Source organism: Roseobacter sp. TSBP12 (assembly GCF_009129705.1).
GTDB lineage: Bacteria > Pseudomonadota > Alphaproteobacteria > Rhodobacterales > Rhodobacteraceae > Celeribacter > Celeribacter baekdonensis_A.
In genome coordinates this window covers 57672-111954 of sequence record NZ_PYIB01000007.1, presented here as the reverse complement: position 1 = coordinate 111954, position 54283 = coordinate 57672, and the positions used below count along the sequence as shown (strand labels likewise).

Annotated in this window: 61 protein-coding genes, 1 tRNA gene and 2 pseudogenes (2 of these 64 only partly in view); 31 read left to right on the top strand and 33 right to left on the bottom strand. The window is 57.7% G+C overall.

All coding sequences use genetic code 11. From position 1 onward, the window contains the following. On the bottom strand, positions 1 to 200 hold the 5' portion of the coding sequence (locus C8029_RS03055) for a DUF1428 domain-containing protein (RefSeq protein WP_009571000.1). Its footprint begins 151 nt before the window's first position; only the first 200 of its 351 coding nucleotides appear in the window; its start codon is at positions 198 to 200; its stop codon lies beyond the left edge, outside the window. A gap of 163 nt (positions 201 to 363) precedes the next feature. Here C8029_RS03055 and C8029_RS03050 point away from each other — a divergent pair, with 163 nt between their 5' ends. Both C8029_RS03050 and C8029_RS03045 read left to right on the top strand, forming a co-directional pair. Next, positions 364 to 1152, top strand: a complete 789-nt coding sequence (locus C8029_RS03050) for an inositol monophosphatase family protein (protein WP_152002205.1) — start codon at positions 364 to 366, stop codon at positions 1150 to 1152. Positions 1153 to 1346: 194 nt separating this feature from the next. After that, positions 1347 to 1544, top strand: a complete 198-nt coding sequence (locus C8029_RS03045) for a hypothetical protein (RefSeq protein WP_009570998.1) — start codon at positions 1347 to 1349, stop codon at positions 1542 to 1544. A gap of 44 nt (positions 1545 to 1588) precedes the next feature. On the opposite strand, the gene C8029_RS03040 is transcribed toward C8029_RS03045, so the two are convergent. Further along, positions 1589 to 1966 (bottom strand): GFA family protein, encoded by a 378-nt coding sequence (locus tag C8029_RS03040; protein WP_009570997.1) that lies wholly within the window; start codon positions 1964 to 1966, stop codon positions 1589 to 1591. Continuing rightward, the gene (locus tag C8029_RS03035) at positions 1963 to 2706 is read right to left on the bottom strand and encodes a rhomboid family intramembrane serine protease (RefSeq protein ID WP_040401958.1); all 744 of its coding nucleotides are present in this window, start codon (positions 2704 to 2706) and stop codon (positions 1963 to 1965) included. The genes C8029_RS03040 and C8029_RS03035 overlap by 4 nt, the downstream gene beginning before the upstream one ends. A gap of 206 nt (positions 2707 to 2912) precedes the next feature. Between C8029_RS03035 and C8029_RS03030 the strand changes: the two genes are divergently transcribed. Both C8029_RS03030 and C8029_RS03025 read left to right on the top strand, forming a co-directional pair. After that, positions 2913 to 2998 (top strand) — tRNA-Leu (locus C8029_RS03030). Between the two features lie 78 nt (positions 2999 to 3076). Beyond that, positions 3077 to 3919 carry a hypothetical protein gene (locus C8029_RS03025; RefSeq protein WP_009570995.1) on the top strand — a complete coding sequence of 281 codons (843 nt, stop codon included), beginning with the start codon at positions 3077 to 3079 and terminating at the stop codon, positions 3917 to 3919. Here C8029_RS03025 and C8029_RS03020 read toward each other — a convergent pair. Continuing rightward, positions 3903 to 4820 (bottom strand): glycosyltransferase family protein, encoded by a 918-nt coding sequence (locus C8029_RS03020; protein ID WP_152002204.1) that lies wholly within the window; start codon positions 4818 to 4820, stop codon positions 3903 to 3905. The genes C8029_RS03025 and C8029_RS03020 overlap by 17 nt on opposite strands. 162 nt (positions 4821 to 4982) lie before the next feature. After that, positions 4983 to 6701: a methionine--tRNA ligase gene (metG, locus tag C8029_RS03015; RefSeq protein WP_152002203.1), complete on the bottom strand. Its 1719-nt coding sequence runs from the start codon at positions 6699 to 6701 to the stop codon at positions 4983 to 4985. Between the two features lie 281 nt (positions 6702 to 6982). On the opposite strand from metG, the gene C8029_RS03010 reads away from it, so the two are divergent. The 5 genes from C8029_RS03010 to C8029_RS02990 all read left to right on the top strand — a co-directional run bounded on the left by C8029_RS03010 (position 6983) and on the right by C8029_RS02990 (position 11292). Then, on the top strand, positions 6983 to 8023 hold the full coding sequence (locus tag C8029_RS03010; protein ID WP_152002202.1) for an aldo/keto reductase: 1041 nt from the start codon (positions 6983 to 6985) through the stop codon (positions 8021 to 8023). 25 nt (positions 8024 to 8048) lie between these two features. Next, positions 8049 to 8399, top strand: a complete 351-nt coding sequence (locus C8029_RS03005; protein ID WP_152002201.1) for a hypothetical protein — start codon at positions 8049 to 8051, stop codon at positions 8397 to 8399. Next, the gene (locus tag C8029_RS03000; protein ID WP_152002200.1) at positions 8387 to 8947 is read left to right on the top strand and encodes a lipocalin family protein; all 561 of its coding nucleotides are present in this window, start codon (positions 8387 to 8389) and stop codon (positions 8945 to 8947) included. Before C8029_RS03005 ends, C8029_RS03000 begins: the two co-directional genes overlap by 13 nt. Positions 8948 to 8966: 19 nt before the next feature. Next, positions 8967 to 9857: an NAD-dependent epimerase/dehydratase family protein gene (locus C8029_RS02995; protein WP_009570987.1), complete on the top strand. Its 891-nt coding sequence runs from the start codon at positions 8967 to 8969 to the stop codon at positions 9855 to 9857. Between the two features lie 76 nt (positions 9858 to 9933). Then, the gene (locus C8029_RS02990; RefSeq protein ID WP_152002199.1) at positions 9934 to 11292 is read left to right on the top strand and encodes an MATE family efflux transporter; all 1359 of its coding nucleotides are present in this window, start codon (positions 9934 to 9936) and stop codon (positions 11290 to 11292) included. 5 nt (positions 11293 to 11297) lie between these two features. Here the strand turns inward: C8029_RS02990 and C8029_RS02985 are convergent, their stop codons facing one another. Further along, complete coding sequence (locus C8029_RS02985; protein WP_152002198.1) at positions 11298 to 11711, bottom strand: hypothetical protein; 414 nt, start codon at positions 11709 to 11711, stop codon at positions 11298 to 11300. Next, positions 11708 to 12910 (bottom strand): pyridoxal phosphate-dependent aminotransferase, encoded by a 1203-nt coding sequence (locus C8029_RS02980; RefSeq protein ID WP_152002197.1) that lies wholly within the window; start codon positions 12908 to 12910, stop codon positions 11708 to 11710. The genes C8029_RS02985 and C8029_RS02980 overlap by 4 nt, the downstream gene beginning before the upstream one ends. A gap of 144 nt (positions 12911 to 13054) precedes the next feature. Here C8029_RS02980 and C8029_RS02975 point away from each other — a divergent pair, with 144 nt between their 5' ends. The 3 genes from C8029_RS02975 to C8029_RS23075 all read left to right on the top strand — a co-directional run bounded on the left by C8029_RS02975 (position 13055) and on the right by C8029_RS23075 (position 14014). Further along, positions 13055 to 13369 carry a succinate dehydrogenase assembly factor 2 gene (locus C8029_RS02975; protein WP_051130591.1) on the top strand — a complete coding sequence of 105 codons (315 nt, stop codon included), beginning with the start codon at positions 13055 to 13057 and terminating at the stop codon, positions 13367 to 13369. A 148-nt stretch (positions 13370 to 13517) separates the two neighbouring features. Next, positions 13518 to 13841 carry a hypothetical protein gene (locus C8029_RS02970; RefSeq protein ID WP_502707570.1) on the top strand — a complete coding sequence of 108 codons (324 nt, stop codon included), beginning with the start codon at positions 13518 to 13520 and terminating at the stop codon, positions 13839 to 13841. Next, positions 13787 to 14014, top strand: coding sequence for a winged helix DNA-binding protein (locus C8029_RS23075; RefSeq protein ID WP_502707577.1), 228 nt, complete (start codon positions 13787 to 13789; stop codon positions 14012 to 14014). Before C8029_RS02970 ends, C8029_RS23075 begins: the two co-directional genes overlap by 55 nt. 19 nt (positions 14015 to 14033) lie before the next feature. Here the strand turns inward: C8029_RS23075 and C8029_RS02965 are convergent, their stop codons facing one another. Together C8029_RS02965 and C8029_RS02960 are read right to left on the bottom strand one after the other, a co-directional pair. Then, a complete protein-coding gene (locus tag C8029_RS02965) occupies positions 14034 to 14786 on the bottom strand; it encodes a DUF1194 domain-containing protein (RefSeq protein WP_193217577.1) in 753 nt (250 codons plus the stop codon). Continuing rightward, on the bottom strand, positions 14780 to 15202 hold the full coding sequence (locus tag C8029_RS02960) for a VOC family protein (RefSeq protein WP_009570980.1): 423 nt from the start codon (positions 15200 to 15202) through the stop codon (positions 14780 to 14782). Before C8029_RS02960 ends, C8029_RS02965 begins: the two co-directional genes overlap by 7 nt. A 147-nt stretch (positions 15203 to 15349) precedes the next feature. On the opposite strand from C8029_RS02960, the gene C8029_RS02955 reads away from it, so the two are divergent. From C8029_RS02955 to C8029_RS02945, 3 genes are all read left to right on the top strand, one after another. Continuing rightward, positions 15350 to 16144 carry a thymidylate synthase gene (locus C8029_RS02955; RefSeq protein WP_009570979.1) on the top strand — a complete coding sequence of 265 codons (795 nt, stop codon included), beginning with the start codon at positions 15350 to 15352 and terminating at the stop codon, positions 16142 to 16144. A gap of 11 nt (positions 16145 to 16155) precedes the next feature. Beyond that, positions 16156 to 16629, top strand: a complete 474-nt coding sequence (locus C8029_RS02950; protein ID WP_009570978.1) for a dihydrofolate reductase — start codon at positions 16156 to 16158, stop codon at positions 16627 to 16629. Positions 16630 to 16782: 153 nt separating this feature from the next. Continuing rightward, positions 16783 to 17094 (top strand): hypothetical protein, encoded by a 312-nt coding sequence (locus tag C8029_RS02945; protein WP_152002195.1) that lies wholly within the window; start codon positions 16783 to 16785, stop codon positions 17092 to 17094. A 58-nt stretch (positions 17095 to 17152) separates the two neighbouring features. On the opposite strand, the gene C8029_RS02940 is transcribed toward C8029_RS02945, so the two are convergent. Next, a complete protein-coding gene (locus C8029_RS02940) occupies positions 17153 to 17800 on the bottom strand; it encodes a GDSL-type esterase/lipase family protein (RefSeq protein WP_009570976.1) in 648 nt (215 codons plus the stop codon). A 76-nt stretch (positions 17801 to 17876) separates the two neighbouring features. Then, positions 17877 to 18083 (bottom strand): cold-shock protein, encoded by a 207-nt coding sequence (locus C8029_RS02935; protein ID WP_009570975.1) that lies wholly within the window; start codon positions 18081 to 18083, stop codon positions 17877 to 17879. 241 nt (positions 18084 to 18324) lie between these two features. Here C8029_RS02935 and C8029_RS02930 point away from each other — a divergent pair, with 241 nt between their 5' ends. After that, complete coding sequence (locus C8029_RS02930; RefSeq protein ID WP_040401952.1) at positions 18325 to 18639, top strand: arsenate reductase family protein; 315 nt, start codon at positions 18325 to 18327, stop codon at positions 18637 to 18639. Here the strand turns inward: C8029_RS02930 and C8029_RS02925 are convergent. The 5 genes from C8029_RS02925 to thrS form a co-directional block, all read right to left on the bottom strand. Next, positions 18618 to 19157, bottom strand: a complete 540-nt coding sequence (locus C8029_RS02925; protein WP_009570973.1) for a DoxX family protein — start codon at positions 19155 to 19157, stop codon at positions 18618 to 18620. The two genes, C8029_RS02930 and C8029_RS02925, sit on opposite strands and share 22 nt — an antisense overlap. Beyond that, positions 19150 to 19881 carry an HvfC/BufC N-terminal domain-containing protein gene (locus C8029_RS02920; protein WP_009570972.1) on the bottom strand — a complete coding sequence of 244 codons (732 nt, stop codon included), beginning with the start codon at positions 19879 to 19881 and terminating at the stop codon, positions 19150 to 19152. Before C8029_RS02920 ends, C8029_RS02925 begins: the two co-directional genes overlap by 8 nt. Next, positions 19878 to 20750, bottom strand: a complete 873-nt coding sequence (gene bufB, locus C8029_RS02915) for an MNIO family bufferin maturase (protein ID WP_152002194.1) — start codon at positions 20748 to 20750, stop codon at positions 19878 to 19880. The genes C8029_RS02920 and bufB overlap by 4 nt, the downstream gene beginning before the upstream one ends. 68 nt (positions 20751 to 20818) lie before the next feature. Further along, positions 20819 to 21130: a BufA1 family periplasmic bufferin-type metallophore gene (locus C8029_RS02910; RefSeq protein ID WP_009570970.1), complete on the bottom strand. Its 312-nt coding sequence runs from the start codon at positions 21128 to 21130 to the stop codon at positions 20819 to 20821. A gap of 326 nt (positions 21131 to 21456) precedes the next feature. Beyond that, the gene (gene thrS / locus C8029_RS02905) at positions 21457 to 23406 is read right to left on the bottom strand and encodes a threonine--tRNA ligase (protein WP_152002193.1); all 1950 of its coding nucleotides are present in this window, start codon (positions 23404 to 23406) and stop codon (positions 21457 to 21459) included. A gap of 342 nt (positions 23407 to 23748) precedes the next feature. On the opposite strand from thrS, the gene C8029_RS02900 reads away from it, so the two are divergent. Continuing rightward, positions 23749 to 24492: an alpha/beta fold hydrolase gene (locus C8029_RS02900; protein ID WP_009570968.1), complete on the top strand. Its 744-nt coding sequence runs from the start codon at positions 23749 to 23751 to the stop codon at positions 24490 to 24492. A gap of 40 nt (positions 24493 to 24532) precedes the next feature. Then, complete coding sequence (locus C8029_RS02895; RefSeq protein WP_009570967.1) at positions 24533 to 25258, top strand: alpha/beta fold hydrolase; 726 nt, start codon at positions 24533 to 24535, stop codon at positions 25256 to 25258. A gap of 82 nt (positions 25259 to 25340) precedes the next feature. Here C8029_RS02895 and phaZ read toward each other — a convergent pair whose 3' ends face one another. Further along, complete coding sequence (phaZ, locus tag C8029_RS02890; RefSeq protein WP_009570966.1) at positions 25341 to 26645, bottom strand: polyhydroxyalkanoate depolymerase; 1305 nt, start codon at positions 26643 to 26645, stop codon at positions 25341 to 25343. 146 nt (positions 26646 to 26791) lie between these two features. Here phaZ and phaC point away from each other — a divergent pair, with 146 nt between their 5' ends. From phaC to C8029_RS02870, 4 genes and pseudogenes are all read left to right on the top strand, one after another. Beyond that, positions 26792 to 28597: a class I poly(R)-hydroxyalkanoic acid synthase gene (phaC, locus tag C8029_RS02885; protein ID WP_009570965.1), complete on the top strand. Its 1806-nt coding sequence runs from the start codon at positions 26792 to 26794 to the stop codon at positions 28595 to 28597. 175 nt (positions 28598 to 28772) lie between these two features. After that, positions 28773 to 29222, top strand: a complete 450-nt coding sequence (locus C8029_RS02880; protein WP_009570964.1) for a phasin family protein — start codon at positions 28773 to 28775, stop codon at positions 29220 to 29222. A 306-nt stretch (positions 29223 to 29528) separates the two neighbouring features. Beyond that, a pseudogene (gene phaR / locus C8029_RS02875) lies at positions 29529 to 30049 on the top strand (polyhydroxyalkanoate synthesis repressor PhaR). 174 nt (positions 30050 to 30223) lie between these two features. Further along, a complete protein-coding gene (locus C8029_RS02870) occupies positions 30224 to 31168 on the top strand; it encodes a LysR family transcriptional regulator (protein ID WP_009570962.1) in 945 nt (314 codons plus the stop codon). A 53-nt stretch (positions 31169 to 31221) separates the two neighbouring features. Here the strand turns inward: C8029_RS02870 and C8029_RS02865 are convergent, their stop codons facing one another. The 11 genes and pseudogenes from C8029_RS02865 to C8029_RS02815 form a co-directional block, all read right to left on the bottom strand. Continuing rightward, complete coding sequence (locus C8029_RS02865) at positions 31222 to 32436, bottom strand: DegT/DnrJ/EryC1/StrS family aminotransferase (RefSeq protein ID WP_040401950.1); 1215 nt, start codon at positions 32434 to 32436, stop codon at positions 31222 to 31224. Positions 32437 to 32618: 182 nt separating this feature from the next. Then, positions 32619 to 33970, bottom strand: a pseudogene (locus C8029_RS02860) (glutamine synthetase family protein). Further along, positions 33970 to 34665 (bottom strand): type 1 glutamine amidotransferase, encoded by a 696-nt coding sequence (locus C8029_RS02855; RefSeq protein ID WP_009570959.1) that lies wholly within the window; start codon positions 34663 to 34665, stop codon positions 33970 to 33972. The pseudogene C8029_RS02860 and the gene C8029_RS02855 overlap by 1 nt, the downstream one beginning before the upstream one ends. A gap of 132 nt (positions 34666 to 34797) precedes the next feature. After that, positions 34798 to 36141 (bottom strand): glutamine synthetase family protein, encoded by a 1344-nt coding sequence (locus tag C8029_RS02850; protein WP_152002192.1) that lies wholly within the window; start codon positions 36139 to 36141, stop codon positions 34798 to 34800. Further along, the gene (locus C8029_RS02845; protein WP_152002191.1) at positions 36138 to 36944 is read right to left on the bottom strand and encodes an ABC transporter permease; all 807 of its coding nucleotides are present in this window, start codon (positions 36942 to 36944) and stop codon (positions 36138 to 36140) included. The genes C8029_RS02850 and C8029_RS02845 overlap by 4 nt, the downstream gene beginning before the upstream one ends. Then, positions 36941 to 37771, bottom strand: coding sequence for an ABC transporter permease (locus tag C8029_RS02840; RefSeq protein ID WP_414632323.1), 831 nt, complete (start codon positions 37769 to 37771; stop codon positions 36941 to 36943). The genes C8029_RS02845 and C8029_RS02840 overlap by 4 nt, the downstream gene beginning before the upstream one ends. Before the next feature lie 146 nt (positions 37772 to 37917). Further along, positions 37918 to 38637 (bottom strand): transporter substrate-binding domain-containing protein, encoded by a 720-nt coding sequence (locus tag C8029_RS02835; RefSeq protein WP_009570955.1) that lies wholly within the window; start codon positions 38635 to 38637, stop codon positions 37918 to 37920. 27 nt (positions 38638 to 38664) lie between these two features. Next, positions 38665 to 39480 (bottom strand): ABC transporter ATP-binding protein, encoded by an 816-nt coding sequence (locus tag C8029_RS02830; RefSeq protein WP_152002189.1) that lies wholly within the window; start codon positions 39478 to 39480, stop codon positions 38665 to 38667. Positions 39481 to 39614: 134 nt separating this feature from the next. Further along, a complete protein-coding gene (locus C8029_RS02825; protein ID WP_009570953.1) occupies positions 39615 to 40058 on the bottom strand; it encodes a tellurite resistance TerB family protein in 444 nt (147 codons plus the stop codon). A 99-nt stretch (positions 40059 to 40157) separates the two neighbouring features. Further along, complete coding sequence (gene ppk2 / locus C8029_RS02820; protein ID WP_009570952.1) at positions 40158 to 41069, bottom strand: polyphosphate kinase 2; 912 nt, start codon at positions 41067 to 41069, stop codon at positions 40158 to 40160. Positions 41070 to 41153: 84 nt separating this feature from the next. Then, positions 41154 to 41747, bottom strand: coding sequence for a LysE family translocator (locus C8029_RS02815; RefSeq protein WP_009570951.1), 594 nt, complete (start codon positions 41745 to 41747; stop codon positions 41154 to 41156). Between the two features lie 52 nt (positions 41748 to 41799). On the opposite strand from C8029_RS02815, the gene C8029_RS02810 reads away from it, so the two are divergent. Both C8029_RS02810 and C8029_RS02805 read left to right on the top strand, forming a co-directional pair. After that, a complete protein-coding gene (locus C8029_RS02810) occupies positions 41800 to 42273 on the top strand; it encodes an Lrp/AsnC family transcriptional regulator (protein ID WP_226946217.1) in 474 nt (157 codons plus the stop codon). Positions 42274 to 42364: 91 nt separating this feature from the next. Then, positions 42365 to 42997 carry an FMN-binding negative transcriptional regulator gene (locus C8029_RS02805; protein ID WP_152002188.1) on the top strand — a complete coding sequence of 211 codons (633 nt, stop codon included), beginning with the start codon at positions 42365 to 42367 and terminating at the stop codon, positions 42995 to 42997. Between the two features lie 56 nt (positions 42998 to 43053). Here C8029_RS02805 and pyrG read toward each other — a convergent pair whose 3' ends face one another. Continuing rightward, on the bottom strand, positions 43054 to 44697 hold the full coding sequence (pyrG, locus tag C8029_RS02800) for a CTP synthase (RefSeq protein ID WP_009570948.1): 1644 nt from the start codon (positions 44695 to 44697) through the stop codon (positions 43054 to 43056). A 203-nt stretch (positions 44698 to 44900) separates the two neighbouring features. Next, positions 44901 to 45260: a preprotein translocase subunit SecG gene (gene secG, locus C8029_RS02795; RefSeq protein WP_009570947.1), complete on the bottom strand. Its 360-nt coding sequence runs from the start codon at positions 45258 to 45260 to the stop codon at positions 44901 to 44903. Positions 45261 to 45437: 177 nt separating this feature from the next. On the opposite strand from secG, the gene C8029_RS02790 reads away from it, so the two are divergent. From C8029_RS02790 to C8029_RS02775, 4 genes are all read left to right on the top strand, one after another. Continuing rightward, complete coding sequence (locus C8029_RS02790; protein ID WP_009570946.1) at positions 45438 to 45995, top strand: hypothetical protein; 558 nt, start codon at positions 45438 to 45440, stop codon at positions 45993 to 45995. After that, positions 45992 to 46552 carry a GNAT family N-acetyltransferase gene (locus C8029_RS02785; RefSeq protein ID WP_009570945.1) on the top strand — a complete coding sequence of 187 codons (561 nt, stop codon included), beginning with the start codon at positions 45992 to 45994 and terminating at the stop codon, positions 46550 to 46552. Before C8029_RS02790 ends, C8029_RS02785 begins: the two co-directional genes overlap by 4 nt. A gap of 84 nt (positions 46553 to 46636) precedes the next feature. Next, positions 46637 to 47932 (top strand): adenylosuccinate synthase, encoded by a 1296-nt coding sequence (locus C8029_RS02780; RefSeq protein WP_009570944.1) that lies wholly within the window; start codon positions 46637 to 46639, stop codon positions 47930 to 47932. A gap of 8 nt (positions 47933 to 47940) precedes the next feature. Further along, positions 47941 to 48177, top strand: a complete 237-nt coding sequence (locus tag C8029_RS02775) for a DUF2842 domain-containing protein (protein ID WP_009570943.1) — start codon at positions 47941 to 47943, stop codon at positions 48175 to 48177. A 72-nt stretch (positions 48178 to 48249) separates the two neighbouring features. On the opposite strand, the gene C8029_RS02770 is transcribed toward C8029_RS02775, so the two are convergent. Next, on the bottom strand, positions 48250 to 50370 hold the full coding sequence (locus C8029_RS02770) for a hypothetical protein (RefSeq protein WP_152002187.1): 2121 nt from the start codon (positions 50368 to 50370) through the stop codon (positions 48250 to 48252). A 140-nt stretch (positions 50371 to 50510) separates the two neighbouring features. On the opposite strand from C8029_RS02770, the gene C8029_RS02765 reads away from it, so the two are divergent. After that, positions 50511 to 51179, top strand: a complete 669-nt coding sequence (locus C8029_RS02765; RefSeq protein ID WP_009570941.1) for a thiamine diphosphokinase — start codon at positions 50511 to 50513, stop codon at positions 51177 to 51179. Here the strand turns inward: C8029_RS02765 and C8029_RS02760 are convergent, their stop codons facing one another. Together C8029_RS02760 and C8029_RS02755 are read right to left on the bottom strand one after the other, a co-directional pair. Beyond that, positions 51180 to 52079, bottom strand: a complete 900-nt coding sequence (locus C8029_RS02760) for a DMT family transporter (RefSeq protein WP_339636438.1) — start codon at positions 52077 to 52079, stop codon at positions 51180 to 51182. Between the two features lie 101 nt (positions 52080 to 52180). Next, positions 52181 to 52564 carry a YbaN family protein gene (locus C8029_RS02755; protein ID WP_226946216.1) on the bottom strand — a complete coding sequence of 128 codons (384 nt, stop codon included), beginning with the start codon at positions 52562 to 52564 and terminating at the stop codon, positions 52181 to 52183. 178 nt (positions 52565 to 52742) lie between these two features. Between C8029_RS02755 and rpiA the strand changes: the two genes are divergently transcribed. Then, the gene (rpiA, locus tag C8029_RS02750) at positions 52743 to 53525 is read left to right on the top strand and encodes a ribose-5-phosphate isomerase RpiA (RefSeq protein ID WP_152002185.1); all 783 of its coding nucleotides are present in this window, start codon (positions 52743 to 52745) and stop codon (positions 53523 to 53525) included. A gap of 337 nt (positions 53526 to 53862) precedes the next feature. Beyond that, on the top strand, positions 53863 to 54283 hold the start of the coding sequence (gene gor, locus C8029_RS02745) for a glutathione-disulfide reductase (RefSeq protein WP_152002184.1). Its footprint extends 941 nt past the window's final position; only the first 421 of its 1362 coding nucleotides appear in the window; the start codon lies at positions 53863 to 53865; the stop codon falls past the right edge of the window.

The window sequence follows — 54283 nt, the reverse complement described above, 5'->3', positions numbered from 1 at the left end:
ACGACTGTCTCATCCGGGCCAAGTTGAACCGCCATGGGTAGGGACGTGACCTCGCCCGGCGGTACAAATGCGCCCCATCCCTCAAACACCTGCAATGCGCCGAATTCTTTGAAAAAAGGTGCCATGCCGGTGGAAACGCGCAGATAGGCCTCTTTCTGTGCTGTTGGTACGGGAATGATCGCGATCTGAAAGTAGGACATTCAAAACCTCATTTATGGGGAATGGGAGAAAATGCGGGTATGTTACCATGTAAAAGCTGAAAGGAGACCAATTCTTTGCCCACAAACCCTTGGCAGCGCGGGTTTCGCGGCGTATACGCCCGGTTTGAACATCTCTCGACATCTCTGACCCGGAGCCCGGACCATGCAAGGCAGTGCCAATCTCAACGTTATGATCAAAGCCGCACGTAGCGCGGGGCGCTCTCTTGTGAAAGACTTCCGCGAAGTCGAGAACCTTCAGGTCTCGTCCAAGGGCGCGGGCGATTTTGTGTCCAAAGCCGATATCACCGCCGAGCAGATCATCCGCGAAATGTTGATGGAGGCACGACCGACCTATGGGTGGGTGGGCGAAGAAAGCAAACCCGTTGAGGGCAAGGATCCGACCCGTCGCTGGATCGTCGATCCGCTTGATGGCACGACAAATTTTCTGCACGGCCTGCCGCATTGGGCGGTGTCGATTGCGCTTGAGCATAAGGGTGAGATTGTATCCGCCGTGGTGTTTGACCCGGCCAAGGGCGAATTGTTCTGGGCCGAAAAGGGCAATGGTGCCTGGATGAATGACATGCGTCTGCGCGTGTCTGGTCGTTCGAAAATGATCGAGGCGATTTTTGCCACCGGCCTGCCCTTTGGCGGTCGGGCCGATTTGCCCGAAACCCTGCGCGATTTGGCGCGGGTGTTGCCGGCCTGTGCCGGTGTGCGCCGTTGGGGCGCGGCCGCGCTTGATCTCGCCTATGTGGCGGCGGGGCGCTATGACGGGTTCTGGGAGCGCCGTTTGAATTCCTGGGACATGGCGGCGGGGCTTTTGTTGGTGAAAGAGGCCGGTGGTATCGTCGAACCGCTGCACCCCGAAGGCAATGCGCTTGAGGATGGTGAAGTGATTTGCGCCAATGAGGCGTTGTTCAACCGCTTTGCCGACGTGATCCGGGCCGCCTGAGCCAGAGTCGGGTCGCGCGTGTTTACGGCGTTTCTGTACAATTTACATTTAATTAGGCTTTTACCCGTCGTGGCGTGAACAATGCCTTGGGTAAGGTCCGTTTTTCACCGGATAGGCTGTGAATTGCCCGGTATCCGCCCAATTTTCGTCGTTTTTTCATGGGAAATCGAACGGATCATTGGAGGGATAAAACCGTGACACGTCGAATTCTTAAGTCTATCCGGCACTATGTGGCCGACGAAAACGGTGCGGTGACCGTTGATTGGGTTGTTTTGGTATCGGCGATCATCGGGTTGGCGATCCCGATTATTGCACTTATTTATAAGGGTATGGATGTGTCTGCGGCGAATATCGACACGACCTTGTCAGCCATTTCAATTGTGACGAACTGATCAATTGTGACGGGCTGATCCACGGCTATCCCTTACGTTGTGAATTACCGATCCGCGGGATGATGCACGCCATCCATCCACGGCACGTCTGAGAGATCGGACGGGTTCACCCCCACAATTGCCCCGGCGTTGACCCCGTATTGCTGCGGGTTCGAGCGGCGTTGATGATGGGTGTAGATGCCACATATGCTGCAAAAATAATGTTTCGCCGTCATTGTTCCAAATTGGTAGAGGCTGAGACTCTCGCCTCTTACGACCTCGATCCCCCCCAAGGCTGCCGTCACCATAATGGCCCCGCGCCGCCGACAGAGCGAACAATCGCACCGTCGTGCGGTGTTTAACCCGTCCAAAAGCTGAACGTTGAGTTCGACCCCACCGCAATGGCAGGTCACGGTCACGGGGGTACTGAAATCTTGGGTCATTTGCGCCTTCTGACTTTGGGTACGGATGTGGGTTGGAACCGATAGCGGGCCTCAGAGTGGGGCGGTGCGCCGTCTGTGCGATCCCAAAACGCCCGCCCGCCGAGGCGCCGCCAAAGCGGATAGGTGGCAAGAATTCCGGCGATAAACCCGCCGATATGGGCCAGATAGGCCACGCCCCCGTTGCCGCTCGCGCCAACTTCGCCGACAATTTGAAAGGCAAACCAAAGCCCAAGCATCAACCATGCAGGCAGAGGGATGACTTTGAAAAAGATGATGAAAAAGAGAAAGACATCGACACGCGCCTTTGGGAACAAAAGCATATAGCCGCCTAAAACCCCGGCAATCGCGCCAGAGGCCCCGACCATCGGCACACGCGCATCCGGGGCGGCCATATATTGCGCCAGCCCGGCGGCCAGACCACAGAACAGGTAAAATCCAAGATAGCGCAGATGCCCCATCTCATCCTCAAGGTTATCGCCAAAGATCCACAAAAACAGCATGTTACCGGCAATATGCAGGACGCTGCCGTGCATGAACATGGAGGTGAGCATAGTGTAATACCCATCCCCCATGGAAATCCGTGCGGGCACCATCGCCCAGGTGGAATAGAGGCCAAGCAAGGCCCGATCATCGCCATATGAGGGCAGCATGGCCATGAACACCGCCGCGTTGAGCGCGATCAACGCATAGGTGACAAGCGCGGGGCGGCGGGAAGGGTTGTGGTCGCGAATTGGAAACATGCCGCCACTTTGATCGAGAATGAAAGCCTTTGGCAATTCATTTGCGGCAGGGCGGACGTGTTAAAAGCCAGTATCGCAATGTTGCACAGCGTTTTGCCAAAACCTGTGTGGAAGACTTTTCGCACGTGCTTTCGTTGCTCTCAAGCGCCGCTTCCCTCTTTACACTGCCCGCGCCGGCAGTATGGTCTGCCATCACAGCCCCGCGTGCCCGCGTGGTGGAATGGTAGACACATGAGACTTAAAATCTCCCGGCCGAATGGCCGTGCCGGTTCGAGTCCGGCCGCGGGCACCAAGACATTTTCGTGTTTGTGGGAGGGCCTGCCCCAGGGCAGCAGGCCGCAAGAGATGAGACCTGTAGGAATCAAATGTGATGCGCCACCTCTTCCCTCCCTTTTCCAAAACACTCCGCCGGGGCGTCGGTGCGCTTCAGTTCCTCTCGAAAAAGCCGATCCTGGATCAAATCTGTGCTGATATTGTCGCGGGATTGGTGCCGTCAAATGTACAGGGGGATCAAGGGCCAGTTTGGGTCTACATGGGGGTTCACAAGCGGTTTGGGGCAGAATGGATGCGTCGTGGTTTGAAAATAGCAGTTCAAACCGAGCAGTTTTACGACGAGTCCGGCCATCCGCTTTGGGCGTCCCGCAACCGCAGGTTTTGCAAGGCGGTGCTTTCGGCGTTGAAACGGTGCGATGTTTTGTTGGATCTCTCCGCCTCCAATGAAAGATTTTATCAAGAATATGCCCCTGATTTGGCGAATAAGATCATCTATGGGCCGCATATTTTTCCAACTGTCCCCCCTGAATTTTGTCCGGCCTCCGACCCGCGTTTGATTTTTTTCGGCGCGCTCAATGCGCGGCGCAAAGCCGCATTGGATGGATACGCAGAGCGGGCCTGTGGTCTTGACGGTCAATATTTTAATGAGGATCTGCTCACGGCGTTGCGACCCTATGCCGGAGTCTTAAACCTGCATTTTGATGCAGGCACTTATACCGAAGCACCGCGCCTATTGTCCGCCATGCGCGCGGGAAAAGTCATGGTGTCTGAGCCGCTTGCATCGGGGTTGGTTGCGGGGCAGCATTACTTTAAATTGGGCGCCGAATTTGATGAGACACAGGCGCGCGAAACCTTTGAGGCCTGTGCAACCTATCTCTGTGAAACCTATGAGTTTCAGACGTTTTTGGATGGGGTTCTGCGGGTTAACGCCGCCCTTTGAGGGCTTGTTCAATTTTGTGCAACGCGCTGAGCCACCACCGCGCTTTGACGTCCTTATAGACAAAGGGTTTGCGCACCTTGGGGTTGTCTGCCTCCAAAAAGGTTTCGGCGACCGGATAGGTGGACATGTCACGCGTTTTCATCGCTTTGATCTGGGCCGGCGTCATGTCTTTAAGGGTTTTCACATCCCTGCCCACCACACGCAGGGCGAGCTTGGCCGCAAGGGATTGGCCGCGATTGCGAAAAAACGGCACTTCGGGGCAGAAAAACACAAAAGGATGGGCCATTGTTGGCATCGGGGCGAAAAGCCTACGGGCCTGTTCGACATTGGCGGCCTCGCTATTTTGCATCTGCCAATGGGCGGCGTGCAAGCGATCAACATGCATGAGGCTGATGTCGAAATAGGCCATCCTTTTGGCGTGATTTTGGGCCGAGAGATCGTTACGCAGATCATAGAGGGACTGTTCGGGAACAGGGCGTAACAGGCGTTTGTAACGGGTTTCGCGAACGGATTTGATGAACAAAACGGAAAGAAAAGCGCGCTGCGGATCTGTTTCAAACGCGGATAGGATAGTGTCCCAATCGGATTGATCCAATGAACGCACGACCTGCGTGTCATCTTGCAAGGTCAAAAGAAGGGTCCGATCTGCGCGGTCCAAAGCGCGCTGCATATTGTAGTACAGCCCGCCGTGGCGTCCCGCTGCATCTTGCGATCCGGGTTGAACTACCATGCCTTCGGGCAGGCTTGCGAGATAGGCCAGAGTGTCGGGGTCCGTGGAGGCATCATCGAAAATGGTGAGGCGCGCGCCGGGGCAATGCCGTTGAACTGACATGACACAGTTTTGCAAATAGGCCGCGCGGTTATAGGAAAAAATTGCGATGTCCAGATCATCGAACGTCATGCGTCAGGCCCTGTGTTGCTTGTCTTTGCTCCGGGACACCATGTCAGAAAACGCGACTTTGATACAGTCCATTTCCCGACACGGATGTGCAAAATACTGCGTCCAGATCATGCGTGAATCTGGACGCGGTAGGTACAAATCGAACATTTAAGGCGCTGAGTGTTAGCTCCGCGTCCCGGCAAATTTCTCCTGCCAGTCTTCGCGGTCTTCATCGGAGATTTTGGCAAACAAATTGTCGGGGACAACGAATGTATGGCCGGGTGTCAGGGAGGATAGGCAGCCTGCGACATCTTCGGGCCAATCAAGCGCGTCAAGCGCCAGAGCCGTGTGCAATTTTCCCGACGTGTCCGGGATGAAGGGTGACGAGAGGCGCGCGTAAAGCCCGATCAGGTTAAGCCCCATGCGCACCTGCATCGCGGCCAATTCCGGGTCTTCCTTAAAGGTCGACCAAGGGGCTGCGGATTGCAGATATTCGTTGCCCGCCACCCAGATCGCACGCAGCGCATTGGCGCCTTTACGTACATCAATGGCGTCCATATGGGTTTGATAGTCAGTGACTTTTTCGGTCAAATCGGCAATCAAGGCGCGCTCTTGATCGCCGTAGTCTCCGCCCATAGGCACCTCTTCGCCAAATTTGGAGCGACAGAATTTGGTGATGCGCGACACGAAATTGCCCAGCACATCGGCCAAGTCTTTGTTCACACTGGATTGGAAATTTTCCCAGGTGAATTCGGAATCAGAGCTTTCGGGCGCATGGGACAACAGCCACCAGCGCCAGTAATCCGACGGCAGGATCGACAGCGCCTGATCCATGAACACGCCGCGTCCGCGCGAGGTGGAGAATTGCCCGCCATCATAGTTCAGATAGTTGAACGATTTGATGTAATCGACCATCTTCCACGGCTCATCCGACCCCAGCATGGTGACGGGGAAGGACAGGGTATGAAACGGCACATTGTCCTTGCCCATGAATTGCACATATCGCACATCATCAGCGCCTTTGTCGGTGCGCCACCAGCGCTCCCAAGCCGCGTCATCAAGCCCTTGTTTGGCCGCCCATTCGGCGCCACAGGCGATGTATTCGATCGGCGCATCAAACCAGACGTAGAACACTTTGCCATCCATCCCGGTCCAAGGCGCGCCCTCATATTGCACGGGAACGCCCCAGCTCAGATCACGGGTGATGCCCCGGTCTTGCAAGCCGTCGCCATCGTTGAGCCATTTTTTGGCAATCGAGGTGGTGAGCACGGGCCAATCGGTTTTGCTCTCAATCCACTCGCTCAATGCGCCGCGCATGTTCGATTGTTTGAGATAGAGGTGCTTGGTCGCACGAGTCTCAAGATCGGTTGCGCCCGAAATGGTTGAATGCGGGTTGATCAGATCGGTCGGGTCCAACTGTTTGGTGCAATTGTCGCATTGGTCGCCGCGTGCAGAGTCGTAGCCGCAGTTGGGGCAGGTGCCTTCAATGTAGCGATCAGGCAAAAAACGCCCGTCGGTGACGGAATAGACCTGGGTTTCTTCGATCACCTCAATCAACCCGCTTTCGGCCAGTTTGGAGGCCAGATGTTGGGTCAGGATTTTGTTTTGCTCGCTCGACGAACGGCCAAAATGGTCAAAGGACAGACGGAACCCCGCAGCGATCTCGGCCTGAATATCATGCATCTCGGCGCAATACTCGGCCACGGGTTTGCCCGCCTTTTGGGCGGCGATCTCGGCCGGGGTGCCGTGTTCGTCGGTGGCGCAGAGGAACAAAACCTCGTCGCCCCGCGCGCGCCGATAGCGGGCGTAAAGGTCGGCGGGCAATTGCGAGCCGACAAGGTTGCCGAGGTGCTTGATCCCATTGATATAGGGCAAGGCTGAGGTGATGAGCGTGCGTGCCATGTGCGTCGTCCGGTCTGTCCGTTGCAAAGTCTTTAGCCTCTCTAGCGCGGCTGCGGCGAAAGGGCCAGAGGGCAGCGCCTGTTCGCGGGTTTTCGCGCCATTGCGCATGGATATGTCGCAAAACCGACGTGATCAAAGGGATGCAAAGCGCCTTGGCGAAATCTCTCAGGCCAAGGGCGCGATGATTGATTGCCCTCAGGCGCGAGTACGTTAGGTTGCGCGCAAACGGGGTTGGCGGCCTGACTGAGTATAGGCCGGACAGAGATAAGGGACATGATGCGATGAAACTGCGCAAAATTGGCAAGAGCGATCTGATGGTGTCTGAGATTTGTCTCGGGACAATGACTTGGGGCACACAGAATACGATGGAAGAGGGCCACGCCCAGATTGATCGCGCCAAAGAGGTTGGTGTCAATTTTATCGACACGGCAGAAATGTACCCGGTCAACCCGGTCCGGGTGGAAACGGCGGGCGATACCGAGGTGATCATTGGCGAATATCTTGCGGCGCGCGGTGGGCGCGCGGACTGGATCATCGCGAGCAAAATTGCCGGCACCGGCAGTGTCAATAAAGAGGGCATCACCGCCGAAAATCTTGAGGCGCGCCTTGATGCCTCGCTCAAACGGCTCAAGACCGATTACGTCGATCTCTACCAATTCCATTGGCCCGATCGCGGCTCTTACCATTTCCGCCAAAACTGGGCATTTGACCCCTCGTCGCAGCCACCGAAAGATCAGGTTTTGGACAACATGCGGGCCGTTCTTGCAAAGATGACGGAGCTGCAGAAGGCTGGCAAGGTGCGCGAATTTGGCACCTCGAATGAAAGCGCATGGGGCATGGCGCAATGGTTGCGCTTGGCCGAGGAAATGGGCGCGCCGCGGATGCAGTCGATCCAGAACGAATATTCGCTGATGTGCCGCCATTATGACCTCGATTTGGGCGAATTGGCGGTGCATGAAGAGGTGACGCTTTTGGCCTATTCGCCGTTGGCCGCCGGGCTTTTGACCGATAAATACAAGGGCGGCTCTGTGGTGCCGAAAGGATCGCGTCTTGATCTGAATGGCGATCTGGGCGGTCGGGTCAGCCCGCGCGCCTGGCCTGCGGTGGACGCCTATGTCGAGATCGCGAAAAAACACGGAATCGACCCGGCGACGATGGCTGTGGCCTGGACCCTGACCCGTCCGTTTGACACCATGCCGATCATCGGCGCGACCTCTGTGGAACAGTTGGAAAAGTCTTTGGATGCACGCGATGTGACGCTGTCAAAAGAGCTGCTCAAAGACATCGAAGCGGTCTATAAAGCCCATCCCATGCCTTACTAAGTGAGGCGCTTCAGGAGATCACATCATGCGGGCTGCTCTTTGGATTGCGCTTGCCACATTTGCCCTTACGGCTTGCCAATCGGATGCGCCGGAGGCGGGCGGGGGCTATGGGCTTGCGGGGTATGATCCGGGTGCCACATCGCAAAAGGCAGCCTGCGAGGGTCGCGGTGGGGCGTTCAAACCGGGCGGGGCGTCCGGGGCTTTGGCCTGTTTCATGACGCCGAAAGATGCAGGGAAATTCTGTTCCACATCCTCGGAGTGCAGCACCGGCAATTGTCTGGCGCGCTCGCAAAGCTGCAGCCCGATCGAGCCGCTGTTTGGCTGTAACGAGCTGCTGGATGCGGAAGGGCGGCGGGTGACATTATGCGTGGAGTGATCCAAAACCGCGGGTTGCGCGATTTGTGCAATTTTCATGTGCGAAACCTCTTGTTTGGTGCTGTTGCTCTGCCCCTGCTTGCGGGATGCGTGACTCCCGGCTCGGCCTTCAAACCCACCGGCACACGCAATCCCGAGGTGGCGATGGCCTCTTTGGCCACGTTGGATACGCTGAAATTCTCTGGCCGCTGGTATGAGGTTGAGGCGTTTGTGCCCGACGGCAAATCCTGCGTCATCGGCGCGGTGACGTTTACCCGGCAAACATCCGGCGATCTGATGGTGACCGAAGGCCCCTGTGCCGATGGCGCGCCGCGTCAGGGGCTGGCCAAACGGATCGGGCCGGGGCGCTTTGCCTTTGAGGGCGACGAGATTTGGGTGTTTTGGGTCGATGCCGAATATCATGTGGCCGTTATTGGGTCGCCTTTGGGGGCGGCGCATGTGTTGTCGCGCGAGATGAGCCTGCCGCCGGATCGGCAGCGCGCGGTGCATGAGATTTTGGCGTGGAACGGCTATGACGTGACCCGGCTGCGACCGGCGCGGCGCAAATAGACCTCAAGGAGGGACAAAGATGCGGATTTTGTTTACAGGCGGCTCAGGCAAGGCCGGGCGTCATGTCGTGCCTTATCTGGTGGCGCGTGGACATCGGGTGCTGAACGCTGATCTGGTGCCTCTGGATGCACCAGGGGTGGACAATCTGACGGTCGATGTGACCGACAGTGGCCAAGTATTTAACGCCCTGACATCCTACGCAAATTTCGATGAATTGGAGCCCGGAACAGGGGTGCCAAAATGTGACGCGGTGGTGCATTTCGCCGCCGTGCCGCGCATCCTTTTGAAACCGGACAATGAAACCTACCGCGTCAATGTGATGAGCACTTATAATGTGCTTGAGGCGGCGGTGAAGCTTGGCATTAAAAAGGTGATTTTTGCCTCTTCCGAGACCACATACGGCGTCTGTTTTGCCGATGGGACACGCCGGCCCGAATATCTTCCGGTGGATGAGGATCACCCGGTTGTGCCCGAGGACAGCTATGCCATGTCCAAGGTTGCCAATGAGGTGACCGCGCGGTCGTTTCAGCGCCGCTCTGGCATCGACATTTACGGCATTCGCATCAACAATGTGATCGAACCGGATGAATATGAGCGCAATTTCCCGACCTATTTCGAACGCCCGGCCATGCGGGAGCGTAACATTTTTGCCTATATCGACGCGCGCGATTTGGGGCAGATGGTCGATTTGATGTTGGCGAAAGACGGGTTGGGGTTTGAGATATTCAACGCCGCCAATGATGATCATTCGGTGAACCTGCGCACGCGCGAGATTGCCGAACGGTTTTATCCGAATGTGCGGTTTCTGCGCGAGATGGGCGACGATGAGAGTTTTTATTCCAACGAGAAGGCCAAGCGGCTGTTGGGGTTTGCGCCCAAACACGGTTGGCGGCAGGTCTTGAAACCCTGACCCTTCGCATTTGCTGATGGGGGTCCGCAGGATTTTTGACTAGGCGGTTTGAAAAATCCCGCTTATAGCCCCCTGCATGATGATTGAGCGGACATATATGGAGCATGCGCGCCGGGTTTTGGTGCTGGGTCTGCCATTGGCGGGCAGTCAGCTTGCGCAATTTGCCGTGCATATGACCGATGTGATCATGATGGGTTGGTACGGTTTGGACGAACTGGCCGCACTGGTCTTGGCTTCGGGCTTTTGGTTCGTGTTGTTCATCCTCTTGGCAGGGTTTGCCTTTGCCGTGATGCCCTTGGTCGCCACGGCGGCGGGGCGCGGGGATGTGACCATGGTGCGGCGGGCCACGCGGATGGCGATTTGGCTGTCCATCATTGCCGCCGTGGTGATCTATCCGGTGTTTGGATTTTCCGACGAGGTTTTGATCGCACTCGGGCAACAACCGCATATCGCCGTCATGGCCAAACCCTATCTGGCGGTCGCGGGGTTTGAAATGATCCCGGCCCTGGTGGTCGCGGTGTTCCGGTCGTATTTCTCGGCGCTGGAGCGCACCCGAGTGGTGTTGATCGCGGTGATCTGCGCGGTCGGTCTGAACGCGCTGCTCAATTATATGTTGATCTTTGGCGGATTTGGGATGCCGGAACTCGGCGTGTTGGGCTCGGCCATCGCCTCGCTCATCGTCTCGACATTGATGATGGTGGCGCTGGCGGTGTATGCCAAAATAGCAACGCCCGAAAATGATTTGTTCCGCAACCCGTTCAAACCCGATTGGGCGATGTTCAGTACCGTGTTTCGCATGGGTGTGCCCATCGGACTGACCTCGCTGGCGGAGGTCGGGTTGTTCAATGCGGCCGCCTTGATGATGGGCTGGATCGGTACGGCGACTTTGGCAGCGCATGGGATTGTGCTGCAACTCACCGCCATTGCGTTTATGACCCAGATCGGCCTGTCACAGGCCGGAACCATTCGTGCCGGCAACGCCATGGGGCGTGGCGATGAGGCGGATCTGCGCAAAGGGGCGCGGGTGGTTGTGGTGATGTCACTGATGATGGCCGCCGTGTCGTCGTCTTTGTTCTTATTGTTCCCGGATTTTCTCATCGGCTTGTTCATTGCCCCCGATGAACCAGCGCGCGCGGATGTTTTGGCCATTGGCGGCGTTCTGATCGTCTTCGCCGCGATGGTGCAATTCTCGGATGGGGGGCAGGTTGTGGCGCTCTCCTTGCTGCGCGGGGTGCATGACACCGCCGTACCGATGGTATTGGCAACGATCAGCTATTGGGTCATCGGATTGCCCGTGGCCTACCTGTTCGGCTTTGTCATCGGCTGGGGCGCAGAGGGCGTTTGGATGGGCTTTGTCTTTGGCCTGACCTCGGCCTGCCTGTTGATGAGCTACCGCTTTTGGGTGCAAAAATCGCGGATTTCGCGCGAGGCCTAAAGCGCTTAGCCCTCGCCGCGGTCTTGCAACAGCCGATCCGCCTTTTTGCGCACCAAGACCGTGCGCAGGTCATGCATCGCCAGCAAAAGCGCATCTGTGACATTCTCCAACTGATCGTCGGTCGCACGCGTTTGTGCCCAATGCGCGGTCAGGTTGAGGTAATCAATCGCCCGGTGTATGTCGTCAATATCGCGCTTTGCCAAAAGCGCAACCCGCTCGGCCATCCACTCTTCGATGATGCGCTTGTCCTCGGGAGACAGCTCCCGCCCGCCTTGCGGTTTGATTTCGCCATTCTTGATGTTGACCGCCGCGATGTGATCCATCTCGATCCGGCGTTGACGGTTTTCCGTATCCACGCGAAAGACGAAGGCACCGTTCTCGCGGATACGGAAATAATACTGGGGAAGAGCGACGCTCATGAAAGCCCCGCGCAAAAGTTCTGAATCCGGGTGCAGGCCTCTTTGAGGGCGGCGTCCGAGGTGGCGTAAGAGACGCGGAAATTGGGCGACAGGCCAAAGGCCGCACCAAACACCACGGCCACACCGGTTTCTTCCAATAACGCTGTGGCGAACTCTTCGTCATTGGTGATTTTGGCCCCGCCTGCGGAGGTTTTGTTCAGGCATCCGGCGATGTCGGGATAGACATAGAACGCGCCTTCCGGGGTCGGGCACGTGATGCCGGAGGCGGCGTTGAGCATGTCGACCACCATATTGCGGCGGCGCACGAAGGCTTCGTTGTGGACCGCGATGAACTCATGCGGGCCGTTCAGGGCCTCGACAGCGGCATATTGCGAGATCGAACAAGGGTTCGAGGTCGATTGCGATTGCACCTTGCGCATCGCATTGATCAACTCCACCGGCCCCGCCGCATAGCCGATCCGCCAACCGGTCATGCAATAGGCTTTGGACACGCCATTGACCGTCAATGTGCGCTCATACAGGCCGGGTTCGATTTCGGCGGGTGTGCAGAATTCAAAGCCGTCAAAGGCCAGATGTTCGTACATATCGTCCGACATCACCCACACATGCGGGTGGCGCATCAACACGTCCGTCAGTTCTTTGAGCTCGGCTTTGGAATAGCCAGCACCCGTGGGATTGGACGGTGAGTTGAAGATCAGCCATTTGGTTTTGGGCGTGATCGCGGCCTCAAGCTGGGCTGCGGTGATTTTGAAATCATGATCGAGCTTGCCTTCGATCGCCACGGGCACGCCGCCCGCCAAAAGCACCATGTCCGGGTAGGACACCCAATAGGGCGCCGGGATGATCACCTCGTCACCGGGGTTCAAGGTTGCCACCAGCGCGTTGTACAACACCTGTTTGCCGCCGCCCGACACAGAGACCTGCGCGGGGGTATAGTCCAACCCGTTGTCCCGTTTGAACTTGGCGCAGATTGCCTCTTTGAGTTCCGGGATGCCATCCACGGCGGTGTATTTGGTTTTGCCCTCTTCGATGGCGCGAATGCCCGCCGCTTTGATGTGCTCGGGCGTGTCAAAATCCGGCTCACCCGCACCAAGGCCGATCACGTCCTTGCCCGCGGCTTTCAATTCACGCGCCTTGTTGGTCACGGCGATGGTGGGAGACGGTTTGACACGCGACAGAGTCTCGGAGAGGAAAGGCATGGGAAAGTGTCCATTGTGCTAAGGGTTTGGCCTAGTGATAGCGCCAAAAAGGGCCGCGCGCCAAGCGTCGCTTGACGATAATCTTGGTATGGGTGCGATAATCTTGATATGGGTGCACAAAACGTCACAGAGTTGGAGATCGCCATGCCTCAGTTCAGCCCCAAAAACGCAGTCAAGCCGGTGGGTGAGAGCATTGAAATCCGTCGGAAGCGGCTCAAAATCCGGGCGTGGCGGCGCGGGATCAAAGAGATGGATCTTTTGATCGGCGGCTATGCGGATGCGCATTTGGCAGACATGGACGCGGCGGCTTTGGACGAGTTTGAGACGCTGATGGATGAGCATGATCAGGATTTGCTATCCTATGCGACCGGGCTTAAACCCGTGCCGGATCATCTCAAATCCATGTTGGAGCGAGTGATTGCGGATGCGGATCATCCCTCTTGGGGTCTTATGGGCTAAAAGGTTACCAAATCCTTTCCTAAACCCACGCCCAGTCTACGCTATTTTTCCGCCAATTTGTCGAGATTGGAAAAATTTATGCTGTTTAACTGAATTTTGGGAAATTCCGGTCAATCTGTCCTTCAAATAGCCTTTGGCGGAGTCACAGATGAGCATGCATTCAGCATTCGTAAAACCAATCGAAACCCCCTTTATGTCTCAGTACCTTGAGGCATTGTCACTGGTGGAGCGGCTGCATCGCCTGCTTCTGGATGTGATCAAGGATGAATTCGAACGGGTCGGCATTTTGGAAATCAACGCGGTTCAGGCGCTTTTGCTGTTCAACGTCGGTGAAAACGAGGTGACCGCCGGGGAATTGAAAACCCGCGGGTATTATCAGGCTCAAACGTCTCCTATAACCTCAAAAAGCTGGTGGATATGGGCTATATGCACCATCAGCGCTGTGAAATTGACCGCCGCTCGGTGCGGGTGAAACTGACCGCCAAGGGCGATCATGTCCGCGTCACCGTGGCGGAGTTGTTTTCACGTCATGCCGAGGGGTTGCAGGGCAAAGGGGTGATTTCCTCTGCGGGAATCGAAGACATCAACACCTCTTTGCGCCGCGTTGAACGGTATTGGGCCGATCAGATTCGCTATATCTACTGAACGGGAGTCGTCAGACAGGTCAATTTTGACCGTTTTGATCGGGCGGAATGTCCAACCAGCCGATTGTAAGTGTTTGTAATTCTTTCAAAAGTTTGCGCGTCATCGCGCGATCATAGTCGTGATACGACTCGGCGCGTTCGACAAAAGCACCATAACCTTTGATCACCGCCCCTCTGAAATAACGTTCCAAACCATCAAGCTCGCGGGTGACCGCCGCCGCGTCGGCGGTGTCCGATCCGGTCGAGACAATCAATCCGTTGATCGTCACGTCACTGAGGTTCGGTTCAAACCGCACCCGCTCTGGACGAGGCCCCATGTTGGAGCGGCCATCGGCGGAAATATCCAACGTATAGCGCCAACAGCCGGGACGTTCGCTCAACCGTGCTCCACCAAACCGAATGCCTTCGCCCATGGCCGTGCCCGGCCCATGTGGCACCCGCGTTAAGCTGCGCAATTTGCGTTGCACGTCTTGCAGGTCGTCTTGGCTGCGGATGGCCACCCAAGGCACCAAATCGCGCGGCGAGGCGTCACCCGCCCACTCGTAGATGGTGATCCAAACCGGCGCGCCCTCGACAGCCAAAAACGCCCGCGTCACCTCGGGGGAGGCCAAGGCGCGGGCGAGACCTTCGATCTGCAATTGCCACTCACGAGCATCGACCGAGCCAGACACATCCAGCCCCAGCGCCAAAGCCTGTCGGCAGGTCTCGGCCTGCGCCGATCCTGCCGTCAAAAACGCGGCGAAAATCGCGCTGAGGAGGGCGGTTTTTACCAATGCCCAACACTTTCCATCGACGCCCAAGGCTCTTTCGGAGCAAGGGCTTCGCCTTTTTGCAAAAGCTCGATCGAAATATTGTCCGGTGAGCGCACAAAGGCCATGTGCCCGTCGCGCGGCGGTCGGTTGATCACCACGCCATTGTCCATAAGTGTCTGACAAAGCGCATAAATATCTTCGACTTCATAGGCCAGATGGCCAAAATGGCGGCTGTCTGAGGGCAGGCCCTCGTCGCCGTCCCAATTGTAGGTCAGTTCCACCGGACACTCTTCCTGTCCCTCGGGGGCCATGAAAATCAACGAAAACCGCCCCGCTTCGCTGTCCATGCGGCGAATCTGTCGCAGTCCCAATAACGTGAAAAACGCCATGGTTTTTTCCAAATCCTTCACTCGAACCATCGTGTGCAAATAGCGCATTTTGCCTCTCCTTAGTTTGTTTGGTGCAACTCTAGCCCTTTGTGGGCGCTTTTCCATCCCCTTGCCACAGGTTCCGCCTTGGCTTGCCCCTCTGCGTCAGTAATACTGAGGCCAAACTCGCGCCTACTACATCTTGGGGATAATGCCGTGCACCAATACCATGACCAGTTGAAAACCATCCTTGCCCATGGCGTTGACACCACCGATCGCACTGGCACAGGAACGCGATCCTATTTCGGGCTTCAGGCGCGCTATCCGCTGAGCGACGGGTTTCCCTTGGTCACCACCAAGAAACTCTACCTGCGCGCCATCATTCATGAGCTTTTGTGGTTTCTCTCCGGCGACACCAACATCAAATATCTGCGCGACAATAAGGTGACGATTTGGGACGAATGGGCCGATGAAAACGGCGATTTGGGTCCGGTCTACGGTGCGCAATGGCGCAAATGGCCGGGCGGGGAGCGTGGCACATTCGATCAGATCGCCAATCTTGTCGAGGCAATCAAGAAAACTCCTGATTCGCGCCGCCTCATTGTCTCCGCGTGGAATCCCTCTGAGGTCGACAATATGGCGCTGCCGCCCTGTCACACCCTTTGGCAGGTCAAAATCCTGGGTGGAAAACTGCACCTTCAACTCTACCAACGCTCCGCCGATATGTTCCTCGGCGTGCCGTTCAACATTGCGTCTTATGCGCTTTTGCTGCAAATGCTGGCGCAGGTGACGGGCTATGAGCCGGGCGATTTCATCCATTCGATCGGTGACGCACATATCTATTCCAACCATATGGAGCAGGTCGCATTGCAACTCACGCGGAAGCCGAAACCACTGCCGACCATTCGGATCAACCCGGCGGTCAAAAGCCTGTTCGACTTCACTTTTGACGATTTCGAGGTGCTGGATTACGATCCCGATCCCGCCATCAAAGCTCCGGTTGCGGTCTAAGGAGCCTCATTATGATCACGCTCATCGCCGCCCGCGACCGCACAGGTGCCATTGGCAAAGACAACACCATCCCATGGGAAGCGCCGGAAGATTTGCGGTTTTTCATGCGGGAAACCATGGGGGGCGCGGTCATCATGGGGCGCAACACCTGGGAAAGTCTTCCATTTAAGCCATTGAAAAATCGTTTGAATATCGTGGTGTCCTCAAAAGGCGTCGATTATGAGCATGTCTTTGCCAGCGTTGAGGAGGCGATCCAATTTGCCCGCTCCGAGGGCCGCGCGCGCATCTACGGCATGGGCGGATCTGGCATCTACTCTGCCATGCTGCCGTTGGCCGACCGTTTGGTGATCACCGAGGTCGACACCGAGGTCGAGGGCGCGGACACATGGTTTCCGACGTTCGACCCAAACGCGTGGCGCGTAGTGTCGCGGATGGTGCTGCGCGCGGAGGGGCCGAAGTGTGAGGTTGTGGAATGGATGCGGTGATTTGGGTCAATGTTGAAAAATGACACCAATGTTGTAAATTTAGAAACAATCGCTCCCCAAACCATCAAATCCTTGCCGCAGTCGCGCAAGCTGAGTTATCCTTTAAGCATAGAGATTTACGCCCCAATTGGCTCGTGTTTCGGAGTGTGTAAAATGATGAAAGCCGCGTTGACTGCCGCTGTGATGACCCTTGGGGCGAGCCCGATGTTTGCCGCGGACACCCAGCCCTATGATCCCGTCGTCAAACATTTCGCCTATGAGAAAAACGTCGAAAACTTCTGTCCCGCAGGGACGCAGCCGATCCGCTATAATGGCGTGGTGTGTTGCGGTGTGCCGAATGCGACGGGCTATGGCGACGCTCCCGTGAGCCAGCGGCGCTATGTGCCCGCGATGGCGACAAACACCACAGATCCGAAATCTCCGAATTATGTGCCGGAGCGAATTTCGATGGGGTCTGGAAGCTAAGCCTCTGCGAAGTTAAGGAAATTCAAAACCCCGCCCCGTGTCTGGGGCGGGGTTTTTGTCACTCGGCGGCGTCTTCAACCCGTTCCGAGAGGATGAAATCGGCCACGGCCACGCCTAATATCTCATGCGAGGCTGCTTCAAGGTGGACGCCGTCGACCTCAGAAACCGACACCACAGAATTGGCATCGAACACCGCCACATCGCGGGCCTCTGCCATGGCGCGGACCGCGTCATAGGTGGCCATGGATTTGGCCTCCGCGCCAGTATAGTGCTCGGCTAAAACGCCCAAAGCGCGTGGGGCAGGGGGCAAGATCAGAAAGGGTTCAAACCCGCCATGGCGCGCCTGCATCTCGTCCGAGAGCGCGACATCAAGGTGAAACGCGGCGGCCTCGGCGATGTCTTCAGGTGTGGCATCAAACTGTGCCTTGAGATCGTTGGTGCCCAACATGATGGTCAGCGCATCAATCGGCCCATGACTTTCAAGCGCAATGAAAAGGCCTAAACGCCCATCCATATGCGGCCCCATTTCGGGATCGGGAAAGGCAAAGGTCCGCCCCGGCAAGCCCTCTTCGATCAAATCCCATCCCAGTCGTTCTGCCATCACCACAGGCCAGCGGCGCATATGACGTGGCAGATCGGAAGGACGCGTGAGCATCGGCTGAGTGCCGTGGGTGTTGCTGTCGCCAAAGGTGAGGATCGTGGGCACGGGTGGCCTCCAAAATGTGCATAGAAAACGGCCCCGGAGTGGCCCCGGGACCGTCAAAGATCAACCGAAAAATCGTTCAGATCGCTTCGAGTTCGGACGCAGAGGCGCGACCATCACGGCCATCGCGCAGCTCATAGCGGATTTTCATATTGTCGGCGAGGCCAGTCATGCCCGCGCGCTCGACGGCAGAAATATGAACAAAAACGTCCTTGCCGCCATCATCGGGGGCAATAAAGCCGAAGCCTTTGGTGGTGTTGAACCATTTTACAGTGCCGGTGGGCATTGTCATCACTCCTATCATGTCATCCGCCACAACGTGCGACGGGCCGGTGCAGCCTGGTCTTCCAAGTCTTCCAGCTGCCCCGTAAGAAGGAGCGGTCGTTCTAGAAAGTCAGCAGTCACGAGATAAGTTTGCCTCAAGTTGAAAATAAGGCAAGCAACAAGTTTATAACACCGCGCAGATGCGGTTTTTTGAGCGGCTGGGGCTGTGGATTGGGCGTTTGGTGAATCGAAAAGAGGTCAAAATGACAGTCATTTACGGGATTAAGACATGTGACACCTGCCGCAAGGCTCTCAAAGCGCTCTCGGCAGAATTGCGCGACATTCGCGCCGAACCGCTGTCCGCACAGGACTTGGAGCGGTTCCATGCGGCGTTTGGCGATGCGATTTTGAACACGCGATCGACCACATGGCGGGGCTTGTCAGAGGACGAGCGGGCACGCGCGCCTTTGGCTCTGCTGGCCGATCACCCGACGCTGATGAAGCGCCCGGTGATCGAAAAGGACGGTGTTTTGTATCTGGGCTGGGGCAAGGATGTTCAGGCCGCTGTTTTGGCTTGAACCCGGTTCCAGATCAGCCGATCCAGCGAGGCCCAGCCGCCGCCCAAGCCGATGAGTACGGCAAATCCGAGCATCCAAAAGCTGCGTTGGTCCAGGATCAGCGCGTCGGATGCCCGGTCAAACCACGCGCCGACGGTGGCGGGATCGGCGCCGTGGCCGATGACATCGGTGAGCGATTGCACAAGGACAAAGCCGACCATGCCGAGGGCCGCGAGGCGGGTGAACAAGCCGACGATAAGCAGCGCGGGCAGAATGATTTCGGCGTAGCTGCCCGCCATTACCACCGCCCATTCAAACAGGCCAAAGCCCGAAATGTCATAGCCTGCCGCCTCCATTTTGCGTGGGAAGACCTGGGCGTAGGCATTGAAGGTTGGGGTGAACGGACCGGATAATTTGGTCGCCGCCGAGGCCCAGAAATAGCGGGCCAAAACTCCGGCAAAGGTGAGGCGCGCGAGCAGGGGCAGGGCGCAGAGGGCAAGGCTGTTGATACGATCAAACGTGTTTTTAAGGTCAAACATGGGCTGAGTCCTGCGATGAAATGAGTGCTCCGCCGGTCAGCAGGGCGCAGAGAAAGGCCGAGAGGTCGAGCGCGGCCGGGGCCAAATCGATTGCCTCACCCAGAGGCGTCCCCGCGTTCAAAGCCGTCAAAACGGCACTGGTGCCGGGAGGAAAGCCTGTCGCCACCGGGTCGAAGGCGGCGCGGGTGATCAGGGCGGTTTCGCCCCCGCCTGTGGGATTTGACCCACCAAGAGCGGCGGCGTGAATTTGGGTCACGGGATAGGCGCTTTCGATCCAAAACACCGAAGGGGCGAGGCGCAGCGGGCGGATCAACGCGTCGGGGTTTTGCATGGCATCCGCGGTGAGTGCCGTGGCATCGGCGGCGTGATAGCTTTGGTGCAGGACATACTCGAGCCGGGCGACATCGGGCAAATAGGGCAGGTGGCGCAGGGGCTCAAACCCGGCCAGAAACTCGGGGAACGTCTCGCCATAGAGCGCCAGTCGTGGCGACTTCGGCGGATGCGCGCGCAGGTAAACCCCTGTCATCGCGTCAAAAAACGCCGCGCCGAGCAAAGATTTGATCGCGGGAAAACCCGACGAAAGCGCCTCTTTCAAACTCACCGCGACATTATTGCGATAGACATTAAAGCGCGCAGCTACGGGGTGGCCTGACGCATCGGTGAGGCCCATGGGGACGGGGGCGTCTGGGTCAAGCACGGCGGCGATGAAGGCAGATTGGGTCATGCGGGCACCCGTTGTAACAGGGCGGTGGCACGGTCGGCCTCTGCGGCCAAAACCTCCCATTCGGGCACATCGGTGTCCCATTCGATCAAGGTCGGCTTGGCACCGCCGACAGACAAGGTATGGGCATAAAGGGTCCAAACCGGGTCGGCCACTTCGCGCCCGTGGCTGTCGATCAGCAACGGCGCGCCCGTCTCATCTGCGTCTTCATCATGGCCGCCAAGGTGAATTTCCCCCACGGCCTCATGGGCGAAGGCGTCAATATAGGCGATGGGGTCAAAGGCCAAATTGGAGGCGGAGACAAAGACATTGTTCACGTCCAGCAAAAGCCCGCAACCGGTGCGTTTGACGATCTCACGCAGGAAATCGACCTCGGCATAGGTGCTTTCAGAAAAGGCCAAATAGGCGGAGGGATTTTCGAGCAACATCTGCCGCCCGATCCGATCTTGCACCTCGTTGATATGGGCGCAGACACGGGTCAATGTGGCCTCGGTGTAGGGCAGGGGCAGCAGATCGTTGAAATAGGCGTCACCATGGGTGGACCAGGCCAGATGTTCGGAAAACCGTGCCGGTTGCAGCCAGTCGATCAGGTGTTTGAGCCGTGCCAAATGGTCGGGGTCAAGCCGTCCGTCGCCGCCGATTGAGAGGCCAACACCGTGCACGGAGATCGGGAACAGATCGGAGAGCGCACGCAGTTGTGCCAAGGGCCGCCCCCCCGCGCCCATGTAATTTTCTGCATGAATTTCAAGCCATTCAACCGAGGATTTGCCCGACGCAAGGTTTGAAAAATGCTGTGGTTTGTAGCCGATGCCCGCGCCATTGGGCAGGGTGTCACGCCGGGCGTCACGCCAGCTGTTACGGTGGTCCAACATCTCATCTCCCCCCAAAGGTTTGTGTTTGTAAAGAGGGTCCGGCACAGATGCGCCGGACCCGAAGAGGTTTAGCTGTCCATCGGCAGGTCGCGATCCAGCGCCTCAAGCGACCCCATGCGGGCATGGCCGTCCATCGTTGCGGGCAGTTCCATGGTCAGGCAGGTGCCTTCGGGAACGAGGGTCCAGGCGTTGCCTTGGTAATCGACTTTCGAGGTGCCTGCACAGGTTGTGCCCGGGCCCGCCTGACAGCCGTTTTCACCGGCAAGAGCAACGCCGAAACATTTTTCCTGCGCACCTTCGGCGGAGGCCATGGTGGCGGTTGCGGACAATGCGGTGGCAAGAGCGCCGATGAGGGCGAGGGTTTTTGTTTGTGTGGTCATTGGGTGTGTCTCCCTAAAGATCATGCGTTTCCGCCGTGAGTGGCGGTGAGCAAGATATGGCCGATAGGGCGGCTCACAGGCCAGTCACGGGGCTGTGTCCTGACGCGCCTGTCAGGGAGTGAAACAAACGGAAACGTGTGTTGAAAAGACATCGCATGGGGGCAAGGCGCGCGGATCAGCAGTGTTGGGCTGGCCTGAGATGAGTAAAATCAGGGGGATAAAGGCACGCAGGGGGTGAAACATTGCTCACGCTGACGTTGGGGAAGGTGAACAAGCAAAAAAGGCCCCACTTGCGCAGGGCCTTTTTGTTTCAGGTTTTTTGCGACTTATTTCAAATCGGGTGGGCAGGCGGCCAGCTTTAGCTCAGCCACGATGTCGTCCAGGCTCATCACAGCCGTCTGTTTTTCACCCAGACGACGCACAGAGACGGTCTTTTCGTCAATCTCACGCGCGCCCACGGCCAGAATCACCGGCACTTTGCCAAGGCTATGCTCACGGACCTTGTAGTTGATCTTCTCGTTGCGGGTGTCGGCCTCGGCGCGCACACCTGCGGCTTTGAGGGCTGCCACCACGTCGTTGGCGTAGTCATCCGCCTCGGAGACAATCGTGGTGACCACAACCTGACGCGGCGCCAACCAGAACGGCAATTTGCCCGCATGGGATTCAATCAAAATCCCGATAAAGCGCTCAAACGAGCCCAAGACCGCGCGGTGCAACATCACCGGACGGTGTTTGGCCCCATCCTGACCGATATAGTTGGCGTCCAGGCGTTCGGGCAGGTTCGGGTCGATCTGCAAGGTGCCACATTGCCAATCGCGGCCAATGGCATCGGTCAAAACGAACTCCAATTTTGGACCATAAAAGGCGCCTTCGCCCTCCTGGATTTCAAAATCGTATCCCGCAGCCCGAATCCCGTTGGCCAAATCCGCCTCGGCCTTGTCCCAGCTTTCCTCGGTGCCAACCCGTTTTTCGGGGCGGGTCGACAGTTTGACCTTCCACTGATCAAAGCCCAGATCGGCATAGATTTTGGCCAAGAAAGTCACAAATTTCTTGGTCTCCTCCTCGACCTGTTCATCGGTACAGAAAATATGCGCGTCATCTTGGGTGAAGCCGCGCACCCGCATGATGCCGTGCAGCGCGCCCGAGGGTTCATAGCGGTTGCACGAGCCAAATTCGGCCATGCGCAGAGGCAGGTCGCGGTAGGATTTCAAACCTTGGTTGAACACCTGAACGTGGCAGGGGCAGTTCATCGGTTTGAGCGCGTTCAGCGTCTTTTCGCGGGCGTGCTCCTCGTCGACTTCGACGATGAACATATTGTCTTGGTAGTTGTCCCAGTGACCGGATGCTTCCCAAAGCTTGCGGTTCACCACTTGGGGCGTATTGACCTCGACATAGCCATCTTCTTCTTGCTGGCGGCGCATGTAATCTTGCAACGTGGTGTAAATTTTCCAGCCGTTCGGATGCCAGAAAATCTGCCCCGGGGCTTCTTCTTGCATATGGAATAGGTCCATTTCGCGGCCCAGCTTGCGGTGGTCGCGTTTGGCCGCCTCTTCCAACATGGTCAAATGGGCCTTGAGCGCCTTCGGGTCTTTGAACCCAACGCCGTAAATCCGCTGCAACATCGCGCGGTCACTGTCGCCGCGCCAATACGCACCCGCGACGGACATCAATTTAAAGCTGTTGTTCGGCACTTGGCCGGTGTTTTGCAAATGCGGGCCACGGCAGAGATCCTGCCAATCGCCATGCCAATACATGCGGATCGGTTGCCCGTCGTCGGGGATCATGCCGACCAACTCGACCTTATACTCTTCACCGCGCTCTTTATAATAGGCGACGGCTTTCTCGCGCGACCAGACTTCGGTGCGCACCGGGTCACGGGCGTTGATGATGTCTTTCATCTTCGCCTCAATCGCGCCCAAATCTTCGGGGGTAAATGGCTCTTTGCGGTCAAAGTCGTAATACCAGCCGTTTTCGATCACCGGGCCGATGGTGACTTTGACATCGGGCCAAAGCTCCTGCACCGCGCGCGCCATGATATGGGCCAGATCGTGACGGATCAGTTCCAGCGCCGGGGCCTCATCGGACATGGTGTTGATGGCAATCGTGGCATCGGCCTCGATCGGCCATTGCAGGTCCCAATGCGTGCCATTCACGGTCGCGGAGATCGCTTTTTTGGCGAGAGAGATCGCAATGCTTTCCGCGACCTCAGCAGGGGTGACGCCCTTTGCGAAGTCGCGTACATTGCCATCGGGGAAGGTGAGAGAAATCTGGGCCATGTCTGGCACTCCTCGTCAGTTTGGCGCCCACGGAGCGCCCGGTTGCGGGTTATGGTGTGCGCCCTATGTGAATCTATCGTGTGGCCGAGTCAATGCGAAAGGGCCGCCATGACGGCCATAAATGCAATGTTTGAACGTCTTTCTGGGCGCAGGCCGGGGAGGGACGCGTGAGCAAGGCGCAACAGCCCGGCAATGTCCTGTGGGTTTGGCGCTGTCAGGGGCGGAGCCTGTGACTGAGCGAACCCCTGCCGCTCCCCTTTGTGAGCGGGGGCGCATTGGGCCAGCGGATTGCAAAGTTTTCCCAGCCGCGATAGGCCTGAGGCAATGACGGAGGACAGTGCCATGCCAGAGTTTTTAGACACCCCAAGCGGTCGTCGCATCGCCTATCATCAGGTTGCAGGCGAGGGCACCGGCGTGGTGTTCCTGGGCGGTTTCAAATCCGATATGGAAGGCAGCAAAGCCACGGCTTTGGACGCTTGGGCGCGCGCAGAGGGGCGACCGTTTTTGCGGTTTGATTACTCCGGCCATGGCGCAAGTTCGGGCCGCTTTGAAGACGGTGCCATCGGCGATTGGGCCGAAGATGCGCAGGCGGTGATTTCGGCGCTGACAACCGGCCCGCAGTTGCTTGTCGGCTCCTCCATGGGCGGCTGGATTTCGCTTTTAATGTGCAAACGGATGCCCGAACGGGTGGCGGGGCTTGTCACCATCGCCGCCGCACCCGATTTTACCGAAGACGGGTTTTGGGCCAGCTTCGACGCCGATCAGCGTGCCGAACTGATGGACAAAGGTGTGGTGCATGTGCCCTCTGAGTATGGCGATCCCTATCCGATCACCAAACGCCTGATCAGCGAGGGGCGGGATCATCTGGTGCTGCGCGCGCCGCTTGACCTGCCCTTCCCGGTGCGGTTTTTGCAAGGCACAGAAGACACGGCAGTCTCCACGGAAACGGCCCTGCGCCTGTTTGATCATGCGCAGGGCAATGATCTGCGGCTGACGATTGTCAAAGGTGCGGATCACCCGTTTTCGACCCCGGATTGCCTGAAAACCATTGAGGCGGCGATCACTGACGTGCTGGCGCGCATTTGATCCCCGCGCCGAGACAAATTTGGGGCATGACCCCGGCAGGATGACCAAACCGATGACGGAAAGCTTAGTGTTTCTCCCCGGATTTCTTGCGGATGGCCGGGTGTTTGCCGATCAAATCAATGATTTGAGTCGAGATCACGCCGTGATGGTCGCGCCGCTCAAAGGGGTGAGCTTGGCGGAGATGGCGGATTATGTTCTGGCCGTCGCGCCGCCGAAATTTGCGTTGGCGGGGCATGATCTGGGCGCGTCGGTGGCAACAGAGATGTTGCGCCGCGCGCCCGGACGGGTGACGCGACTGGCGTTGATTTCGGCATCCGCGCAAGCCGAACCGCCCAACGCCGCAGCCGCCCGCGAGCCGCGGATGATCAAGGCCAAAACCGGCCGTTTTGGCGAGGCGCTTTTGGAGGAATTGCCCAGCACGGCGCTGTTTGATTCGCCGCATCGTCATGCCATTCGCGACTATTGGCTTGATATGGCGATGGAGGCCGGGGCTGAGACCTATCTGACCCAATCGCGCATTTTGCAACGCCGCCCGGATTTGCAAAATGTGCTCCGGCGCGCGCGGCTTCCGGCGCTGGTGATTGGCGGTGTGGCCGATACGATTTGTCCGGCCCGACGGCAGGATTTCATCGCCCAGTTGATGCCACGCGCGCAATTGGTGTTGATTGAAAAGGCCGGACATCTGCCGATGTTGGAAGCGCCCAAAACCGTGTCACGGGCGTTCAGAACATGGCTGGAGGCCGAGGCACCATTGGTGTTGCGCTAAGCGTCTTCATTGCTGCGCCAATACTCAAAAGCGGCACCATGTGGACAAAAAGGCCGCCGGTTTTGAGTATTGTCCGGCCAGATTACCCCGCCGCTTTGGTCTTTGCTTTGGCGGCAGTGCTTGGGCGTGTGGTGTCTTTGCCGGCAACCACACGCGGACCCGAGTTGGCGTCGATGAAATCAAGCACCAAGGGCCGAATGTTGTTGCGCCAGCTCTTGCCCGCGAAAATCCCGTAGTGACCGGCGCCCGGTTCCAAATGCCAGGCTTTTTTGCTGTCCGGCAGACCAGTGCAAAGCCGCAGCGCCGCAACACATTGGCCCGGCGCCGAGATGTCGTCGTTCTCGCCCTCAACGGTTTTGACCGCGACATCGGTGATTTTTCCGATATCGACGCGTTTGCCCGCGACGACGAATTCGTTTTTGGCGATCTCAAGACCTTTGAAAATCCGCTCGACGGTCGAGAGGTAGAATTCGCCGGTCATGTCCATCACGGCGAGGTATTCGTCGTAGAATTTATTGTGCTTGTCGTGATCCGAGGCTTCGCCTTTGGCGACGCGGTTGATTTGATCTTTGAAGGCTTTGGTGTGGCTCTCGGAATTCATCGCGATGAAAGAACTGAGCTGCAACAGGCCCGGATAGACCTTGCGGCCCACACCTTTGTATTTATAGCCCACGCGCTGGATCATGCTTTGTTCAAGCTGGCCCATGGTGATGCGGTTGCCAAAGTCGGTGACTTCGGTCGGGGTCGCGTCCGGGTCAATCGGCCCGCCGATCAAGGTCAGGCTGCGCGGTTGCGCTTTGGGGTCTTCTTCGGCCAGATACGCGGTCGCGGCCAGGGTCAGCGGGGCCGGTTGACAGACCGCGATGACGTGGATTTGTGGCCCCAGATATTTCATGAAATCAACAAGGTAGAGGGTGTAATCCTCAACATCGAATTTGCCTTCGGACACGGGGATGTCGCGGGCGTTGTGCCAGTCGGTGATGTAGAGTTCGCAATCGGGCAAAAGGGATACGACGGTCGAGCGCAGCAGTGTGGCGTAATGGCCGGACATGGGGGCCACGAGCAGCACTTTGCGGGCCATTTCCTTGCGACCCTGAACCTTGAAATGGATCAGGTCGCCAAAGGCCTTGGACACTTCGACTTCGATGTCGACGATATGATCGCGGCCATCTTCGCCGACCACGGATTGAATGCCCCAGTCGGGTTTGGCCGCCATACGTGCAAAGGAGCGTTCGGTCACCTGACCCCAGGCGGTGAGCCATTGGATCGCGGGATTGGGCACCATCGCCATGGCCGGGTAGGAGCCAAGCGCCAAGGCCGAGGCCCCAAGCCATTGGTTGGTGTTGCGCATCGTCTCCATGAAATCATAGGTCGCCATAAATCGCATGCGTCACTCCTTGGTGTCTCGTTTGAGTCTTGTGAGATAAGGGCGCATCAGCGCCTTCCCACCAGTCCTCTCTATCGCTATCGTAGTTTATATAGTCTTACAGCATTTTGTCATGCTGCAAGTGCAAAATGGAGGGAAGAGGCGAGATGACAGGGGATGGAGATGTCAAAACGCAAGACAAACCGCAAGAATTTGAGGTATTGAACGCGAATATCGCAAAGATAGAAGCTCTGTCACAACGGTTGATCACAGCGCTGGCCCAAAAAAAGCCTGTGCCGCAGTCGTTGCAGGGGCCGAACCAAGAATTATTCATGAAAGCCGCTGCGGCCTATATGGCCGAAATGATGAACAACCCGGCGCGGGTGATCGAACATCAGGTCGGGCATTGGGGCAAAACGTTAAAACATTTTGTCGATGCCCAACATCGGTTGGCGAAGGGGGATATGAGCCCGCCGCCGGACGAGACCCCTCAGGATCGCCGGTTCGCCAATCCGGTTTGGGACAACAACCCGTATTTCAATTTTATCAAACAGCAATACAAGATGAACGCCGAGGCGATTGAAACCGCTGTGAGCGATCTTGAGGTGATGGAAGACCGTGAACGCCGCCGCGTCGATTATTTCACTCGCCAAATCATTGATATGATGTCGCCAACCAATTTCCTGGCGACCAACCCGGATGCATTGCAGCAGGCGATCGACACCAATGGCGAAAGCTTGGTGCGCGGTTTGGAAAACCTTGTGCGCGACCTTGAGGAGCACCAAGGTGAGGCGATTGTGAACCTGGCCGACAAGGCCGCCTTTAAAGTTGGTAAAAACATCGGCACTTCAAAGGGCGAGGTGGTGTTTCGCAACCGGATGTTTGAGCTGATCCAATACGCGCCTTTGACCAATGAGGTTCATAAGACCCCGCTTTTGATCTTTCCGCCATGGATCAACAAATTCTACATTCTCGATCTGCGCGAACAGAACTCGTTGATCAAATGGGTGGTGGAGCAGGGTTACACCGTCTTTGTCGTCTCTTGGGTCAACCCCGACGAAAGCTATGCCGATGTCGGCATGGACACCTATGTCGAAGAGGGATTTTTGACCGCCATCGCTCAGGTCAAAGAGATCACCAAAGAAGCCAAGATCAATGTGATCGGCTATTGTATCGCGGGCACGACGTTGGCGATCACTTTGGGGTTGATGAAACAACGCGGCGACAAGTCGATCAAATCCGCCACCTTCTTTACCACCCTGACCGATTTTGCCGATCAGGGGGAGGTTGGGGTGTTTTTGGACGATGATTTCGTCGATGGAATCGAGGCGGAGGCGGAACGCACCGGTTTGATGAAGTCGCTTTATATGAACCGCACTTTCTCTTACCTGCGTGCCAACGATCTGATTTATCAGCCCGCGATCCGCTCCTATATGATGGGGGAGGCGCCGCCTGCCTTTGATCTTTTGTACTGGAATGGCGATGCCACCAACCTTCCGGGGCGGATGGCGGTCGAGTATCTGCGTGGTCTGTGCCAGCGCGATGAGCTGTCGACCACGGGTTTCCCGATTGCCGGAACCAAGGTGCATCTCAGCGACGTGGACGTGCCGCTTTGCGCCATTGGTTGTGAGACCGATCACATCGCGGCCTGGACCAGTTCCTATAATGGGGTGCGTCAGATGGGGTCGAAGAACAAAACCTTCATCCTGTCTGAATCCGGGCATATTGCCGGGATCGTCAATCCGCCATCGAAAAAGAAATACGGCCACTACACCAACAGCGATCTGACACTGTCGCCGCAGGAGTGGAAAGCGGGGGCCGATTTTCATCAAGGCTCTTGGTGGCCGCGTTGGGAAAACTGGTTGTCATCTAAGGCGGGTAAAATGGTCCCAGCGCGTCATCCGGGTGATTCGGGGCGTGCGACATTGGGTCCGGCTCCGGGCGATTACGTTGCGTCACAGGCAACACCCTGAATCTACGTTGTTTTGGGTATTTTTCTGCGGCGCAGCATAAAACACTTGATTTTCTGCGCCGCAGCATGCATATTCTGTTTGCAAGTGCAGAGCGACATCGAACGCCGGTCTGTAACGAATTCAGAGCGGCACACCGGATCGGACCGCTTATTTAGTAACCGCAAAGGACTGTGACATGGCTAAAACTGATGACTTCACCAAGATGATGAAAGACATGATGGGCAATTTCCCGATGGACATGTCCGCAATGCAGGACGCGTTCAAAACCCAAGCATCGCTTGGTGAGAAAATGGCCAAAGTGGCTCTCGAAGCGGCTGAGAAATCCACCGAGATTTCCTCCAAATGGACCAAAGAAGTTCTCGCAAAAGCTTCTGTCGTGGCCTCTGTGAAAGAAGAGCCGACCGATTACACCAAAGCGGTCACCGATTTCGCTTCCGCTCAGGCTGAATTGGCTGCTGAAAACATGGCCGCTTTCGCGGAAGTTGCGAAAAAAGTTCAGATGGAAACCGTTGAACTGATGCTCGCAGCCGGCAAAGACGCAGGCGAAGACATGACCGCTGCCGCGAAAAAAGCGACAGACGAAATGACCAAAGCTGCGAAAAAAGTCACAACCCCGGCCGCCTAAGGTCTCGGGTTTAACGACAGCATTCGCGCGCGGGGTTCGCCTCCCTGACCCCGCCGCATCAGAAATGGGCCTCCTTTTGGGGGCCCATTTTTCTTGGTGTGCCTTCGGGTTTATGCCGCGATGCAGAATGCGCAAAGTGGCCTTGGTCACGCCGGTTTGGCCCCCTCGACATGATAGCGGTATCGGTTTGGTGGGGATTTCTTTTGCTTTTGGAAAATCCGTCGCTTAGGCTCGCTGCAATGCCAATAAGGGAGGGGAGCCCAGAATGGCCGCCGAAAAAAAACATATGATAAAACCGCGACGTTGTTGATCAAACGCTATGCGTCGCGTCGCCTCTATAACACTGAGACGTCTGATTATGTCACGCTGGAGGACATCGCGGGATTTATCCGCGAGGGGCGGGATGTGCAGATCGTTGATCTGAAATCCGGGGATGATTTGACCCGTCAGTATCTTTTGCAGATCATCGCGGAACATGAAAGCCGCGGTGAAAGCGTGTTGCCGCTCAATGTCCTGACCGATCTTGTGCGCAGCTACACCACGGATATTCAATCCGTTGTGCCGCAATTTTTGGCGCAGAGTTTTGAAATGCTCCGCCATGGCCAAGAGCAGGTGATGCAAAATTTTGGCACCAGTTTGCCAGGATTTGAAGCGCTGCAAGCGCAACAAGAGGCCTTCCTGAAAGCAATGACAGGGGGCTTGGGCAGTGGCTTGGATCGAATTGGACCGCGCCGAAAGCCGAAGCTGCGGCTGAGGGCAAAGAAGATCTGGGTGAGATCAAAAAGCAACTCGCCGAGCTTCAGGACAAGCTGTCCAAACTGCAATAAATGCGACCCGTTTGATCTGCTGATCGCGACAAGCCCCGCCCAATCGGCGGGGCTTTGTTTTGCAATTGCGGCATGAATGACGGTCCCCATCGATTCGGCGGGTGACAGCCCGCACAGCACCCCCTAGGCTTGCGATCAACACGAGATCAAACACCAAAAGGGTGACGCAGCGCGATGAGTGACAAGGTTGGGCGGTTGACGCTTTGGGGGGTTGAGGTGTTTTTGGCCGTGTCCGAGGAGGGGTCGGTCTCTGCGGCGGCCAAGCGGTTAGGGGCCTCGCCCTCGGCCATATCGCAACAAATCTCAAACCTCGAAACCGCGCTGGGCACCGAATTGATGAACCGGCGCGAGCGGCCGATGAGCCTGACGCCCGCGGGCCGGGTGTTGCGCAAACGGGCGCAAACGATCCTGTTGGAAGCGGCGCGCGCGCGTTCTGAAATTGCCGGTCTGGACCTCAGCCAATTGGGCCAATTGCGCCTCGGCATGGTCGAGGATTTTGAATCGAGTGTCACACCTTTGCTGATCGCACAGATGGCCGACACGTTGACCAACACCCGGTTTGAATTGGAAACCGGCCCGTCGCATCGGCTGCTCGACCGGTTGGAACACCGGGCTCTTGACGTGATTGTTGCCGCCGAATTGGAGGTGGCTGAGGATTGGCGCGAAAGCCATCCGATGTTGCAAGACCCGTTCGTTGGGGTGGTGCCAAAGGGCCATCGCGAGGCGATCCACACCCTGCCGCTGATCCAATACACCCGTCGTCATGCGATGGGGCGGATGGTGGCCCATCACCTGTCAGAACAGGGAATGCGGCTGACCCAGCGGTTTGAATTGGACAGTTACCGCGCCATGTTGGCGATGGTGGCGGGGGGCACCGGGTGGACGATCCTGTCGTCTCTGGGGGTGCTCAATGCCGGGCGATATGCCAGAGCGATTGAGGTGATCCCGTTGCCGACGACGCCGCTGTCGCGTCGGATTTCCCTGACCGTGCGCCGGGATGGTGTGTCCGAGATGGCCAGCGAAATCGCCACGCGTTTGCGTCCCTTGTTGCAGGATCAGGTGGTCACACCCTTGGTCGCGGCCAACCCATGGCTTGAGGGGTACGTCAAACTGCTCTAACGCAAACGCGCCCAGATGCCGGGCGGCGTTTCTGATTTTTAAACTGAACGTGCTTATTCGGCGGCGGCGCGCACGCCTTTGACCGCCTCGGCGGCACCAAGCAAAGCGTCAGCGATAAAGTCGAGATCGGGCTGTTGCAACCGCGCCGGAAGGCGGGTGTCACAGGCCTTGGACAGCATCTCGCGGGTTTTCGGCAACTCGGGCGTTTCGCCCAGGAATTGCCAGTTCCAAAAGGCGCGGGCGTTGTCGGTGGAGAGGCCAAAGACCTGAACCGAGACACCACGCGCTTTGGCGGCATTTTGAAAGGACAGCGCTTCTTCGCGGGAGAAATCCACCAAGTTGAACTGAAGACTGTCGGGGGCGCGGACCTCTTTGTCGAGCTTGGCGGGCACAGTCAGATAGGGCGAAGCCTCAAGCAATGCTGCGACATAATCATGGTTGCGACGACCATCGGCCACACGGCGCGGCACTTCTGTGATTTGCGGACGCACCAGAGTGGCGGACATGTTGGACAGTCGCGTGTTGTAGAGCGGCAGCTTGTTTTGCCAACGGTCAAACGCCTCGACAAGCGCATTGTCGCGCTGCGGATTGTGCTTGGCCCAGTTGTGCTCATAGGCGCCGGACATGATCACGGCGCGGGCATAGACTTCGGCATCGTCGGTGATCATGATCCCGCCTTCGCCGCCGTTCAAAAGTTTGTAGGACTGGAAGGAGAAACAGCCGATTTTGCCGATTGTGCCAATGTTTTGCCCGTCCCAAACCGTGCCAAGGCTATGGGCAGCGTCTTCGATCAACGGGATGCCTTTGGCGTCACAGGCGGTTTTGATCGCGTCCATATCGGAGGTGTGGCCGCGCATATGCGAGATCATCACCGCGTCGGCACCTTCGATTTTGGCATGAAAATCGTCCAGATCAATACGGTAATTGTCGCCGCATTCGACCAAAACCGGTGTGCAGTTGGCATGAACGATGGCGGAGGGCACGGCGGCAAAGGTGAAGGCCGGGATCAACACGCGCGCATCGCGGGGCAGGTCGAGTGCCTTGAGTGAGAGGAACAGAGCGGCGGAGCAAGAGGCAACGGCGAGGGCATATTTCGCGCCCAACATGGCGGCGAATTCCTGTTCGAGCAACGTCACAGGTGCGTCTTTGGCGGCTGTGTAGCGGAACAAATCGCCGGACAAAAGCAGGCGTTCGACCTCTTCGCGGGCCGGGGTGGGGATCGGTTCGGCATCGTAGACGTTGGGGGCGTGAGAAGCTCCGTCGGACATGTCTTTCACCATTCTTGAATTCTTCTTTCAGAATAACTGTAAGTGGTGTGCGATGAGAAATCTACTCTTGTGCTGTCGCGCCGGCGGGTTTTCGCAAAAAATTCACATTTTTCGGGGTGGACGCGCAGCAAAAAGGGGGCAGACGCGCCCCCTTTCCGTGTCCATTTTAACGCTACATGCCTTTAGACGTTGAGCAAAAGATGCTCGCGCTCCCATGGCGAAATCACCTGTAAAAACGCATCGTTTTCGGTGCGCTTCACCTGAATGTAGGTGCGGCAGAAATCGCGGCCCAGCACTTCTTGCATCTGATCGGCGCACTGCAACAGATCAAGCGCGGAGGCCAAAGTCCCCGGAATGCCCTCGGCCGAGGCATAAGCGTCACCGACATATTCCGCGCGCGGTTCACGCCGCTCCATCAGGCCGAGATAGCCACAGGCCAGCGAGGCCGCAATCGACAGATAGGGGTTCACATCCATGCCCGGCAAACGGTTTTCAATCCGCCGCGCCTCAGGGCCAGAGATCGGCACGCGCAGCCCGGTGGTGCGGTTGTCGCGACCCCATTCGAGGTTGATCGGAGCGGCGAAATCGCGGACATAGCGGCGGTAGCTGTTCACATAGGGCGCATGAATCGCAATCGTCGAAGCAAGGTGATTTTGCAGACCGGCGATAAAATGATGAAAGGCTTCGGTCTCTGCGCCATCGGCATCCGAAAAGATATTCTCGCCGGTTTTGAGATCCACCACCGAATGGTGAATGTGCATCGCAGACCCCGGTTCGTCCTGAATCGGTTTGGCCATAAAGGTGGCAAAACAATCGTGACGCAGAGCGGCTTCGCGGATCAAGCGTTTGAAATAAAACATTTCATCGGCCAATTTGACCGGGTCACCATGCGCAGGTTCATTTCAATCTGACCAGCACCACCCTCTTGCAAGATACCGTCGATTTCAAGGCCCTGAGCCTCGGCAAAGTCGTAAATGTCGTCAATGATCGGGCCGTATTCGTCCACGGCGGACATGGAATAGGCCTGACGTTGTGCGGCACGACGACCGGAGCGGCCAATCGGCGGCTCAATCGGTTGGTTCGGGTCGGTGTTGCGCGCGACGAGGAAGAATTCCATCTCCGGTGCGACAATCGGGTCCCAGCCCTGTTGATGATATAAATCGACGACGCGTTTCAACACGTTGCGCGGCGCGACGGGCATTAAATCACCCTTTTGGTCGAACACATCATGGATGACCTGAAGCGTGCAATCGGCAGTCCATGGCGCGGCGGAAGCGGTGGTGAAATCGGGCACCAAGACCATGTCGGGTTCGGTAAACGGCGCATCCGCATCATCGACCCAATCTCCATTGATGGATTGCAAAAAGATCGAGTTGGGTAGGTAGAAATGTTTTTGCGTGGCGAATTTCGCGGCGGGCATCGCCTTGCCGCGGGCAATGCCGGAGAGATCGGCGACGATACATTCGACCTCATCCAGTTTGCGCCCGTCCATGAAATCAAGAGCGGCCTGGGGCAGTTGATCGAAGAAATCCATCAGGTCAGGGCCTCCCGCCCATGTTCAAGAAATCCCGCCATGAGGGCGGCAAAGCGCGCGTCATCGGTGGGTTTTGTGTTTTCCTCAAGGGCCGCTGCGATGCGATCCTGTGGATAGGCTGGATCATGTGCGCGTGCGGCCAAATAGTCAGCGATGATGGCTGGCGACAATTCCGGGTGGGGCTGAATCGTCAGGATGCTGTCGCCATAGACCAACGCGGCATTGGCGCAAAACTCATTCTGCCCTACCACTTGGGCCCCTTCGGGCAGCGTGGTGACCTGATCTTGGTGCCAGGCATTGAGATACACATGACCCAGCGCCGGGATGTCATAGGCGGTGCGGCCAATCGACCAGCCGCCTTTGAATTTCTCCACCGTGCCGCCCAACGCCTTGGCGATGATTTGATGGCCAAAACAGATGCCAAGCATCCGTCGACCGGAGGCATGAATGTCCCGGATCAGTGCCTCAAGCGGCGGGATAAACGGGTGGTCTTCATAGGCACCATGTTTGGAGCCGGTCAAAAGCCAGGCATCGGCGGCCTCTGGCCCGTCCGGGAACTCCATGTCGACAACGTTCCAGACCTCATAGCTGTAGCCATAAGGCGCAAGAAGCTGCGCAAACATATGATCGAAATCCCCGTGTTTTTGCGCCACCGGGTCAGGCGCGTGTCCGCATTGCAGAATGCCGAGTTTCATAAGTCACCGACTGTTGTGAATGCCCGACGGTAGCGCGTTGGTCAAAACGCCGCAAGGGGGCCACGGGGTCTGTTGCAATAATTTGATCAAATATTTTTGCGCGCCCGGTGTCTGAGCGCCTTCACACCGAAGTCACACCGTATCGAGGTACAATTCGACCTGTTCTTCGGGCGTCAATTCGGCCCAGTCCCGAAACTCCTGACGCTTGGTCAGGGTCAGGTTGCGCACCAATTGCTCTGGAAAAATGCGCCGCATCAGGGGGGAGGCGGCAAATGTATCAATCGCCGTGCCCCAGTCGCCGGGCATTTCCGGCAGGTTTTGCGCATAGGCGTTGCCGGTGATCGGCGGGGGCGCTTTCAGTGTGTCGTCCATGCCAATGAGGGCAGCGCCGAGAATGGCCGCAATCATCAAGTGCGGGTTCACGTCCCCGCCTGAAACCCGGTGTTCGATCCGCCGTGCTTTGGACGCGCCACCCGGTACGCGCACCGCCGCCGTACGGTTGTCATAGCCCCAACATATCCGGGTGGGCGCGTGCGATCCAGCGACAAGGCGATCAAAGCTGTTGCCATGCGGCGCGAAGATCAACGACGAATCCGCCATGGCATGAAGGCACCCGGCAATCGCATGGCGCATCAGATCGGTGCCAGCACTTGAGCCATCGTCAAACACATTCTCACCGGCCTCATTGAGCAGGGAGAAATGGGTGTGCATGCCGTTGCCGGCATAATCCTCGTAGGGTTTGGCCATGAAAGAGGCGGCAAAGCCATGTTTGCGCGCCAGACCTTTGACCAAAAGTTTGAACAACCACGCATCATCGGCGGCTTTCAACGCGTCGGCGCTATAGACAAGGTTGATTTCAAACTGGCCCAGACCTGCCTCGGAAATCGCGGTATCGGCCGGGATGTCCATTTCTTCGCAGGCCTCATAGAGGTCAGTGAAAAACGCATCAAAGGCATCGAGCGCGCGCAGGGCCAATGTCTCCGCGCCGGGCCGTCGTTTGCCAGAGCGCGGTGAGCGCGGGACGCGCAGTTGGCGCGAGCTGTCATCGACGATGTAGAATTCCAATTCGGTGGCCACAACCGGGGTCAGCCCGCGCGCTTTGTAGCGTTCGACCACGCGGGCCAAGGCCTGACGCGGGTCGCCATCAAAGGGGCGGCCATCCTCCATGAACATCCACATCGGCAAAAGGGCTGTGGGGCCTTCCAGCCAAGGCATCGGGGTAAAGCCGCGCTCGGTCGGCAAAAGCACCCCGTCCTGGTCCCCAGTTTCAAACACCAAAGGGCTGTCTTCGATATCCTCGCCCCAAATGTCGAGGTTCAGGACAGAGAGCGGAAAGCGCGTGCCTTCCTGTTCGACCTTGCCTGCAAACCGCGCCGACATACGTTTGCCACGGGCTTGGCCGTTGAGATCGGCGGCGGCGACGCGGATGGTTTTGACCTCCGGATGTTCGCCCAGCCAACCCGCGTTTCGGATCATCGGATCACCTGTGGACGCAGGCGAAGACGGGGGCGTTTTGAGCTTGGCAAATGGCGGTTCAGATAGCGATTGATCGCGCCAAAGCTCAGGATGATGCAGAGCGTCACACAGACGAAATAGCCCGCCAAAATCGGATAGGGGATAAAGGGGTTGAACGTCTTGTCGGCAAAATAGGAGGCGTAATACAGCGCATCGCCCTTTTGTTGCAGCGCCGGGAAGCCGGAGAAAAACACCAGGGTGGTGGAGTGAAAGATAAAAATTGCCTCATTGGTGTAGGCAGGCCAAGCCAGACGCAACAGCGTCGGCCAGGTGATCCGGCGAAAGCGTTTCCAGCCGGACAGGCCATAGGCATCGGCGGCCTCAATGTCGCCTTTCGGGATAGATTGCAGCGCGCCATAGAAAATTTCGGCGGAATAGGCGGTGGTGTTGAGCCACAAGACGATGGCAGCACCAATCCATGCGCTGGTGAAGGCGTCAAAGAGCGGAAAGCTTTGTTTCAAGGAGAGAAACAGGAAATAGCCAAAGAAAAATTGGATGAACAGCGGCGAGCCGCGAAACAAAAAGATGAACCATTCTGCGGCTTTGCGCAGCGGTTTGTACGCGCTGTTTTTGGCCAAAGCCATCGCCGTGGCCGAGAAAAAGCCAAACAGGATGGCGAGAAGGCCAAAGTAGATGTTCCACAACATGCCCGACCCGATCAGGGTGATCTGTTCGCACAATGTGATGTCGGCGCGCGGCAAAAGCCGTTCGCCAATGCCGATGGAGCGCAGACCGTAATCGGCAACCGTTTGCAGGCAACTCATGGTGTAGCCCCCGCTTTGCGCAGGGCCTCGCCACCGGCTGTCGCCTGTCCTTGGCTGAGTTTGCGGGTGACGCGGGAGAGGACGATTTCAGAGACTTTGGTGAAGAGAAGGTAGAACACCAAAAGGGCCAAGAAATACCACATCCGCCAATCTCCGTGGGGGTATTCGGTGAACCGTATGTTTTTGGTGCCGCCCAATTCACGCGCCCAATAGACGACATCTTCGACCCCCAACAGGAACAACAGTGGCGTGGCCTTGATCAACACCATCCACAGGTTCGAGAGGCCGGGCAGGGCGTAAATCCACATTTGCGGCACGATGATGCGCCAAAACGCTTGGCGGTGGCTCATGCCATAGGCCTCGGCGGTTTCGATTTGCCCATGGGGGACGGTGTTCATCGCCCCGGCCAACACATTGCCGGCAAAGGCACCAAACACGATGGCAAAGGTCAACACGGCCAAGGCAAAGCCGTAGATCTGGTGGACGCTTTCGGGGGCATTGTTGAGCGGCATTTTCGCCGCAGCACAGACAATGAAGTCATTGCCTTGGCGGATCGGTTCGGACCAGTCGGGGCACTTCGCCTGATGGCGCAGCCACTCGATGCCCTGGTCCAAAGCAATCACGAAAAACAGGAAAAAGGCGATGTCGGGAATGCCCCGAACCAGCGCCATATAGGTCTGTGAGATCCAGCGCAGTGGCGCAAACTGCGCGCGGCTGCCAGTGGCAGAGAAAAATCCAAACGCCAAGGCCAGCGGCGCGGTCACCGCCAACAACATCAGAACCGTCCCAAAGGAGGCATAAAAAGCGAGATGCTTTCCGGTCGTCATGTAACAGCTCAGCCAAGTCAGGCCTTCGAGCGTGTCAGGGGTGGCGCAATAGGAAAAGATGGATCACCTGTGGGGTCAGGGAAAAATGCGTGGCGAGATCGGACAAAAGCGGCGGGGCCACGTCAGGCAGCCCCGCCAAAACGGGCTTAAAAGCCCGGGCTGTCTTCGCCCAGGTATTCTTTGATCATGGCGTTGAGCGTGCCATCGGCTTTCATCGCTTCAATCCCTGCATCAAATTTTGCGCGCAAGTCCGGGTCGGATTTGCGGAACGCCATGCCGATGCCGACAGAAAGCGCGATGTCTTCGCCAGCCCACATCACAGTCGGGTCTTCTTCGACGACGGGCACGAGGGTGTCTTTGTCGGCAAACACAGCGTCGGCTTCGCCGGACAACATGGCGGCCAGAGAATCCTCAAAGGAGGGGAATTCCAAAAGCGTGGCGCCCGTGTCAACAACGTATTGGGACTGAATGGTGCTGGACTGTGCCGCCACGATGCCGCCGGTCAGGTCGGCATCTTCGGACATGGCCGCGTAAGACGAGTAGGACGGCGGGGTGTAGTTGACGGAGAAATCGACTTTCTCGGCGCGTTCGGGCGTGATCGACATGCCCGCGATGATCGCATCATAGTTGCCGGACAAAAGGTTCGGGATGATGCTGTCCCAATCGTTGGTGACCCATTCACACTCAAGCTCGGCGCGTTTGCACAACTCGTCGCCCAACATCCGCTCAAAGCCTGCGACTTGGCCGTTGTCGTCGATATAGTTGTACGGAGGGTAGGCGCCCTCGGTGCCCAGACGGATGGTTTCAGCAGAGGCGGCGCCGGCCATCAGGGCGCATGCGGCAGCAGTTAGGACGAGTGTCTTCATGAAAATTCTCCCATTGGTAGCGCTTGTTTAGGCCGGCACAGTCGCGCTGAGAAACTGTTGCAGGCGTTCGGATTTGGGCTGATTGAAAAGCTGGGTCGGGTGACCCTCTTCTTCGATCAACCCTTTGTGCAAAAACACCACATGATCGGAAATATCCGCCGCCATGCGCATGTCATGGGTGACGATCATCATAGTCCGGCCCTCTTCGGCCAGGGCCTTGATCACCTTGACCACCTCTTGTTCCAATTCGGGATCAAGGGCAGAGGTCGGTTCGTCAAACAAAAGGGCTTTCGGTTCCATGCACAAGGCGCGCGCGATTGCGGCGCGTTGTTGTTGGCCGCCGGACATCTGCGCCGGGTAGACGTCACATTTGTCGCCAATGCCGACCTTGTCGAGATAGGCGCGCGCGCTGGCTTCGACCTCTTTTTTGTCGCGCCCCATGACCGTGACGGGGGCCTCCATGACGTTTTCCAAAATTGTCATATGGGCCCAAAGATTGAATTGTTGAAACACCATCGACAGGTTGGTGCGGATGCGTAGCACCTGTTTGCGATCCGCGGGGCGCCGGTGCAGGCCTTCGCCTTTCCATGTGATCGGCTCACCCTCAAACAGGATCTCGCCGCTTTGGCTGTCCTCCAACAGGTTGGCACAGCGCAACAACGTGGATTTGCCTGAGCCCGACGAGCCAATGAGTGAAAGCACATGGCCGCGCGGGGCGCGCAGTGAAACGCCCTTGAGCACCTCCAACTCGCCATAGGATTTGTGCAAATCCCGGATTTCGATCACGGGATTTGCCTCAAGAGGCTGAGTGGCGGGTGCGGTTTTTGAGTCTTTGGTCAACATCAACAAGAGTTAGGGCGAAATCTTAAGCATATGCAACAATGATCATCAGGGTGCCGCAGCGTTTCGCCTGTTTTTTGATCATATGTATGGCCCGCGCCTAGGGCTTGGGCTTGCTTTGGGCCTTATGGCCGGGCTTAGCCCAATCGTGCCTCGACCCTTTTGCGCGCCAAAGCGCTGTCGCGGTCGTTCACACCCAAAAGATTCGCAACCAAACGCAAAAGCGTATCCTCGTCGCTGTCGCGCACGCCGTCGGCCAAAACCACCGACCAAAGCCCTTCGATCACGCTTTCGCGGTCCTCATAGGGCACGGCCTCTTTGATGGCGCGGGTAAAGCGCACGGTGTCGGGGGCTTCGTCTTCAAGCACCTCGGCCTCGCCGCGCAGTTTCGCCGCCTCAAAGGGCGACAGGGCATAGCGTTCGATCAGGACTTTCTCGATCCGCACCGCTTCTTCTGGCGCATAATGACCGTCAGCGCGGGCCACACGGACCAAGAGCGCCGCCAAAGCACGCCGCGCGTCTGTCACTTGAAGACGTGGCGGGGCGGGTTGCAGCAGAGTTTTGAGAAAATCACCAAACATGGAACGGATATAGGATGCCTTTGACAAAAGGGAAAGGCCGGACCGTCGGGTCCGGCCTTGGCTCGCGAGAACGTTAACACCGCCCCGCCTGAAGCGGCCTTAGTATTTGCTCGGCACGTAAAGCTCAGGCGGCAACACCGCGCGTTCATAGGTCTTGTTGTAAACCCGCTCCGGCAAATGCACCTCTTCATGTGGCATTTCGTGATAGTTGAACTGCGACAGCAAATGGTCGATGCAATTCAGCCGCGCGCGTTTTTTGTCATTGCCTTCAACGATATACCATGGCGCTTCGGGGATGTTGGTGCGGGCGAATGTGTCTTCTTTCGCCTTGGTGTAATCTTCCCAACGGATGCGCGATTGCAAATCCATCGGTGACAACTTCCACTGTTTCATCGGGTCATGGATGCGCATCAGGAATCGCATTTGCTGTTCTTCATCGGTGATCGAGAACCAATATTTGATCACTTTGATGCCAGAGCGCACCAGCATCCGTTCAAAATCGGGAACGTCCTGGAAAAATTGTTCGACCTGATCCTCGTCGGCAAAGCCCATCACCCGCTCCACGCCGGAACGGTTGTACCAAGAGCGATCAAACAGCACCATTTCACCCGCCGCCGGCAGGTGTGGCACATAGCGTTGGAAATACCATTGGCTTTTTTCGCGATTGGACGGCGCGGGTAGGGCAACGACACGCACGACGCGCGGGTTCAGCCGCTGGGTGATCCGTTTGATCACGCCGCCTTTGCCCGCCGAATCGCGGCCCTCAAACAAGACCACGACCTTTTGTCCGGTCTGTTCGACCCAATCATGCAGCTTGATCAATTCGGCCTGAAGCCGCAGCAATTCGCGGAAATAGACCGCACGTTCGAGCATATCGGGATGCTCTTTTTGGTAAATCTTTTTGATTTCGCGCGACAGGATCGAATCTTCGAGCTCAATTTCCCACTCTTCGTCGAGTGTGTCGGCCAGTTCGGCCTCAAGCCAGTCTTGGGCGTCTTTGTCAAAACTCATCATCTACTCCGTCTGTCTGTGCACTGTGTTGCGATTGGGGTCGCAATTCTGAAGTGCGTTTAACCACGCATACATGACGGTTTCTTAATGGAAAAGGATTGGCATCAAAGAGGCGATCAAAAGCGCCGCCATTGTCCAATTGAACGCCGTCAAACGGCGACTGTTGGTCAAAAAACGGCGCATTTCCTGACCGAGCCAGGCCCAAAGCGTGATCGCCGGGAAGTTGACGATCACAAAGCCAACACCGACCATGAGCGCGGCCCCCCATGTGGCATCCTGCGCATAGTTGGTCTGCGCGCTGATCGCCATGATCCAACCCTTCGGGTTCACCCATTGAAACGCCGCCGCTTGAAAAAACGTCAACGGCTTGCCGCCGACTTTGCCCCCTTCGGGCGCGCTGGCATGGGCGATTTTCCACGCCAGCCAGCTCATATAGGCGACGGAGGCGACCAACATGATCTGGCGCAACGGTGGGTAGGCCTGAAACATCTGCGCCAGCCCAAGCCCGACGATGAACACCATGAAACTATGGCCCAGCGAGACCCCGAACATATGCGGCACCGTCCGACGCAGGCCGAAATTGGCCCCCGAGGCCAGAAGCATCAGGTTGTTCGGCCCCGGCGTGACCGAGGAGACAAAGGCGAAGGCCAGAAGGGCGATGAAAAGGGTCATATCCATGCCGGGCAGATTAGTCTTTTGATGCCGCAATATCCGTGCAAAGATGTGAGGAATGGCGGTTATTTTGCACGGAATGACGAATGTGGATGGGATAGACGAAAATATATTGCGTGAGCTTGAGCGCGATGGCCGCCTCACCAACCTACAACTCTCGGAGCGTGTCGGCCTGTCACCTTCGGCCACGTCGAGGCGGGTGAGCGAGTTGGAGCGGCGCGGCGTCATTCGCGGTTACCGCGCCATCATCGACCGCTCACAGATCGGGCAGGGCTTCACCGCCTATATCGCGGTCGGCCTGTCGGTGCACAACAAGGCGGCGCAAAAGGGCTTTGAGGCGGCGATGCGCTACGCTCCCGAGGTCAAGGAATGTCACAACATCGCCGGGGTGTTTGAATATTTGCTCCGGGTCGAAACTGTGGATTTGACCGCCTACAAACGCTTTCATACCGAAGTGTTGGGCACCGTGCCGGAGGTGGCCTCGATCACCTCTTACATCGTGATGGAAAGCCCAAAAGATTTGCGGGCCTGAGGCCCGATCGTCGGATTCGCGCCCATCCCCCAAATTTCTGTTTCGAGCTGCGGAGGCGCATGTTAGGCGGGGGCAAAGAGGACGCAGCCGCATGTACACACCGAACAATTCCGCCATCCATGATCCTGCAACGCTGGCTTATGTGATGACCGAGATTTCCTTTGGCGCGCTGATCACGCCGACGCCGGACGGGGTTGAGATCAGCCACCTGCCGTGGATCGTGCGCGAAGAGGGCGGCCGGGTCATATTGGAAAGCCATGTGGCGCGGCCCAATCCGCATTGGAAACTGGCGGGGGCTGGCTCTGTGGTGATGTTCCAAGGGCCGCAAGCCTATGTGTCACCCTCATTTTACCCGTCAAAACAGGTGGATGGCAAAGTAGTGCCGACTTGGGCCTATATCGTGGTTCACGCCCATGGGGTGTTTGAAAGTTTCAATGGCGCGGAGGAGCTTCATGCCCATCTGCGCGATTTGACCCATCGCCATGAGGCGGGACGGGCGGAGCCTTGGGCGATGTCGGATGCGCCGGTGCCCTATCTCGCAGCGCTCAAACGCGGCATCATCGGGCTGCGGTTCAGGGTGGATCGGTTGGAGGGCAAATGGAAGGTCAACCAGCACAAATCGTCCGCCGACCGTCAGGGCACCTATGAGGGGCTGATGGCGTCGGGCGAACAGGGCGTGGATCTGGCGCAGGCCTTGGCGTCGTTCCCGGCGGCTCAAGACTAAGGTAGAGACGAAAAAAGGCACCCCAAAGAGCGCCTTTTTTGTGATTTTTGAACGGTTTACACCAGCCGCGAAATCTCTTTGGCAGCGCGCACAAAGTCGCGGAACAAAGGCGCGGGGGCAAAGGGTTTGGATTTCAATTCCGGGTGGAACTGAACGCCGATGTACCACGGATGGTCTTTGAGTTCGACGATCTCGGGCAAGCGCCCGTCAGGCGACATGCCGGAAAAGATCAGGCCGCAGTCTTGCAGTTTCTCACGGTATTTCGTGTCGACCTCATAGCGGTGACGGTGGCGTTCTTCGATCTCGGTCCCGCCATAAATCTCGGCCACTTTTGAGCCTTCGGTCAAGGTCGCGCTATAGGCGCCAAGGCGCATGGTGCCGCCCTTGTCGTCACCGGCTTTGCGGCGCACGGTATGGTTGCCCTGCACCCATTCTTTGAGGTGGTAGACCACCGGTTCAAACCGTTTTTTGCCCGCTTCGTGATCAAACTCTTCGGACCCGGCGGTGTCGATCCCCGCCAGATTACGCGCGGCCTCAATGACGGCCAATTGCATGCCAAGACAGATGCCGAGATAGGGGATTTTGCGGGTGCGGGCGAATTCCGCCGCTTTGATTTTGCCCTCGGTGCCGCGCTCGCCAAAGCCGCCGGGAACCAAAATGGCGTGGAAGCCTTCGAGGTAGGGGGCAGGGTCTTCGCGTTCGAAAATCTCGGCGTCGACCCATTCGACCTTGACGCGCACCCGGTTGGCCATGCCGCCATGGGTCAGCGCTTCGGCGATGGATTTATACGCGTCTTCCAGTTGGACATATTTGCCGACGATGGCGATTTTGACTTCGCCTTCGGGGTTGAACACCCGGTCGGCCACGTCATGCCACACGGTCAGGTCGGGTTTCGGCGCAGGCGCGATGCCGAAGGCATCCAGCACGGCCTGGTCCAGACCTTCGCGGTGATAGGCGAGAGGGGCTTCGTAGATGGATTTCAAATCCGGTGCTGCGATCACGTCCTCTTTGCGGACGTTACAGAACAGGGCGATTTTTTCGCGCTCTTTTTCCGGGATCGGATGCTCGGAGCGGCAGACCAACACATTCGGCTGAAGGCCGATGGTGCGCAGCTCTTTCACCGAGTGCTGGGTCGGTTTGGTTTTCAACTCGCCAGAGGCGGTGATGTAGGGGAGCAGCGTCAGGTGCATGAAAATGCACTGGCCGCGCGGGCGGTCCTGGGCGAATTGGCGGATGGCCTCGAAAAAGGGCAGGCCTTCGATGTCGCCCACGGTGCCGCCGATCTCGCAAAGCATGAAATCGACCTCATCATCGCCGATTTCAAGGAAGTCTTTGATTTCATTGGTGACATGCGGGATCACCTGAATGGTCTTGCCAAGGTAATCGCCACGGCGCTCTTTTTCCAAAACATTGGTGTACACGCGGCCAGAGGAAATCGAATCTGTGCTGCGGGCCGCCACGCCAGTGAAGCGTTCGTAGTGGCCAAGGTCGAGATCGGTCTCCGCCCCATCGTCGGTCACAAACACTTCGCCGTGTTCAAACGGGCTCATCGTGCCCGGATCGACGTTGAGGTAAGGGTCAAGTTTGCGCAGACGGACCGAATAACCGCGGGCTTGCAAAAGCGCGCCGAGGGCGGCCGAGGCAAGGCCTTTGCCAAGCGAGGATACAACACCGCCGGTGATAAAAACGTAACGTGCCATGGGCTGGAGTGTCTCCCGTGATAGTCCAAAATTCATGCGGACGCGGTGTTTGATTTCGGTCCAGTAGAGGGGCCAAAAACACCACGGTTCACGGGATTTAAGCGATATCAGATTCGGTCGTCCCGCGCAACCAAACCGCAACATGTTGAGGGAGAAATCCGCTCAACGCCCAAGGGATTGTTAAAGCCTGAGGTTTAGGTGGATCAGTCGGCGCGCGGTGCTTCGATTGGTGCATCCGCGGAGGGCGGCAACAAGCTGTCACCCGACGGCAAGGCCGGTGTGGTGGTCTCAGCCGGAGCCACATCCTCGATTGCGACACCGTCCATCACAGAGGAGGTGGCCGCATCCCGACGCGCCAAAACGGTCAGTGTCAGGGAGGTGCAGATAAAGCCGATCGCAAAGATCCAGGTCAGTTTGCCAAGGGCCGTGGCCGCCGCGCGGCCGGTCATGACGTCGCCGCCGCCGCCCATGCCAAGGCCGCCACCCTCAGAGCGCTGCAAGAGCACAATGCCAATCAGGCAAAGCGCTAGGATCAGGTGGATGACGAGGATGACATTTTCCATGGATCAGGCCTTTGGGTCGTTCGATGGGGCTACTTAAAAGCTTCGGTGGACTGACGCAACCCCACAAACCATGTCAAATGCGTGTGCGGCTTCGGTGCCGCTGCGCTTTCTTGACATAATCAAGCGGGATGTGCCCTCTTTGACCCGCGTCTGCCATGCCCAAACCATAGGTTCGCCATGTCCCGCGGGACTATCATTTTGTCGATTGTGTGCACGGCGGCGCTTGTCGTCGTGCTTTGGCTGTTTTTCACAAATTCAACCTTTTTCGACTGGGCCTTTGCGCGCCATCAAAACACCCTGTCGTGGATCTCGCGCCCGGTTTTGGTGCTGCCCTATTGTTATTTCGCGTGGCGGCGCTGGTTGCCGGGGGTGATTTTGGCGGTTCTGGCGATTGTAACGTCGATGTTCTGGTTCCCTGTCCCCGCCGCGCCACGGGAGGATGTTCTGGCCTTTCTGGCGATGGAGCGCGCGCTTTTGCAATCGGGGTGGACCACGGCCAATCTGTTGGGCGCTCTCGCAGTTGCGGTCTATTTGGGGCTGGTGGCCTTGGCCTTTTGGCGGCGGTCCCTGTGGCTTGGCTTTGCCGTTGTCGCGCTTGGGGCTGGGTTGAAACTGCTCTGGTCGGTGCTGTTCAGCCCCGAGGCGGGGTCGGCGGTCGCGCCCTTTGCGATTTTTGGGGTGTTGCTTTTGGGGCTGGTGCTTGTCCTATTCCGCGGGCTAAAAAAGCGGTCATGACACAGACCCAGCCGCTGCCTTTTTCCCTGCGCCCCGCTACGCTTTCTGACGCTCATGCCATTGCCGAGGTGCAAGTGGCGGTGTGGCAAAGCGCCTATCGCGACATCCTGCCCGCCGCGTTGATTGAACGCATGTCGGTGGCGGATCGTGAAAACGGTTGGGAGAAAATCCTCACGGCTTATGCGGAATCCGGGCGAGGCGCGGTGTTTGTGGCTGAACAATCGGGCGCTGTTGTGGGCTTTTTGTCCTGTAGCGATCAGCGCGACGAAGAGTTGCTGACGTCTTTCCCCGGCGAATTCTCTGCGATTTATGTCGCAGACAGCGTACAACGACAGGGGATTGGCCGGGCGTTGATGGGCGAGGGGGCAAGGGCGCTCACCGCGATGGGGCATGGTGCCGCAGCCCTTTGGGTCCTGTCCGAAAACGCGGGGGCGCGTGGCTTTTATCAGGCGATTGGTGGCGTTGTGTCCGCCGAACGGATCGACGGCCAGAATGGCGAAGGTCTGGACGAGATCGCCTATGGCTGGGCCGATCTCAGCGAAATTTGCGCAATATAAAGCCGTAGCCTTTAAATTGTGGTTTCATCGCGCGGTCTGGCTGGCTATACAGCCCCGGGCTTCATCCAATCCAAAGGATTCATTATGGCTAACGTCGTCGTTGTCGGCGCCCAGTGGGGTGACGAGGGAAAAGGCAAGATTGTAGACTGGCTTTCTGAACGCGCAGACATCATCGCGCGCTTCCAAGGTGGTCACAATGCCGGCCACACGCTCGTCATCGACGGCAAGGTCTATAAGCTGAACGCATTGCCTTCGGGTGTGGTGCGTGGCGGCAAATTGTCGGTGATCGGCAATGGGGTTGTGTTGGACCCGTGGCATCTTGTGGCGGAAATCGCAAAGATCCGCGAGCAAGGCGTGGACATTTCGCCAGAGACCTTGATGATCGCGGAAAACACGCCGCTGATCCTGCCGATCCACGGTGAATTGGATCGGGCGCGCGAAGAAGCGGCCTCCAAAGGGACAAAGATTGGTACCACGGGCCGCGGCATCGGCCCGGCTTACGAGGACAAAGTCGGTCGGCGTTCGGTGCGCGTGGCGGACTTGGCCGATGAGGCCACGTTGATTGCCCGTGTCGATCGTGCGCTTCAGCACCACGATCCGCTGCGCAAAGGTCTTGGCATCGAGCCGGTCGATCGCGACCGTTTGATCAACGATCTCAAAGCCATTGCGGGCGAAATTCTGCCTTATGCGAAACCGGTTTGGAAAGTGCTCAACGAGCAGCGCAAGGCCGGCAAGCGCATTCTGTTTGAAGGCGCTCAGGGCGCGCTTTTGGACATTGATTTCGGCACCTATCCGTTTGTGACCTCGTCGAACGTGATCGCCGGTCAGGCCGCCACGGGTGTGGGCATGGGGCCGGGGGCGATCAACTATGTGTTGGGCATCGTCAAAGCCTATACCACCCGCGTGGGCGAAGGTCCGTTCCCGACCGAATTGCTTGATGACGATGGTCAGCGGTTGGGCGAACGCGGTCATGAGTTTGGCACTGTCACCGGGCGCAAACGCCGCTGTGGCTGGTTCGATGCCGCGCTCGTGCGTCAGACCTGTGCGACCTCTGGTGTGACCGGGATTGCCCTGACCAAGCTCGACGTTCTGGACGGGTTTGAGACGCTGAAAATCTGTGTTGGCTATGATCTGGACGGGGAGCGTCTCGATTACCTGCCGACCGCTGCGGATCAACAGGCGCGCTGCACGCCGATCTATGAGGAAATGCCCGGCTGGTCCGAATCGACCGAAGGCGCACGCTCTTGGAACGATCTTCCGGCCAATGCGATCAAATATGTCCGTCACATCGAAGAGCTGATCGAATGCCCGGTGTCGATGTTGTCGACCTCGCCCGAGCGCGAAGACACGATCCTCGTCACCGATCCGTTTGCGGATTAAGGCGCGGCATGGCTCTAAGCTACAAATCCCGTCGCCGTCTGGCGCTTTTGATCCTTGTGCTGGGTCTGCCCGGCTATATCGTGGTGGCGGTGACGGTGATGAACTGGCTGGAGCGCCCGTCGATTTGGGTCGAACTGGCGGTCTATATTGGGCTGGGCGTGCTTTGGGCGCTGCCGCTTAAGGCGGTGTTCAAAGGCATCGGTCAGGCCGATCCTGATGCGCCGCGGCAAGATCACGAAGATTGACCCCAAGATAGTCAGATGACTTAAAAAGGCCGCCCCGAAGGGCGGCCTTTTTCGTAGGTCTTTTAACGACATTCAGCGCGGCTTGAACCGCGTGCTGGCCGCAACGGCAAACTGGCCGCGCGTCATCTTTTTGATCTTGCCTTGCCGCAAAAGCTGACCAAAAGATCGCAATCGTTCTTCGACCGGCACGTCGGTGGGCATCGCTTGGGTCGCCAGTCGCATGATCTGTGGTCGGGTGGCGGTGTCGCGGCCTTGGACAAAATGGGTATAGGCCGCAGCCGCTTCCAACAATTCCGGCAGGGTTTCAGCCCCAAGACGTTCGGCGAATTCGGCAAATTCCGTCACCGTCTCGGCGGCTGTTTGATCGAGTTCCTCGGCGGTGTCAAAAACCTGTTCTTGTTGTACCGCAAGGGCCGAGGTCGAAATGCGGCGCGGCCGAACCGGAGTGATATTGGCACCACCGGCGACTTCGACAGGGGCGTCGATGCGTTGTTCCGACACCAACATCAAAGGGGGCAATTGGCGGTGGGTCTGGCCGCTGACCGCGGGGCGGCGCGGGCGCACAACGCGCGCCAGGTCTTGTTTGTAGACATCCGCATCGTCGTCGTCCTCAGCGGTGGTATCTTTGTCGATTTTCTCGGCGCGAATCGCACCCACGGCGGCTTTCAGATGCTGGATTGCGTTGCGGCGGCGGGCGTTTTCCCCCTTGGCCATTTCGCGGTCGGTTTCGTCCATCAGGCGTGACATCGACGCATCGGAGGTGGCAAACACATTGCGTGTGTCGCTGTCACCCTCGTCCTCGCCGTCGTCTTCATCCGCCAACAGTTGGCTGTCGTCGTCGCCTTCGACGCTGTCGTCGTCGTATTCGGCGGCAATCGCGCCGGTTTCGCTATCATCGTCCAAAATGTCGGCCGCCACTTCCGGTGACAGAGCGCCACTTGCGGCGACTTCGGCCAGTTCGCGCATCAACTCGTCTTCGGCCTCATCATCGAGCGAAGAGGAGCCAAGTTCGCGGCGCAGCGCCGAAGTTAAATCGGCATCGCTGTTGGCGGTCTCGGCGACTGTCTCAGTCTCAGCTTCGACCTCAACCTCTTGCGGCTGAGCCTCGTAGTCAGAGCGGCGCATTTTGACGACGCGGGCACGCACGCGACGCAGCGGATCTTGTGGTGCGTCTTCTGGTGTGTCTTCTGCGGCGATCTCGGCCTCTGCGGATGTTCCGCTGGCCTCGGCAATGTCTGCGGCGAGGTTGACGTCGATGTCCGGCGTGGCGCGGTCGGTGCTCTCAATCACCGCCACGGCCTCTTGCGCGGCGGTGTCATTGTCTTGCTGCAGGTTGGAGAGGACGGTGTCGAGTTTGGCCTCGTCATCAGCCTTGGCGCTGACGGCGTCGGGTTCGACAGATTCTTGAACCGTTTCGATTTCTTCGGTGAGGCTTTCTTCAGCTTCAGTGGCGGTATCGTCGGTCATCTCATCGGCAAAATCGTTTTCGATCTCGGTCAAGGCGACAGGTTCATCCGCTGGCACACTCGCCGGGGTCTCTTGTTCTGCTTCGATCTCATCAAACACCTCAGTGTGATCCGGCATGGTTTGGAAACCGCCGAAATTCACCGAGGCCTGTTGATCTTCAACGAATTCGGCCTCGCCACGTTGGGCGACAGCGGCACGAATGCGTTCGAGCTTGTCGGCGATGGAGTTGCCGACTGCGGGGGCAGCGACTTTGGCGGTGGGGGCAGGTTTGTTTTGTGCAAGAGGGGCAGGCGAGGAAACCGGAGCAGCGGTCTCTTGTGCCGGAGGGGTCGTGGCATTGGGCGTGGATTTGGCTTGGGCTTTGTGAGCCTTGGCCTTTTTGCGTTGGGCTTTGGCCTCTTGTGATGCGGCACGGGCGCGGGAGGCGGCGGCATCAAGACCGGCCTCACTGCCATCGACATCGCTGTCATCCTCAAGTTGGCGCAACACCAGACTGTTGTCTTGCATGCGGGCTTCGACCCGGCGCTGAATTTCCTTTTCCGCGATGGAATGTAACATTTGGGGATCAGGAGTCGGAGGTTCGGCCCCGAAATACCGATCATCCGCCGCGAGATCGCGGAAATACTCTGCAATGGACCGCATCGTGTTGAACGGATCGTCGAATCCCTCCAACGTACAGGAGAACGTCCCGTAGGATACAGTTAGAATTTTACTCTCACTCACCATGCCAATACTCGCTTTCTGCTCTTGCTCAGCACCTATCTGTTTACCATGAATTGGTTCGCAAATAGGAACAGAACAAGGAAATCGCCGTGATCATTTCTTGTTCGAAATGTGGCAAAATGGTTAACGCTGGAGCCTGAAGCATGAAGAATCCTGTCCTGAAAACCGAAAAAAGTGTGACTTTACTGGGCGGTGGACAGGTTAACCGCGAAATTCTTGTCGATATCTTAAAATCAGCCCCAATTTTGGTCGCAGCCGATGGTGCGGCAGATCGCGCCCTAGCCGAAGGTCTGATGCCGGAGGCGGTGATTGGTGATTTTGACAGTGTGTCACAGCATGCGAGGGAGGTGATTCCCCAAGAGCGGCTGCATCACATTCCTGAACAAGACAGCACGGATTTCGAAAAATGCCTCAGCCGCATCGACGCGCCGCTGATTTTTGGCGTCGGATTCACCGGCGCGCGGGTGGATCACGAATTGGCGGTCTACACGGCTTTGATGCGCCATCCAAAGCAGCGCTGCATCATCGTGGGCGAGTTTGATGTGATCGCCCATGTGCCCAGCTCTATTTCCCTCACCCTTGCGCCCGGCACGCGCGTGTCGCTGTTCCCAATGGGGCCGGTGACGGGGCGCTCAGAGGGGTTGCGCTGGCCGATCGAGGGGTTGCATTTTGCCCCGGCGGGCCGGGTTGGCACCTCGAATGAAGCCTCTGAGGCACAGGTCCATTTGGCTTTTGACGGGCCGGGAATGTTGTTGATCCTGCCGCGTTCGGACCTTGCGGCGCTGGTCCAGGGGCTCGCGTTTGATGCGTGATTAAGAGGCGGTGGGCCCCGCGACCACCGGGGGTTTTTGCGCGTGCATCCGTTCGCGGTGGATCAGATACAGCCCCGAGGCGACGATCACCGCGATGCCGACCCAGACGGTGAGGCTGGGGAAATCGCCAAAGACCACAAGCCCCGCGAGGGTGGAAAACGCCAGTTCCAGATAGGACAGCGGCGCGAGTGTGGCGGAGGGCGCAAGGCGCAGCGCCAAGGTCAGAAATTGATGCGACAGGGTAGCGGCCAAGCCCACAGAAATGAGCCAGACCCACATGATCCCCTCGGGCATCACCGGGTCAAACATCCCGCCTTTGCCGTCGAAATAGACCAAAATCGGTAGCGCCATGAGCACAGAGATCACGGCGGTGGCGGCTTGCAACAGTACGGGCGTGTGGTGGCGCAACGCACGGGTGACCAGCATGTAACAGGCAAAGAGGACACCGGCGGCAAAGGGCAAAAGCGCCACTGCGCCAAAGGCCGCAAGCCCCGGCTGCACCACGATCAAAGCGCCGGCAAATCCGACCACGGCGGCCATGATCCGGCGCGGGCCGATCTGCTCATTAAAGATCATCCAGCCCAAAAGCAAGATTACGAAAGGTTCGACATAGGTCACCGCCAAGGCGTCTGCCAAGGGCATGACCGACACGGCGCCGACAAAGGCAAAGGTCGCGCCCAAGGTGAAGAGTGCGCGCAACGCGATCAGGCCCCAGTCACGGCGGCTGATCCGCCACGACTGCCCCATGATCCCCGACAAGGGCACCAGGATCAGCGCCTGAATCACAAAGCGTCCGACGGTGATTTGCGCCGCCGGATGGGCAACGGAGGCCAATTTGGCGCTGACGTCGATCAGGGGCGCAATGGCGCAAAAGCCGACCATCAAAAGGAGTCCAAGCACGGGGTGATCTGGGGGGCGATTTTGGATCATGAGCCTTTGTCAGGTAGAGGGCGCGGGCGTGCAAGTCGGTTTCGAGATAAAAATGCGCCTAGCGTTCCGGCTCAACTGTCTGGTCGTGTCAGAATATAGACCGCCCCGGCACTCATCAATACCGCCTGCGCGATGAGCACATAGGCGGGCAGGCCAAGGATCAGACAGATTATAAAACTTGCCGCCATCATCGAGATGGAGAGGGCTTTGATCCGGCGCGGGATGGCCCCGGTTTCCTCCCAATTGCGAATGAGGGGGCCAAAATGGGCGTGATCCAGCAACCACATCCGCAGGCGCGGCGAGCCTTTGGTGAAAAAGAACGCAGCCATAATCAGAAACCCGGTCGTCGGCAGGACCGGCAACACCGCACCGATCAGGCCCAAAGCCACGCAAAACCCGCCGAGGGTAAGATGGACATATTTTGACATCCGCTCAACCATGCCTTGTTCTACCATGTCCCCCTTACCCAAGCATTTACGCCCATGCGGCGCGCTGTCCAGTCGCCTTGACGCCGCAGACGGGCGCAGAGGGCGGATACACGCATTTATCCTATTCAAACGGCGGTGTGCCGCCTATAACCGCCAGTGACACTTTCAGTCACAAACGCGCGCTCATCCTTGGGGGAAATACACCATGTCCGACACCCTGTCGCCGATTGACACCGCCAAATTTGTCGCCGCCAAAAAGGCGGTGGAATTTGTCGAGGACGGGATGAAACTGGGTCTGGGCACAGGCTCCACGGCGGCGTGGATGGTGCGGTGTTTGGGCGAATTGGTGCGGGACGAGGGGCTGAATATCGTCGGCGTTCCGACCTCAAGCCGCACCGCCGAACTGGCGCGGCAACAGGGGATCAAAGTGATCTCTTTGGATGAGGCGAAATGGCTTGATCTGACGATTGACGGCACCGATGAATTTGATGGCGATCTGAACCTGATCAAGGGCGGCGGCGGTGCGTTGTTGCAAGAAAAGATCGTGGCGACCGCCTCTGATCAGATGATCGTGATCTCGGATGTCTCGAAACAGGTCGATATGTTGGGCGCGTTTCCTTTGCCCGTCGAGGTCATTCCCTTTGGCTGGCAGACCACCAAGGCACTGATCGAAGAGACGTTGGTGTCGATGGATGTGCTGGGTCAACATGCCACCCTGCGGATGAACGGCGATGCCGCCTATGTGACGGACGAGGGCAATCACATCGTCGATCTTCATCTGCAACGCATTGGCAATGCGCGGCAATTGACTTTGGTGTTGAACCAAATCCCCGGCGTGGTCGAAAACGGACTGTTCATCGATATTTGCGACAAGGTCATCATCGGCCATGGCGATGGCCGGGTGACGACGCGGGACATCCTGTCGGGCGAGGAAAGCGAAGATCAGATCGAGTTCGCGGAAAGCGAAAACATTTTTGCCGATCTGTAGTGAGCTAAGGGTCATGTCTTTCGCTCTATGGTCCTTCTGCATGCTGGCATGGGTTGGCGGGGTAAATTATATTTCATGGCGCGGATTTAAACGTCGCCATCCAAACGGATCGTTCAAACGGATCGTTTTGGTCTCCATTGGATCTCATGAAAGACTGGCGGGCACAGCTTCCCATTGCTTGTGGAGGGCTTTTGGCTTTGGTCTTCCTGTCTTGGTTCGCATCTTTGGCGGGGCGATAGAATTGCACACCATCCTGCTCTAAAACCGCGGGGTTTTCCTTTGGCGTCAAACCCCCTACATCTACCCTCAACTTAGACTTCTTCTAAAAGGCGGTAGCATGGATTTCGATTATGATCTCTTCGTAATTGGCGGTGGCTCGGGCGGTGTGCGCGCGGCGCGGCTGACGGCGGCGGATGGGAAAAAGGTCGCGATGGCCGAAGAGTTCCGCATGGGCGGCACCTGTGTCATTCGTGGCTGTGTGCCGAAAAAGCTGATGGTTTTTGCCTCGCACTATTCGGACTACGCTGAAGAGGCCGGGACATATGGCTGGGACATCACCTTGGGGGATTTCAATTGGCCGTCGTTTCAAAAGCGGCTCCATGCCGAATTGTCCCGGCTTGAGGCCATTTATACCCGCAACGCCGACACGGCAGGCGTCGAGATTCTGCACCAACGCGCCACGGTGAAAGACCCGCATACGGTTGTTTTGGCCGATGGCACGGAAAAAACCGCGAAACATATCCTTGTGGCTGTGGGGG

Bases quoted from the DNA above. Each gene is read 5' to 3' on its own strand.
- C8029_RS03025 (WP_009570995.1), top strand. From the start codon at position 3,077: ATGCGCCACCTCTTCCCTCCCTTTTCCAAAACACTCCGCCGGGGCGTC.
- thrS (WP_152002193.1), bottom strand. From the start codon at position 23,406: ATGGCCCAGATTTCTCTCACCTTCCCCGATGGCAATGTACGCGACTTC.
- C8029_RS02845 (WP_152002191.1), bottom strand. From the start codon at position 36,944: ATGAGTTGCCTGCAAACGGTTGCCGATTACGGTCTGCGCTCCATCGGC.
- ppk2 (WP_009570952.1), bottom strand. From the start codon at position 41,069: ATGAGTTTTGACAAAGACGCCCAAGACTGGCTTGAGGCCGAACTGGCC.
- C8029_RS02990 (WP_152002199.1), top strand. From the start codon at position 9,934: ATGATGATTGAGCGGACATATATGGAGCATGCGCGCCGGGTTTTGGTG.
- phaC (WP_009570965.1), top strand. From the start codon at position 26,792: ATGACAGGGGATGGAGATGTCAAAACGCAAGACAAACCGCAAGAATTT.
- C8029_RS23075 (WP_502707577.1), top strand. From the start codon at position 13,787: ATGGGCTATATGCACCATCAGCGCTGTGAAATTGACCGCCGCTCGGTG.
- C8029_RS02850 (WP_152002192.1), bottom strand. From the start codon at position 36,141: ATGATCCGAAACGCGGGTTGGCTGGGCGAACATCCGGAGGTCAAAACC.
- C8029_RS02785 (WP_009570945.1), top strand. From the start codon at position 45,992: ATGACACAGACCCAGCCGCTGCCTTTTTCCCTGCGCCCCGCTACGCTT.
- phaZ (WP_009570966.1), bottom strand. From the start codon at position 26,645: ATGCGATTTATGGCGACCTATGATTTCATGGAGACGATGCGCAACACC.
- C8029_RS02920 (WP_009570972.1), bottom strand. From the start codon at position 19,881: ATGACCCAATCTGCCTTCATCGCCGCCGTGCTTGACCCAGACGCCCCC.
- C8029_RS03000 (WP_152002200.1), top strand. From the start codon at position 8,387: ATGCGTGGAGTGATCCAAAACCGCGGGTTGCGCGATTTGTGCAATTTT.
- C8029_RS02900 (WP_009570968.1), top strand. From the start codon at position 23,749: ATGCCAGAGTTTTTAGACACCCCAAGCGGTCGTCGCATCGCCTATCAT.
- C8029_RS03050 (WP_152002205.1), top strand. From the start codon at position 364: ATGCAAGGCAGTGCCAATCTCAACGTTATGATCAAAGCCGCACGTAGC.
- C8029_RS02805 (WP_152002188.1), top strand. From the start codon at position 42,365: ATGTACACACCGAACAATTCCGCCATCCATGATCCTGCAACGCTGGCT.
- C8029_RS02935 (WP_009570975.1), bottom strand. From the start codon at position 18,083: ATGCCCACCGGCACTGTAAAATGGTTCAACACCACCAAAGGCTTCGGC.
- C8029_RS02975 (WP_051130591.1), top strand. From the start codon at position 13,055: ATGCCTCAGTTCAGCCCCAAAAACGCAGTCAAGCCGGTGGGTGAGAGC.
- C8029_RS02835 (WP_009570955.1), bottom strand. From the start codon at position 38,637: ATGAAGACACTCGTCCTAACTGCTGCCGCATGCGCCCTGATGGCCGGC.
- C8029_RS02865 (WP_040401950.1), bottom strand. From the start codon at position 32,436: ATGTCCGACGGAGCTTCTCACGCCCCCAACGTCTACGATGCCGAACCG.
- C8029_RS03020 (WP_152002204.1), bottom strand. From the start codon at position 4,820: ATGACGTTCGATGATCTGGACATCGCAATTTTTTCCTATAACCGCGCG.
- C8029_RS02945 (WP_152002195.1), top strand. From the start codon at position 16,783: ATGATGAAAGCCGCGTTGACTGCCGCTGTGATGACCCTTGGGGCGAGC.
- C8029_RS03040 (WP_009570997.1), bottom strand. From the start codon at position 1,966: ATGACCCAAGATTTCAGTACCCCCGTGACCGTGACCTGCCATTGCGGT.
- C8029_RS02855 (WP_009570959.1), bottom strand. From the start codon at position 34,665: ATGAAACTCGGCATTCTGCAATGCGGACACGCGCCTGACCCGGTGGCG.
- C8029_RS02910 (WP_009570970.1), bottom strand. From the start codon at position 21,130: ATGACCACACAAACAAAAACCCTCGCCCTCATCGGCGCTCTTGCCACC.
- C8029_RS02970 (WP_502707570.1), top strand. From the start codon at position 13,518: ATGAGCATGCATTCAGCATTCGTAAAACCAATCGAAACCCCCTTTATG.
- C8029_RS02775 (WP_009570943.1), top strand. From the start codon at position 47,941: ATGGCTCTAAGCTACAAATCCCGTCGCCGTCTGGCGCTTTTGATCCTT.
- bufB (WP_152002194.1), bottom strand. From the start codon at position 20,750: ATGTTGGACCACCGTAACAGCTGGCGTGACGCCCGGCGTGACACCCTG.
- C8029_RS02925 (WP_009570973.1), bottom strand. From the start codon at position 19,157: ATGTTTGACCTTAAAAACACGTTTGATCGTATCAACAGCCTTGCCCTC.
- metG (WP_152002203.1), bottom strand. From the start codon at position 6,701: ATGGCACGCACGCTCATCACCTCAGCCTTGCCCTATATCAATGGGATC.
- C8029_RS02870 (WP_009570962.1), top strand. From the start codon at position 30,224: ATGAGTGACAAGGTTGGGCGGTTGACGCTTTGGGGGGTTGAGGTGTTT.
- C8029_RS02980 (WP_152002197.1), bottom strand. From the start codon at position 12,910: ATGCCTTTCCTCTCCGAGACTCTGTCGCGTGTCAAACCGTCTCCCACC.
- C8029_RS02825 (WP_009570953.1), bottom strand. From the start codon at position 40,058: ATGTTTGGTGATTTTCTCAAAACTCTGCTGCAACCCGCCCCGCCACGT.
- C8029_RS03010 (WP_152002202.1), top strand. From the start codon at position 6,983: ATGAAACTGCGCAAAATTGGCAAGAGCGATCTGATGGTGTCTGAGATT.
- C8029_RS02950 (WP_009570978.1), top strand. From the start codon at position 16,156: ATGATCACGCTCATCGCCGCCCGCGACCGCACAGGTGCCATTGGCAAA.
- C8029_RS02780 (WP_009570944.1), top strand. From the start codon at position 46,637: ATGGCTAACGTCGTCGTTGTCGGCGCCCAGTGGGGTGACGAGGGAAAA.
- C8029_RS03005 (WP_152002201.1), top strand. From the start codon at position 8,049: ATGCGGGCTGCTCTTTGGATTGCGCTTGCCACATTTGCCCTTACGGCT.
- C8029_RS02830 (WP_152002189.1), bottom strand. From the start codon at position 39,480: ATGTTGACCAAAGACTCAAAAACCGCACCCGCCACTCAGCCTCTTGAG.
- rpiA (WP_152002185.1), top strand. From the start codon at position 52,743: ATGTCCGACACCCTGTCGCCGATTGACACCGCCAAATTTGTCGCCGCC.
- C8029_RS02840 (WP_414632323.1), bottom strand. From the start codon at position 37,771: ATGACGACCGGAAAGCATCTCGCTTTTTATGCCTCCTTTGGGACGGTT.
- C8029_RS02985 (WP_152002198.1), bottom strand. From the start codon at position 11,711: ATGAGCGTCGCTCTTCCCCAGTATTATTTCCGTATCCGCGAGAACGGT.
- C8029_RS02960 (WP_009570980.1), bottom strand. From the start codon at position 15,202: ATGCGCTATTTGCACACGATGGTTCGAGTGAAGGATTTGGAAAAAACC.
- C8029_RS02770 (WP_152002187.1), bottom strand. From the start codon at position 50,370: ATGGTGAGTGAGAGTAAAATTCTAACTGTATCCTACGGGACGTTCTCC.
- C8029_RS02755 (WP_226946216.1), bottom strand. From the start codon at position 52,564: ATGGTAGAACAAGGCATGGTTGAGCGGATGTCAAAATATGTCCATCTT.
- C8029_RS02995 (WP_009570987.1), top strand. From the start codon at position 8,967: ATGCGGATTTTGTTTACAGGCGGCTCAGGCAAGGCCGGGCGTCATGTC.
- C8029_RS03035 (WP_040401958.1), bottom strand. From the start codon at position 2,706: ATGTTTCCAATTCGCGACCACAACCCTTCCCGCCGCCCCGCGCTTGTC.
- C8029_RS02895 (WP_009570967.1), top strand. From the start codon at position 24,533: ATGACCAAACCGATGACGGAAAGCTTAGTGTTTCTCCCCGGATTTCTT.
- C8029_RS02765 (WP_009570941.1), top strand. From the start codon at position 50,511: ATGAAGAATCCTGTCCTGAAAACCGAAAAAAGTGTGACTTTACTGGGC.
- pyrG (WP_009570948.1), bottom strand. From the start codon at position 44,697: ATGGCACGTTACGTTTTTATCACCGGCGGTGTTGTATCCTCGCTTGGC.
- C8029_RS02790 (WP_009570946.1), top strand. From the start codon at position 45,438: ATGTCCCGCGGGACTATCATTTTGTCGATTGTGTGCACGGCGGCGCTT.
- C8029_RS02880 (WP_009570964.1), top strand. From the start codon at position 28,773: ATGGCTAAAACTGATGACTTCACCAAGATGATGAAAGACATGATGGGC.
- C8029_RS02810 (WP_226946217.1), top strand. From the start codon at position 41,800: ATGGCGGTTATTTTGCACGGAATGACGAATGTGGATGGGATAGACGAA.
- secG (WP_009570947.1), bottom strand. From the start codon at position 45,260: ATGGAAAATGTCATCCTCGTCATCCACCTGATCCTAGCGCTTTGCCTG.
- C8029_RS02930 (WP_040401952.1), top strand. From the start codon at position 18,325: ATGACAGTCATTTACGGGATTAAGACATGTGACACCTGCCGCAAGGCT.
- C8029_RS02815 (WP_009570951.1), bottom strand. From the start codon at position 41,747: ATGGATATGACCCTTTTCATCGCCCTTCTGGCCTTCGCCTTTGTCTCC.